The sequence below is a fragment of the Pseudomonas sp. GZD-222 genome (assembly GCF_049310525.1).
Taxonomy (GTDB): domain Bacteria; phylum Pseudomonadota; class Gammaproteobacteria; order Pseudomonadales; family Pseudomonadaceae; genus Aquipseudomonas.
This window is the reverse complement of sequence record NZ_JBMOWO010000044.1, coordinates 1-55,059: the sequence shown is the minus strand read 5'-3', so window position 1 is coordinate 55,059 and position 55,059 is coordinate 1. Positions and strand designations below refer to the sequence as shown.

At 61.5% G+C, this 55,059-nt stretch carries 52 protein-coding genes, 1 other RNA gene and 1 pseudogene (1 of these 54 only partly in view); 36 read left to right on the top strand and 18 right to left on the bottom strand.

Annotated elements, in window-relative coordinates; all coding sequences use genetic code 11:
* Positions 1-195 carry the 3' portion of a nucleoside diphosphate kinase regulator gene (gene rnk / locus ACO6VD_RS07925; RefSeq protein WP_157194640.1) on the top strand. It extends 225 nt beyond the left edge of the window, so only the last 195 of its 420 coding nucleotides appear in the window; its start codon lies beyond the left edge, outside the window; it ends in the stop codon at positions 193-195.
* Positions 196-198: 3 nt separating this feature from the next.
* Here rnk and ACO6VD_RS07920 read toward each other — a convergent pair whose 3' ends face one another.
* The 3 genes from ACO6VD_RS07920 to ACO6VD_RS07910 form a co-directional block, all read right to left on the bottom strand.
* Positions 199-3,048 (bottom strand): class I adenylate cyclase, encoded by a 2,850-nt coding sequence (locus tag ACO6VD_RS07920; protein ID WP_422418159.1) that lies wholly within the window; start codon positions 3,046-3,048, stop codon positions 199-201.
* Between the two features lie 163 nt (positions 3,049-3,211).
* Positions 3,212-3,457: a TIGR02647 family protein gene (locus tag ACO6VD_RS07915; protein WP_422418158.1), complete on the bottom strand. Its 246-nt coding sequence runs from the start codon at positions 3,455-3,457 to the stop codon at positions 3,212-3,214.
* An 84-nt stretch (positions 3,458-3,541) separates the two neighbouring features.
* Positions 3,542-3,826, bottom strand: a complete 285-nt coding sequence (locus ACO6VD_RS07910; RefSeq protein WP_045181455.1) for a hypothetical protein — start codon at positions 3,824-3,826, stop codon at positions 3,542-3,544.
* A 147-nt stretch (positions 3,827-3,973) separates the two neighbouring features.
* On the opposite strand from ACO6VD_RS07910, the gene ACO6VD_RS07905 reads away from it, so the two are divergent.
* Positions 3,974-4,636, top strand: a complete 663-nt coding sequence (locus tag ACO6VD_RS07905; protein ID WP_422418156.1) for a glutathione S-transferase family protein — start codon at positions 3,974-3,976, stop codon at positions 4,634-4,636.
* A 52-nt stretch (positions 4,637-4,688) separates the two neighbouring features.
* Here the strand turns inward: ACO6VD_RS07905 and argH are convergent, their stop codons facing one another.
* Positions 4,689-6,083 carry an argininosuccinate lyase gene (gene argH / locus ACO6VD_RS07900; RefSeq protein ID WP_422418153.1) on the bottom strand — a complete coding sequence of 465 codons (1,395 nt, stop codon included), beginning with the start codon at positions 6,081-6,083 and terminating at the stop codon, positions 4,689-4,691.
* A 219-nt stretch (positions 6,084-6,302) separates the two neighbouring features.
* Here argH and ACO6VD_RS07895 point away from each other — a divergent pair.
* From ACO6VD_RS07895 to ACO6VD_RS07860, 8 genes and pseudogenes are all read left to right on the top strand, one after another.
* Positions 6,303-6,410: pseudogene (locus ACO6VD_RS07895) on the top strand (sensor histidine kinase); the annotation flags it as partial.
* Positions 6,407-7,153 (top strand): LytR/AlgR family response regulator transcription factor, encoded by a 747-nt coding sequence (locus ACO6VD_RS07890; protein ID WP_400171783.1) that lies wholly within the window; start codon positions 6,407-6,409, stop codon positions 7,151-7,153. The pseudogene ACO6VD_RS07895 and the gene ACO6VD_RS07890, both read left to right, overlap by 4 nt.
* 118 nt (positions 7,154-7,271) lie before the next feature.
* Positions 7,272-8,213, top strand: a complete 942-nt coding sequence (gene hemC / locus ACO6VD_RS07885) for a hydroxymethylbilane synthase (RefSeq protein WP_422418150.1) — start codon at positions 7,272-7,274, stop codon at positions 8,211-8,213.
* Entirely contained in the window at positions 8,210-8,977 is a 768-nt protein-coding gene (locus ACO6VD_RS07880) for a uroporphyrinogen-III synthase (RefSeq protein ID WP_422418148.1), read from the top strand. The genes hemC and ACO6VD_RS07880 overlap by 4 nt, the downstream gene beginning before the upstream one ends.
* A 45-nt stretch (positions 8,978-9,022) precedes the next feature.
* Positions 9,023-10,117: a uroporphyrinogen-III C-methyltransferase gene (locus ACO6VD_RS07875; protein WP_422418146.1), complete on the top strand. Its 1,095-nt coding sequence runs from the start codon at positions 9,023-9,025 to the stop codon at positions 10,115-10,117.
* On the top strand, positions 10,114-11,352 hold the full coding sequence (locus tag ACO6VD_RS07870) for a heme biosynthesis protein HemY (protein ID WP_422418144.1): 1,239 nt from the start codon (positions 10,114-10,116) through the stop codon (positions 11,350-11,352). The genes ACO6VD_RS07875 and ACO6VD_RS07870 overlap by 4 nt, the downstream gene beginning before the upstream one ends.
* A 216-nt stretch (positions 11,353-11,568) precedes the next feature.
* On the top strand, positions 11,569-12,087 hold the full coding sequence (locus tag ACO6VD_RS07865; protein ID WP_422418142.1) for a disulfide bond formation protein B: 519 nt from the start codon (positions 11,569-11,571) through the stop codon (positions 12,085-12,087).
* A 223-nt stretch (positions 12,088-12,310) separates the two neighbouring features.
* Positions 12,311-12,781, top strand: a complete 471-nt coding sequence (locus ACO6VD_RS07860) for an Rsd/AlgQ family anti-sigma factor (protein WP_038615765.1) — start codon at positions 12,311-12,313, stop codon at positions 12,779-12,781.
* A gap of 16 nt (positions 12,782-12,797) precedes the next feature.
* Here ACO6VD_RS07860 and ACO6VD_RS07855 read toward each other — a convergent pair whose 3' ends face one another.
* Complete coding sequence (locus ACO6VD_RS07855) at positions 12,798-13,463, bottom strand: FKBP-type peptidyl-prolyl cis-trans isomerase (RefSeq protein WP_422418139.1); 666 nt, start codon at positions 13,461-13,463, stop codon at positions 12,798-12,800.
* 226 nt (positions 13,464-13,689) lie between these two features.
* Between ACO6VD_RS07855 and ACO6VD_RS07850 the strand changes: the two genes are divergently transcribed.
* Complete coding sequence (locus ACO6VD_RS07850; RefSeq protein ID WP_422418137.1) at positions 13,690-14,790, top strand: AlgP family protein; 1,101 nt, start codon at positions 13,690-13,692, stop codon at positions 14,788-14,790.
* On the opposite strand, the gene ACO6VD_RS07845 is transcribed toward ACO6VD_RS07850, so the two are convergent.
* Positions 14,766-15,248, bottom strand: coding sequence for a TIGR02444 family protein (locus tag ACO6VD_RS07845; protein WP_422418135.1), 483 nt, complete (start codon positions 15,246-15,248; stop codon positions 14,766-14,768). The two genes, ACO6VD_RS07850 and ACO6VD_RS07845, sit on opposite strands and share 25 nt — an antisense overlap.
* A 50-nt stretch (positions 15,249-15,298) precedes the next feature.
* On the opposite strand from ACO6VD_RS07845, the gene ACO6VD_RS07840 reads away from it, so the two are divergent.
* From ACO6VD_RS07840 to ACO6VD_RS07820, 5 genes are all read left to right on the top strand, one after another.
* The gene (locus tag ACO6VD_RS07840; protein ID WP_400171773.1) at positions 15,299-17,209 is read left to right on the top strand and encodes an ATP-binding cassette domain-containing protein; all 1,911 of its coding nucleotides are present in this window, start codon (positions 15,299-15,301) and stop codon (positions 17,207-17,209) included.
* Positions 17,209-17,796: a mechanosensitive ion channel domain-containing protein gene (locus ACO6VD_RS07835; RefSeq protein WP_422418133.1), complete on the top strand. Its 588-nt coding sequence runs from the start codon at positions 17,209-17,211 to the stop codon at positions 17,794-17,796. The genes ACO6VD_RS07840 and ACO6VD_RS07835 overlap by 1 nt, the downstream gene beginning before the upstream one ends.
* An 83-nt stretch (positions 17,797-17,879) precedes the next feature.
* On the top strand, positions 17,880-18,512 hold the full coding sequence (locus tag ACO6VD_RS07830) for a LysE family transporter (protein WP_422418131.1): 633 nt from the start codon (positions 17,880-17,882) through the stop codon (positions 18,510-18,512).
* Positions 18,513-18,670: 158 nt separating this feature from the next.
* Positions 18,671-20,569, top strand: a complete 1,899-nt coding sequence (locus tag ACO6VD_RS07825; protein WP_422418129.1) for an FTR1 family protein — start codon at positions 18,671-18,673, stop codon at positions 20,567-20,569.
* A 62-nt stretch (positions 20,570-20,631) separates the two neighbouring features.
* Complete coding sequence (locus tag ACO6VD_RS07820) at positions 20,632-21,093, top strand: YaiI/YqxD family protein (protein WP_400171769.1); 462 nt, start codon at positions 20,632-20,634, stop codon at positions 21,091-21,093.
* Between the two features lie 63 nt (positions 21,094-21,156).
* Here the strand turns inward: ACO6VD_RS07820 and elbB are convergent, their stop codons facing one another.
* Both elbB and ACO6VD_RS07810 read right to left on the bottom strand, forming a co-directional pair.
* Positions 21,157-21,825 carry an isoprenoid biosynthesis glyoxalase ElbB gene (gene elbB, locus ACO6VD_RS07815; RefSeq protein WP_422418127.1) on the bottom strand — a complete coding sequence of 223 codons (669 nt, stop codon included), beginning with the start codon at positions 21,823-21,825 and terminating at the stop codon, positions 21,157-21,159.
* 154 nt (positions 21,826-21,979) lie between these two features.
* Entirely contained in the window at positions 21,980-22,600 is a 621-nt protein-coding gene (locus ACO6VD_RS07810) for a DedA family protein (protein ID WP_422418125.1), read from the bottom strand.
* A gap of 207 nt (positions 22,601-22,807) precedes the next feature.
* On the opposite strand from ACO6VD_RS07810, the gene hemB reads away from it, so the two are divergent.
* Together hemB and ppk1 are read left to right on the top strand one after the other, a co-directional pair.
* Positions 22,808-23,818 (top strand): porphobilinogen synthase, encoded by a 1,011-nt coding sequence (gene hemB / locus ACO6VD_RS07805; protein WP_422418123.1) that lies wholly within the window; start codon positions 22,808-22,810, stop codon positions 23,816-23,818.
* 19 nt (positions 23,819-23,837) lie between these two features.
* Positions 23,838-26,087, top strand: a complete 2,250-nt coding sequence (gene ppk1, locus ACO6VD_RS07800; RefSeq protein WP_422418121.1) for a polyphosphate kinase 1 — start codon at positions 23,838-23,840, stop codon at positions 26,085-26,087.
* On the opposite strand, the gene ppx is transcribed toward ppk1, so the two are convergent.
* Positions 26,074-27,576, bottom strand: a complete 1,503-nt coding sequence (gene ppx / locus ACO6VD_RS07795) for an exopolyphosphatase (RefSeq protein WP_400171302.1) — start codon at positions 27,574-27,576, stop codon at positions 26,074-26,076. The two genes, ppk1 and ppx, sit on opposite strands and share 14 nt — an antisense overlap.
* Positions 27,577-27,818: 242 nt before the next feature.
* Here ppx and trxA point away from each other — a divergent pair, with 242 nt between their 5' ends.
* The 6 genes from trxA (at position 27,819) to ACO6VD_RS07765 (ending at position 33,875) form a co-directional block, all read left to right on the top strand.
* Entirely contained in the window at positions 27,819-28,148 is a 330-nt protein-coding gene (gene trxA, locus ACO6VD_RS07790; RefSeq protein WP_093378210.1) for a thioredoxin TrxA, read from the top strand.
* Between the two features lie 229 nt (positions 28,149-28,377).
* On the top strand, positions 28,378-29,637 hold the full coding sequence (gene rho / locus ACO6VD_RS07785) for a transcription termination factor Rho (RefSeq protein WP_028942380.1): 1,260 nt from the start codon (positions 28,378-28,380) through the stop codon (positions 29,635-29,637).
* Positions 29,638-29,763: 126 nt separating this feature from the next.
* On the top strand, positions 29,764-31,230 hold the full coding sequence (ubiD, locus tag ACO6VD_RS07780) for a 4-hydroxy-3-polyprenylbenzoate decarboxylase (protein ID WP_422418118.1): 1,467 nt from the start codon (positions 29,764-29,766) through the stop codon (positions 31,228-31,230).
* Entirely contained in the window at positions 31,231-32,199 is a 969-nt protein-coding gene (locus tag ACO6VD_RS07775) for a CDP-6-deoxy-delta-3,4-glucoseen reductase (RefSeq protein ID WP_422418116.1), read from the top strand. It begins immediately after the preceding gene.
* Positions 32,200-32,475: 276 nt separating this feature from the next.
* Entirely contained in the window at positions 32,476-33,120 is a 645-nt protein-coding gene (locus ACO6VD_RS07770) for a gamma-glutamylcyclotransferase (protein ID WP_422418114.1), read from the top strand.
* Positions 33,121-33,221: 101 nt separating this feature from the next.
* The gene (locus tag ACO6VD_RS07765; protein ID WP_422418112.1) at positions 33,222-33,875 is read left to right on the top strand and encodes an energy transducer TonB; all 654 of its coding nucleotides are present in this window, start codon (positions 33,222-33,224) and stop codon (positions 33,873-33,875) included.
* 24 nt (positions 33,876-33,899) lie between these two features.
* On the opposite strand, the gene ACO6VD_RS07760 is transcribed toward ACO6VD_RS07765, so the two are convergent.
* Positions 33,900-34,877 (bottom strand): NADPH:quinone oxidoreductase family protein, encoded by a 978-nt coding sequence (locus ACO6VD_RS07760; RefSeq protein WP_422418110.1) that lies wholly within the window; start codon positions 34,875-34,877, stop codon positions 33,900-33,902.
* Positions 34,878-35,024: 147 nt separating this feature from the next.
* Here ACO6VD_RS07760 and ACO6VD_RS07755 point away from each other — a divergent pair, with 147 nt between their 5' ends.
* Positions 35,025-35,429 carry a flagellar basal body-associated protein FliL gene (locus ACO6VD_RS07755; protein WP_422418108.1) on the top strand — a complete coding sequence of 135 codons (405 nt, stop codon included), beginning with the start codon at positions 35,025-35,027 and terminating at the stop codon, positions 35,427-35,429.
* A 6-nt stretch (positions 35,430-35,435) separates the two neighbouring features.
* Here ACO6VD_RS07755 and ACO6VD_RS07750 read toward each other — a convergent pair whose 3' ends face one another.
* The 4 genes from ACO6VD_RS07750 to ACO6VD_RS07735 all read right to left on the bottom strand — a co-directional run bounded on the left by ACO6VD_RS07750 (position 35,436) and on the right by ACO6VD_RS07735 (position 40,776).
* Positions 35,436-36,554, bottom strand: a complete 1,119-nt coding sequence (locus ACO6VD_RS07750) for an ABC transporter permease (protein WP_422418106.1) — start codon at positions 36,552-36,554, stop codon at positions 35,436-35,438.
* Positions 36,554-39,277 carry a ribosome-associated ATPase/putative transporter RbbA gene (rbbA, locus tag ACO6VD_RS07745; protein ID WP_422418104.1) on the bottom strand — a complete coding sequence of 908 codons (2,724 nt, stop codon included), beginning with the start codon at positions 39,275-39,277 and terminating at the stop codon, positions 36,554-36,556. Before rbbA ends, ACO6VD_RS07750 begins: the two co-directional genes overlap by 1 nt.
* Entirely contained in the window at positions 39,274-40,233 is a 960-nt protein-coding gene (locus tag ACO6VD_RS07740) for an HlyD family secretion protein (protein WP_422418102.1), read from the bottom strand. The genes rbbA and ACO6VD_RS07740 overlap by 4 nt, the downstream gene beginning before the upstream one ends.
* Before the next feature lie 93 nt (positions 40,234-40,326).
* The gene (locus ACO6VD_RS07735; protein ID WP_422418100.1) at positions 40,327-40,776 is read right to left on the bottom strand and encodes an EVE domain-containing protein; all 450 of its coding nucleotides are present in this window, start codon (positions 40,774-40,776) and stop codon (positions 40,327-40,329) included.
* A gap of 180 nt (positions 40,777-40,956) precedes the next feature.
* Between ACO6VD_RS07735 and ACO6VD_RS07730 the strand changes: the two genes are divergently transcribed.
* Positions 40,957-41,097, top strand: coding sequence for a hypothetical protein (locus tag ACO6VD_RS07730; RefSeq protein WP_165392175.1), 141 nt, complete (start codon positions 40,957-40,959; stop codon positions 41,095-41,097).
* 18 nt (positions 41,098-41,115) lie between these two features.
* Here ACO6VD_RS07730 and ACO6VD_RS07725 read toward each other — a convergent pair whose 3' ends face one another.
* From ACO6VD_RS07725 to ACO6VD_RS07710, 4 genes are all read right to left on the bottom strand, one after another.
* The gene (locus tag ACO6VD_RS07725; protein WP_422418099.1) at positions 41,116-41,724 is read right to left on the bottom strand and encodes a 5-formyltetrahydrofolate cyclo-ligase; all 609 of its coding nucleotides are present in this window, start codon (positions 41,722-41,724) and stop codon (positions 41,116-41,118) included.
* Positions 41,725-41,808: 84 nt separating this feature from the next.
* A non-coding RNA gene (ssrS, locus tag ACO6VD_RS07720) (6S RNA) lies at positions 41,809-41,986 on the bottom strand.
* A gap of 18 nt (positions 41,987-42,004) precedes the next feature.
* Positions 42,005-42,322, bottom strand: a complete 318-nt coding sequence (locus ACO6VD_RS07715) for a cell division protein ZapA (protein WP_400171284.1) — start codon at positions 42,320-42,322, stop codon at positions 42,005-42,007.
* Positions 42,319-42,528, bottom strand: coding sequence for a TIGR02449 family protein (locus ACO6VD_RS07710; protein ID WP_203479022.1), 210 nt, complete (start codon positions 42,526-42,528; stop codon positions 42,319-42,321). Before ACO6VD_RS07710 ends, ACO6VD_RS07715 begins: the two co-directional genes overlap by 4 nt.
* A 151-nt stretch (positions 42,529-42,679) precedes the next feature.
* On the opposite strand from ACO6VD_RS07710, the gene ACO6VD_RS07705 reads away from it, so the two are divergent.
* From ACO6VD_RS07705 to gcvP, 10 genes are all read left to right on the top strand, one after another.
* Positions 42,680-43,234 (top strand): YecA family protein, encoded by a 555-nt coding sequence (locus ACO6VD_RS07705; protein WP_422418097.1) that lies wholly within the window; start codon positions 42,680-42,682, stop codon positions 43,232-43,234.
* Between the two features lie 22 nt (positions 43,235-43,256).
* Positions 43,257-44,591 carry a Xaa-Pro aminopeptidase gene (gene pepP / locus ACO6VD_RS07700; protein ID WP_400171282.1) on the top strand — a complete coding sequence of 445 codons (1,335 nt, stop codon included), beginning with the start codon at positions 43,257-43,259 and terminating at the stop codon, positions 44,589-44,591.
* Entirely contained in the window at positions 44,588-45,781 is a 1,194-nt protein-coding gene (gene ubiH, locus ACO6VD_RS07695) for a 2-octaprenyl-6-methoxyphenyl hydroxylase (protein WP_422418095.1), read from the top strand. Before pepP ends, ubiH begins: the two co-directional genes overlap by 4 nt.
* A gap of 2 nt (positions 45,782-45,783) precedes the next feature.
* Positions 45,784-46,266: a DUF4442 domain-containing protein gene (locus ACO6VD_RS07690; protein ID WP_422418093.1), complete on the top strand. Its 483-nt coding sequence runs from the start codon at positions 45,784-45,786 to the stop codon at positions 46,264-46,266.
* 9 nt (positions 46,267-46,275) lie between these two features.
* Complete coding sequence (locus ACO6VD_RS07685; protein WP_422418199.1) at positions 46,276-47,493, top strand: 2-octaprenyl-3-methyl-6-methoxy-1,4-benzoquinol hydroxylase; 1,218 nt, start codon at positions 46,276-46,278, stop codon at positions 47,491-47,493.
* A gap of 115 nt (positions 47,494-47,608) precedes the next feature.
* Positions 47,609-48,610, top strand: a complete 1,002-nt coding sequence (locus tag ACO6VD_RS07680; RefSeq protein ID WP_422418092.1) for an extracellular solute-binding protein — start codon at positions 47,609-47,611, stop codon at positions 48,608-48,610.
* A 175-nt stretch (positions 48,611-48,785) separates the two neighbouring features.
* Positions 48,786-50,408: an ABC transporter permease gene (locus ACO6VD_RS07675; RefSeq protein ID WP_422418090.1), complete on the top strand. Its 1,623-nt coding sequence runs from the start codon at positions 48,786-48,788 to the stop codon at positions 50,406-50,408.
* A 121-nt stretch (positions 50,409-50,529) separates the two neighbouring features.
* Positions 50,530-51,612 carry a glycine cleavage system aminomethyltransferase GcvT gene (gene gcvT, locus ACO6VD_RS07670; protein WP_422418088.1) on the top strand — a complete coding sequence of 361 codons (1,083 nt, stop codon included), beginning with the start codon at positions 50,530-50,532 and terminating at the stop codon, positions 51,610-51,612.
* 45 nt (positions 51,613-51,657) lie between these two features.
* On the top strand, positions 51,658-52,041 hold the full coding sequence (gene gcvH / locus ACO6VD_RS07665; protein ID WP_038615684.1) for a glycine cleavage system protein GcvH: 384 nt from the start codon (positions 51,658-51,660) through the stop codon (positions 52,039-52,041).
* 81 nt (positions 52,042-52,122) lie between these two features.
* A complete protein-coding gene (gene gcvP, locus ACO6VD_RS07660) occupies positions 52,123-54,999 on the top strand; it encodes an aminomethyl-transferring glycine dehydrogenase (protein ID WP_422418086.1) in 2,877 nt (958 codons plus the stop codon).
* Positions 55,000-55,059: the final 60 nt, after the last annotated feature.

Here is a 55,059-nt window from a genome sequence, read left to right as displayed (position 1 = left end):
CTGACTCTGGTCTACCCGAAGGATGCCAACGCCGACGAAGGCAAAATCTCCATCCTCGCGCCGGTTGGCAGCGCGCTGCTGGGCCTGTCGGTGGGCGCCAAAATTGATTGGTCACTCCCGGGCGGCAAGACCCTGAAGCTTGAGCTGCTGGCGGTCGAGTATCAGCCAGAGGCTGCGGGCGACTTCGACCTCTAAGCCTCAAACCTGCGCCAGGGCCTTGTTGAGCGCCCGCTCCAGCTCGCCCTTGTAGCGCAGGTAGAGAATGCTCGAGCCCAGGCCGTCAGCCAGTAGGCCGGACAGGTCCAGATCGGTGATGTAGCAACGGTAGCGCTCGACTTCGCGGCGCTGCTCGATGATCTCGCGGGCGACCACGGTGTACAGCTGGTCGCCGTGCTCGAGCTGGGAAAACTCCCGCTGATTGCAGTACAGCGTGACCTGCACGTCATCGCTGGCGCCTGCCTGCAGAATCGCCTGCACTTCGTAGTAGGGCTTGTTGATGGCCTTGCTCTCGACCTGCCGCGCTTCCACCTGGCGGACCTTGCCTGGGCCTGATGGTAATAATTGGTAATAAAGAATGTCCAGCGATCCTTGGGCGTGCAGACTGTCCAGTGGCAAGCGTGCTTCACGGCGGAAAACGATCGACTGCATGAAGCGCTGCAACGGCAACAGCAGACTGTTTTCATCGTGGTAGGGCAGGCGTTGTTGCCATAGCGCGTTGTGCTCATCCAGTACGTAGACATCCGCCCAGGCATCCTGCAGCCGATAGAACAGCTGAATGCATTGCGGCTGCCCCAAGGGCAAGACCTGAGCCAGGTCCAGCTCCTGCAAGGCGTTGGCGTCCAGGTGCAGGGGGCTGTAGTCGCTACGTTCTTCGCTGAGATAGCGCAGGACCGCCTCCTGATCATCAAGCGTGATCAGGTTCACCGCACCGGCCTGCAGCTCCAGTACGTGGGTGTGTTGCTGGACCTGCAACAGGTAGCGATGGTTGAGGTTCTGCGCCAACAGGACCTGGGCGCTGGTGAATACCTCTTCGACCCGCAGGGCGATGGCCTGGGCCCGGTTGTGGCAGAAGCATCGTACCCGCAGGTTGGGCCGGTGCCGGGCGCTACCGAGGCTGTTAAGGTAGTCGCGCAGGCAGCGCAGCAAGGCATGTTCACCCTCGTAGCGATGGACCTGCACCTCGTTCCAGCTGTTGAGGGTGACCTGGTCCAGTGTCAGCACCAGGTTCTCGCGCACACCGGCATAGCTCAGCGAGTCGGTGCGCTCGGTGGTCATCAGAATATTCAGGTCGCGATGGTGCTGCAGCGGGTCGACGCCGACGTTGACCAGCAAGAGGATCTCGTCGGCCACGCTTGGCTGCAGCAGGCGCTGCTCGCTGACTGTTTGCAGGGGCAGGGCGACGCTTTGTTGCAAATTCCCGAGCAGGTTGAACAGCTCGTACTCGCTCAGGTCGCTGCTGCCTGGGTGCAAGGCCAGGCGTGTAGTGCTGTCGATCACGCCGTTGCGGTGAGCCCAGGTCAGCAGTTCGAGCAACTCGCGACTGCGTTTGATCGGGGCGAAGTGTTCCCACTCGTGAACGCCAAGGTTGCCGTTATACAAGCCCCAGTGCACTTGTCCGGGTTCTTTGCGGTTGGGTGACTGGACCAGGGTCAGGGTGTCTTCGGCCAGATCCGGGGCTATCCCCGGGTTGATGAATTCGACTTTGCCGGCACGGCGCTCGAATGCGGCATACAGGCGCCGCCCGAGGACGCTGAGGTCGCGTTGGTCGATGCGGCTGGTAACGTTCTGGCCGCGGGCGAACTGGCAGAGGAAGCGGTAGCTGTAGTTGAGCTCGGCCACCAACTCCCGGCGCTCGACAGCCACCTGGCGCACTTTCCACTGGCTACGGCTGTCGAGCAGGACCAGTTGGCGTTCGTCCCAGCCCCATTCCTGGCTCAGCCGCTGCAGCAGGTTGCGCTGCCAGCTGGCGCTGCGCTGGCGGGGCAGGCCACTGAGTTTTTTGTTCACTTTCAGGTACAGGCTGCGGCGCACCAGTTCCAGGCGTTGGTGTTCGCCACGGCCTAGCAGGTACTGCTCGATGCGCCGGTAGACCATCATGTAGGGATCGAGCGCGTCGAGGTCGAGGTGGTTGGCGAACACTGCCTGCTTGAATTGCAGGCTCAGGCACTGCACTTGCGGGTGTTCGCTGGCATACACCTCGGTCAACAGCAGCTTGAGTACTGACTTGTAAGGTGACTCGATGCCCTTGAACAACTGCCAGAGCCCGGCGCCGACGAACTCACCGGGCGGTATATGCGCCAGATGACCGAGGTCGAGGTGGTCCTCGGCGCGTACGAAACGTTTGGATAGCAGGGTTTCGATGTAATGGTGGTAGCGCGGCTCTTCGTAGACCGGCACCAACCACCACAGCGGTGTACGCCCTGCGAGCCAGATAGCGGTGCGGTAGAACTCGTCGAGTAGCAGGTAGTGCTGGGTTGTGCCGCAGTCGTCGGAGCTCAGTTGGCCGTCGCGTTCACCTTTGACGAAGTTTGTTGGCTCGATCAGAAACAAGTGAGCTTCGGCACCCTGGCCTGCGGCCCAGATTTCCAGGAGCTGACACTTTTTGCGCAGCTCATCCCGTTCACTGTCACTCAGGTCGGCGGTATGGCACACCCAGACATCCATGTCGCTCTGCTCGGCCTGGGCAAACGTGCCCAGGCTGCCCATCAGGAACAGCCCTTGAATCGGCTGCGGCGGGTTGCCACGGCGGGCCTTGTAGGAGAAAGAACGCGTCAGGCGCTGGGCTTCGGCCAACAGCTGGGCATCGGGTTCGAAATTGGCTACACCCGCTGGCGTGGATCCGGAAACGTAACCGGGCAGCAGGGGATGGTTAACGTGCAAGAACAGCGGCAGCAGAGTCAGCACTTGTTGCTGGCGGCTCGACAACCCTTCCATGGCCCGCGCCAGACGGCCCTGGTTGAGCGTCAGAAAGCGCGTGCGCAGCTGGCTGAGCACCTTGCGGTCGATGCCCTGGTCAAGGTCCGGGCGGATTTCGTGGGGGTGGTTCATTGCGAGCTAAAACCGGCCGTCTGGGGGAAGCTGTGGCGAGTTTAAGCGCTAATTTAATTTTGACGCCATTTTATTAGCGTTGAATGCAGCGCGGGGCAAGCCCGCTCCCACGGGTGGTGATTAACCCTGTGAGAGCGGGCTTGCCCCGCGATGATCAGTGTTCTCAGGCTGGCTGGGTGACTTTCAGGATGGTCAGCAGTTGCTGTGCGTGCTCCGCAGCATCATGCCCCAGGCTGGTCAGGTAGCCGCCATCGGGCTGGTCGGTCAGTTGCTTGTCGTACAGGCGCTTGGCTGCGGCGATGACCTCAGGGGCAGCAGTGTTATGGACCTTGATACCTTCCTGGTTACTACCCAGGTTGAACAAGGCAAGGACTTCCAGCTCGGCAATCAGATCGGGGGTAAACGACATAGAAACTCCGACTTCCAGACAAGGAGGGTAGCACCGTCGCCGGTGCCTGGTTTTGCAGTGTAGTCAGGGAATTCCTGCTTTGCTTCAGTCCTTTTCAGGCGGCAGCTCAGGCAGGGCGCGCAGGGCGGTTTCGTACCACTGGGTGTTGAACGCACGGTCTTCTTCGAGCATCGCGTCGATCTCGTAGGCCAGGACGTGGGCCATGAGGTTGAGGATGTCTTCGCGCTCGTAACCTACCAGCGTCAGTTTGTTGAACGTGGCTTTGGCCGCCGGCGGATTATCGCTTTCGATCTGGTTCTCGATCGCTTCGATCAGGGTGGACTCGGCGAACTCTTCTTCGTCGTTGTCGATATCGGTTGGCTCGCTCATCGGCGAATCTCCTCTGAAGGGGTGCCCAGTTTGCCATGAGCAAAGCGCCGATGCCTTGCTATCGACAAACTCCATGATGCTGGTCAGTGCCCTGCATTTGAGTCTATAACTTCCCGGCCAACCCCTTTACGGCCTGGAGGCTGTTTCATGCTTAAGCTTTATGGATTTGCCGTCAGCAACTACTACAACATGGTCAAGCTGGCGTTGCTGGAAAAGGGTGTACCGTTTGAAGAGGTTCCGTTTTTCGGCGGCCAGAGCCCGGAGGCACTGAAAAAGAGCCCACGCGGCAAGGTACCGACGCTTGAAACCGAGCATGGCTTTCTTAGCGAAACCAACCTGATCCTCGATTACATCGAGCAGACCCAGCCGGGCAAGGCGCTGTTGCCTGAAGGGATTTTCGCCCGGGCCAAGGTGCACGAGCTGGCCAAGGAGATTGAGCTGTACATCGAGTTGCCGGCCCGCGCCTGCTTCCCCGAAGCGTTCTTTGGCGCCCAGGTAGACCAGGCCATCAAGGACAAGGCCAAGGTCGAGCTGCTGGCAGGTATTGCCACGCTCAAGCGCAACGGCAAATTTAGCCCGTATGTAGCCGGCGACAGCCTGACCATCGCTGATGTGATGTTCTGCTTCAGCGTCGACCTGGCGTATGCGGTGGGCAAGAAGGTATTCGGCATCGATGTACTGGAAGACTTCCCACAAGCGCGCGAGCTGCTTGAGCGCTTCAAGAACAACCCGAATGTGCAGAAGATCATGGCAGACAAGGAAGCGCAGATGCCTGCGTTCCTCGAAATGGTGCGTAGCGGTAAGCGTTGACCGCTGATGCGGCAGGCTCGCGGCAGGACGCCGGCGAGCCTGGGCGCAGGGCTTAGCGGCTGGCCAGCAGGGCTTTGCCGCGGACTACAGCGGCCCGAACCTGGGCCGGGGCAGTACCGCCGATGTGGTTACGGGCATTGACCGAACCTTCAAGGGTGAGCACGGCGAACACGTCCTGCTCGATCTGGTCGCTGAACTGACGCAGTTCTTCCAGGCTCATTTCGGCCAGGTCCTTGCCGGTATCGACACCGTACTTGACCGCGTGGCCAACGATTTCGTGGCAATCACGGAACGGCAGGCCACGACGTACCAGGTAATCAGCCAGGTCGGTCGCGGTGGAGAAACCACGCAGGGCGGCTTCACGCATGATCGCGTGGCGCGGTTTGATCGCCGGGATCATGTCGGCAAAGGCACGCAGCGAGTCGCGCAGGGTGTCGGCGGCATCGAACAGCGGCTCTTTGTCTTCCTGGTTGTCCTTGTTGTAGGCCAGCGGCTGGCCTTTCATCAGGGTCAACAGGCCGGTCAGGGCGCCAAACACGCGGCCGGTCTTGCCGCGAACCAGCTCCGGAACGTCCGGGTTCTTCTTTTGCGGCATGATCGAGCTGCCGGTGCAGAAGCGGTCAGGCAGGTCGATGAACTGGAACTGGGCGCTGGTCCACAGCACCAGCTCTTCGGAGAAGCGCGACAGGTGCATCATCGCCACACTGGCGGCGGCGCAGAATTCAATCGCGAAATCGCGGTCGGAGACACCGTCCAGCGAGTTGCCGCCGACGGCTTCGAAGCCCAGCAGCTGGCAGGTCAGCTCGCGATCGATCGGGTAGGTGGTACCCGCCAGCGCGGCGCTGCCCAGAGGCATGCGGTTGGTGCGCTTGCGGCAATCGACCAGGCGCTCATAGTCGCGGCTGAGCATCTCGAACCAGGCCAGCAGGTGGTGCCCGAAGGTCACTGGCTGTGCAGTTTGCAGGTGGGTGAAGCCGGGCATGATGGTCTCGGCTTCGCGCTCGGCCTGCTCCAGCAACCCCTGCTGCAGGCGGGTGATTTCGGCCAGGATCAGGTCGATCTCGTCACGCAGCCACAGGCGGATGTCGGTGGCGACCTGATCGTTGCGGCTGCGGCCGGTGTGCAGCTTTTTACCGGTGATGCCGATGCGGTCGGTCAGGCGTGCTTCGATGTTCATGTGCACGTCTTCAAGGTCGACGCGCCAGTCGAAATTGCCGGCCTCGATCTCGGCCTGGATGGTGTTCAGGCCATCGATGATGGTGTCGCGCTCGGCGTCGGTGAGCACGCCGACCTTCGCCAGCATGGTGGCGTGGGCGATCGAACCCATGATGTCGTGGCGGTACAGGCGCTGGTCAAAATTGACGGAGGCGGTGAAACGGGCGACGAAGGCGTCGACGGGCTCACTGAAGCGGCCGCCCCAGGACTGATTGGTCTTGTCGGTGCTCATGGATTCACTCGTTGAAGGCGTGAACGGAAAAGTGGCGACGATGATAGCAGGGTTGAGGCCCGTGCCGCAGGACGGCGGTCGGCGCAAATGCGTGATTATGTCGCGGCAGAGGCCGACGACAGCTCGCGCATAACAGGATATTTATCGAATGAACGGCAGCGTTCCGGCAACCGTCTACAGTTGGACAGAGGCTCGGCATGTTTCCTGCCGAACCAGTGAATCTTTAGCCATCGTGCGAGTCTGAGCGTGGATCGCCGTGACGGTCGTCACCTCACCTGTCTACGCTACCCTTGTGCGAGACTCACGCAGGAATCCAGCGCAATATGAATGTCCTGATCGTTGATGACGAACCCCAAGCCCGGGAACGCCTGAGCCGACTGCTTGGCGAACTCGGGGGCTATACAGTGCTGGAGCCCAGCGCCACCAATGGCGAAGAGGCTCTGGCCCTGATTGACAGCCTCAAACCCGAGGTAGTCCTGCTCGACATCCGCATGCCGGGCCTGGACGGACTCCAGGTCGCTGCCCGCCTGTGTGAGCGCGAAGCCCCGCCTGCCGTGGTGTTCTGTACCGGTGATGACGAATTCACCGTAGAGTCCTTCACGGAAAGCACCCTGGGCTACGTGCTCAAGCCGGTGACGGCAGACGCCCTGCGAGAAGCGTTGAGAAAGGCCGAGCGTCCCAGTCGGGTACAGCTGGCGGCACTGACACGCCCGGCCGCCGAGAGCGGCAGCGGGCCACGCAGCCATATCAGTGCCCGAACCCGCAAGGGTATCGAGCTGATTCCGCTGGACCAGGTGATTTACTTCATCGCCGACCACAAATACGTGACCCTGCGCCATGAGGGCGGCGAAGTGCTGCTCGATGAGCCACTCAAGGCACTGGAAGACGAGTTTGGTGAGCGTTTTGTGCGTATTCACCGCAATGCCCTGGTCGCGCGCAATCGCATCGAGCGTCTGCAGCGCACGCCGCTCGGGCATTTTCAGCTGTTTCTCAAGGGGCTCAATGGTGACGCGCTGATTGTCAGTCGCAGGCATGTAGCCGGCGTGCGCAAGATGATGCAGCAGCTTTAGGCAAGGATTGGAGAATATTCCTACCAAGGATGGTTCATTTCTCCTATGACATAGATCTGCAAGCGGGTAGGACTGAACTGGTATCATCCGTTTCATCTATCTTTGTACGGATCGATCCATGTCCACTCGTGAAATCCGCATTGCCACGCGTAAAAGTGCCCTTGCCCTGTGGCAGACCGAATACGTCAAAGCCCGCCTGGAGCAGGCCCACCCCGGGCTGCTGGTGACTCTGGTGCCTATGGTCAGCCGCGGCGACAAGCTGCTCGACTCGCCACTGTCGAAGATTGGCGGCAAGGGCCTGTTCGTCAAGGAGCTGGAAACCGCGCTGCTGGAAAACCAGGCCGACATCGCCGTGCACTCGATGAAAGATGTGCCGATGGACTTTCCCGAAGGCCTGGGCCTGTACTGCATCTGCGAGCGCGAAGACCCGCGTGACGCCTTTGTTTCCAACACCTTCAAGAGCCTCGACGACCTGCCCGCCGGCAGTGTTGTAGGCACCTCAAGCCTGCGCCGCCAGGCCCAGCTGCTGACCCGTCGCCCGGACCTCGAGATCCGTTTCCTGCGTGGCAACGTCAATACCCGCCTGGCCAAACTCGATGCCGGTGAGTACGACGCAATCATCCTCGCCGCCGCCGGCCTGATCCGTCTCGGCTTCGAAGATCGCATTACTTCCGGCATCAGTGTCGATGACAGCTTGCCCGCCGGTGGCCAGGGCGCGGTGGGTATCGAGTGCCGCAGCGCTGACAGCGAGATCCATGCGCTGCTGGCGCCTTTGCACCATCAGGACACCGCTGACCGGGTGACTGCCGAGCGGGCGCTGAACAAGCACCTCAACGGTGGTTGCCAGGTACCGATTGCCTGTTACGCCGTGCTCGAAGGTGACCAGTTGTGGCTGCGCGGCCTGGTGGGCGAACCCAGCGGTGGCAAGCTGCTGACCGCTCAAGCCCGCGCGCCGCGTAGCGATGCTGAAGCCTTGGGCGTTCAGGTTGCCGAAGACCTGCTCAAGCAAGGCGCCGAGGACATCCTCAAAGCCGTTTATGGCGAGGCCGGTCACCCGTGAGCAACTGGCGCCTGCTCCTGACACGGCCGGCGGAAGAATGCGTCGCGCTGGCGCAGGTACTGGCTGAGCAAGGGGTTGTCAGCAGCAGTTTGCCGCTGCTCGAAATCGAGGCCATGAGCCTTGATGAGCCGCAGCTCGGCGTGTTGCGCGCGTTTGATCGTTACGCTGCGATTATTGTGGTCAGCAAGCCGGCTGCTCGCCTTGGGCTGGCTGCATTGTCCCGTTACTGGCCGCAGCTGCCTCGGCCCGCCTGGTTTACGGTAGGCGCGGCTTCTGCGCAGGTCCTCCAGGACCATGGTTGCCAGGTCAGCTTTCCAGCGGCTGGCGACGACAGTGAAGCACTGCTGCAACTGCCAGCGCTGCAGCAGGCCGTTGCCGGCCCGGCGCCGCGGGTTTTGATCATGCGCGGTGAAGGAGGGCGCGAACTGCTCGCCGAGCGTCTCACCGAGCAAGGTGCTAGTGTCGATTATCTGGAACTCTACCGTCGCTGCCTGCCGGTCTACCCGCACGGAACTCTGTCTGCGCGTGTTTCCGGGGAACGCCTGAACGGCCTGGTGGTCAGCAGTGGGCAGGGTTTTGAACACCTGCGGCAACTGGCCGGGGAGGACTGGCCGCAGCTGGCGCAACTGCCGCTGTTTGTGCCGAGCCCGCGTGTTGCCGCGCAAGCCCGGGATGCCGGGGCACAGAATGTAGTGGACTGCCGCGGCGCCAGCGCCGCGGCGTTGTTGGCAGCCCTGCAGCAATTGCCTGCACCTGCCCTCTGAAGCGCTAAGCTGATTGGCGATAAGCCCAATGCAAAGGATGGATACGTGAGCGAAACTGTCTTGCCCAACGATGATCTGCAATCCACGCCAGAAGCGGCTGAACCCTCTGCCACCCCACCGGGTAAACGTTCGGGCAATGGCCTTGCAATCCTGGCCTTGCTGCTCGGCGCTGCGGGGGTTGCCGTCGGCGGTTGGGGCGTCTGGCAGGTACGTCAGCTTCAAGGTGCCGAACAAGGCCAGGGTCAATACCTGCAAGCCCTGGGCGAAAAGACGCAGGCACTGCAACTGCGAGAGCAGCAGATGTCGACGCAACTGGCGGCGTTGCCAGCAGCCTCTGAACTCGAAGACCGCCGTCGTCTGGTGGCGCAATTGCAGGGCGATCAGCAACGCCTCAATCAGCGTTTGGAAACCGTCCTGGGTGCCAGCCGCAAGGACTGGCGCCTGGCTGAAGCCGAACACTTGCTGCGTTTGGCCAGTCTGCGCTTGTCTGCTTTGCAGGACATCGTCAGCGCTCGTGCGCTGGTTCAGGGTGCCGATGACATCCTGCGCGAGCAAAGCGACCCGGGCGCCTTTGCCGCCCGTGAACAGCTGGCCAAGAGTCTGGCAACCCTCAACGGCGTTCAGCAACCGGACCGTACCGGCTTGTTCCTGAAACTGGCGGCCCAGCGTGAACTGGTGCAGCAGCTCAGTGCCGTATCGCCGGTGTTCAACAGCGACGCCGATGCCCTGGGCGCCTTGACCGCCGATGGTGATGGCGCCAGTCGCTGGTCGCAATGGTGGGCGGAGATGTCCAAGTACTTCCAGATTGATTTCAACGCCGACGAAAACGTTCGCCCATTGCTTGCCGGGCAGTCGCTCAATCAACTGCGCCTGGCACTGAGCCTGACCATCGAGCAGGCCCAGTGGGCAGCGCTCAACGGCGAAGCAAAGGTCTACACCCAGGCGCTGGATGATGCGCGCAGCGTTTTGCTGGCCAACTTCAATCCTGACAACCCGCAGAGCAAGGCCATGCTCGACAGCCTCAACGCATTGGCCGAGGAGCCGGTGTCCGTCGTGGTCCCGGACCTCGCGGACAGCCTCAGCGCGGTACAGGCGTACCTTGAGCGCCGGCACCAGCCGGTCGAGGAGGCCAAGCCATGAAGCGCGTCTACCTGTTGGCGGTTGTGGCCATTGCGGCCGCTGCCGCACTCGGGATCGCGATCGCCAAGCACAGCGGCTATGTGCTGATTTCCTACGGCAGCTTTCGCTATCAATCGGGCCTCTGGGCGGCGCTGGCGGTACTGGCCGGCATCATCCTGGCCGTACTGCTGGTGCGCTACCTGGTCAAGTTGGTGCTGACCTCCAGCGGCGTGGTCAATCCCTGGTCGCGGCGCAACCGCAGTCGTCGAACCCAGCTGGCAATCGAGCAGGGTCAGCTGGACCTCGCCGAGGGGCGCTGGGCCAGCGCTCAGCGCCACCTGCAGCGCGCCGCCGAGGCGGAGCGTCAACCGTTGCTGTACTACCTCGGCGCCGCACGTGCCGCGAACGAACTGGGTCGCACCGAAGAGCGTGACAACCTGCTCGAACGCGCTCTGGAGCGTCAGCCGCAAGCGGAACTGGCGATTGCCTTGAGTCACGCACAGCTACAGATGGACCACGGTGAGAGCGATGCGGCACTGGTAACTCTGCAGGCCATGCAGGAGCGCCATCCACATAACGCTCAGGTGCTGCGCTTGCTGCAGCGGCTGTACCGCGAGCGTGGCGACTGGTCGGCGCTGATCCGCTTGTTGCCCGAGCTGCGCAAGGACAAGGTTTTGCCCGCCGCGGAACTGGCGGAGCTGGAGCGTCGGGCCTGGGGCGAAAACCTCAGCCTGGCCGCCAGCCGTGAAGGTGAAGAACAGAGTGGCCGTCAGTCTCTGGAGCGGGCCTGGCAGCAACTGACGGCCGCCCAACGCCAGGAACCGCAGTTGGTACTGGCATATGCCGAACAACTGCGCCAGCTAGGGGCGGAGAGTGAAGCCGAAGAGGTCCTGCGTACAGCGCTAAAGCGCCAGTACGAGAGCCACTTGGCACGGCTCTATGGCTTGGTGCGCGGCACAGACCCGGCGCGTCAGTTGCAGACTGCCGAAGGCTGGTTGAAGCAGCACAGCGATGACCCTGGCCTGCTGCTAACCCTGGGGCGGTTGAGCCTGCAGAACCGTCTGTGGGGCAAGGCGCGTGATTATCTGGAAAGCAGCTTGCGCCTGCAGCGCAATCCCGAAGCCTGCGCCGAACTGGCGCGGCTGTTGGCCGGGCTGGGTGACACCGAGCGCAGCAACCAGTTGTTTCAGGAGGGCTTGGGCCTGCTTGACGAGCGCCTGCTGGCGTTGCCCTTGCCAGAGGCTGTTCGAGCTTGACGTACCCTTGGGCTTGCGCTGATCCGCGAGCCCAAGCCTTCGACGAAAACACCTACAAACCTCTACGTCCCCGCCTGACAACAACTGAATACATTTCTTGTCGTTCCCGCGAGCATTCCTTTTGCAGTCAACGACTTATCCTATTTGTCGCGCCTTGAAACAAGCTGCGGCTATCCACTACCGTTGAAGCCTGTCTATCTCGATTCCGGAACTCTCATGCCGTTGGCCCGCTTGCGTTCAATGTTCCTTCCGGCCTTGCTGGCGTCGGTGCTGATGCTCGCCACCGCGTTCTATCTTGAATGGGGTATGGCACTGGCCCCTTGTCCGTTGTGCTACAGCCAACGGCTGTTTCTGGGTGGCTTTGCACTGGTCTGCCTGTGTGCGGTGGTCCATGCCCCCGGCTACCAAGGCACACGCATCTACGCAGCGCTGGCGCTGCTGTGCGCCACGGGTGGCGCGTTGCTTGCGGCCAGACATGTGTGGCTGCAAGGCACTCCACCCTTGCACATTGGCTGCCAGCCATCGATGGGCTATTTCGCCGAACACCTGCCGCTTGGCCAGTTGCTCGAGATCATGGTGCTCGGCAGTCCTGAATGCATGCCCATCAACTGGAGTTTTCTCGACCTGACGGTTCCTGAGTGGAGCTTGCTGTCATTTGTGCTGTTGGCAGCGCTACTTTTCTTTCGCCTGTTCGTACAAAGGCATTCGCTCCTCCGTCATCCAGGCAAAAACTGAAGCGCTCGATTTCAGGTGCAAACGACCGGCGGCAAGATCGAGTGGGATTAAACACTTGTATGAACTTTGTCGTCTGCGTACCTTGAAGCCAAGGGCGCACGGGAATAATCTCCCTGCACGCATACCGAAAACACAGCTGCTCGATGCCGTCTGCTGATTTCACCATTGCTGCGCACACTTGCGAGCGGGAGCAGGCGCATGACCCAGAAGGGAAGAGATCGCCATGCTAGATAGTTGTCAGAATGCTCAGGAACGCTGGGGTGGGGTTCACAAGCTCATTGACCGCTGGTTGGATGAGCGTGCAGAGCTGGTAACGGCCTTTCGTGAGTTGCGCGATGCCAAGCCGGCATTTGCCGACAAGGACAAGAGTCGAGACTTCTGTGCAGTGCTGATCGATTATGTCTCAGCCTGGCATTTTGAAGTGAGCGAGCAACTGGTCAGCGAAGCCAAAGCGTTTGGTGATACGCGAGGACTGGAGCTGGCCAAGCAGATCAGCCCGCGTATTGATGCGACCACCGAAATTGCCTCGGCTTTCAACGATCATTGCGATAAGGGTGATTGCAACGACCCCGAGCGCTTCGCGAAGAAATTGACCGAGCTCGGCAGCTTGCTGCATGAACGCTTCGAACTCGAAGACTGCTTGATCGAAGTGCTGCACAACGCGCACAGCGAAGAGGGCGCGGTACAGGCCTGATGGGTGTGCCGACGCTTCAGTCGGCAACCCCAAGCAACTCGATCTCGAACACCAGTGGCGTATAGGGCGCAATCAAGTCGCCCGCGCCTTCAGCCCCGTACGCTTGTGCTGAAGGAATCACCAGTCGCCATTTCGACCCCGTCGCCATTTCTGGCAGCGCCACTTGCCACCCCTCAATCACACTGTCCAGCTTGAACCATTGCGCTTGCTGGTTCTGATCGAAGACCGTGCCGTCGGGCAACTTGCCGACATAACGAACCTGAACTTTGCCATTGCGAGTGGGTTTGTTGCCGGTGCCTTTCACCTGTTCAGTCACCAGAACGCCTGCGGCTAATTCGCGCACACCTGCGTGGCTTCGCTCGGCAGCCATGAAGCGTTTTTCCGCAGTCAGTAGCTGTTCACTTTGCGCCTGTAGCGCTGCTTCATTGGCACGGTTTTCATGTTCGCTCAGTAGTGCCGCCATGCGCTCCTTGCTCAAGCTCAGTGGCTTGTTCTGATAGGCCTGACGTAGTCCCTCAAGCAAGGCTTCCAATTGCAGGTCGGGTACTTCTGTACGCAGACGTTCCCCCAGGCTTGCGCCCAGGCTGTAAGCCAGGTCGTGATCATTTGTCGGGGTATCGGCGGGCGCTGCCAAGAGCGATGCCGGCAATAGAAAAACAGCTAACACTAGATAGCGCGACACTGGCGTACTCCTGCTTCAGCGGAAATAAAGTATGCCAGCCTTGCTCTGCGACTTCGTGTAAATATCAGCAACACGTTGTGAAGCATCTACACTTGTTTCCAGCTGCAGCGATAAGAACTTTGCCCAGGCATGCAACGCGGCGCCTTCAATACTGTCAACATGCCCTAGCGGCGGTAGCAGCAGAAGCATAGTATGAGCCGCACTCTCGTCAGCCAGGAGGTAAACCATGTCGGCCAATAAGAAGCCAGTAAGTACGCCGTTGCACCTGCTCCAGCAACTCTCGGGCAGCCTGCTCGATCATTTGGAAAATGCCTGCTCGCAAGCGCTGGCTGATGCTGAAAAACTGCTCGCCAAGTTGGAAAAACAACGCGGCAAGGCACAAGAGAAACTGCATAAATCGCGTCTCAAATTGCAGGATGCAGCCAAGTCCGGAAAAGCCAAAGCACAGGCCAAAGCCAAGTCGGCAGCCGCTGAACTTGAAGAATTGCTCGACTCTCTGAAAGAGCGTCAGTCGCAGACTCGCACCTACATTCTGCAACTCAAGCGCGATGCCCAGGAAAGCCTGAAACTGGCCCAGGGTGTTGGCAAGGTCAAGGAAGCTGCCGCCAAGGCGCTGACTCAACGTGCGGCAAAACCTGCTCCGGCAGCTGCCAAGCCGGTGGCCAAGGCTGCGAGCAAACCCGCCGCCAAACCAGCAGCAAAAGCCCCGGCGCGCAGCACCGCGGCCAAGCCGGCAGCAGCTAAACCTGTAGCGAAAACCGCAGCCGCCAAACCTGCTGCCGCGAAAGCGCCGGCCAAACCTGCGGCGGCAAAACCGGCCGCTAAACCAGCAGCTAAACCTGCGGCAAGAACTGCTGCTGCGAAGCCTGCAGCTAAACCTGCAGCCAAGCCAGCAGCGGCGAAAGCGCCGGCCAAACCTGTGGCAAGAACTGCCGCAGCCAAGCCAGCAGCCAAGCCTTCAGCAGCGAAAGCGTCGGCCAAACCTGCGGCCAAGCCAGCAGCGGCGAAAGCTCCAGCCAAGCCTGCAGCCAAGCCCGCAGCAGCGAAAGCGCCGGCCAAACCTGCGGCCAAGCCAGCAGCGGCAAAAGCTCCAGCCAAACCTGCGGCCAAACCAGTAGCGGCGAAAGCGCCTGCCAAGCCAGCGGCCAAGCCAGCTGCCAAAGCACCGGCCAAACCGGCAGCACAACCAGTTGCAGCCAAGCCTGCTACTGCTCCAGCGCCAACCGCTTCCACGCCAGCACCTGCAGCCACTGCACCGGCCAATCCAGCGCCGACTGCACCTGCATCCTCGGTAACGCCGACTCAGACGCCGTCTTCGGCGTCCTGAGTCGACTGCATCACGGCGCGCAGCGTATGCAGCGCGTCGTGATGTAACCCGGCGTCCTTTGGCGCCAGACATTGCAGCCAGTCCCCCCCAGGCTCAGTGGATGCAACCCAGCCTTCACACACCACTTGCAAGCGCTCCAGCAAGACGCGCTCTGCCTTCAGCTCCAACCCTTTCACCTGTTCACGCAAACTCGCCAACTGCGAATCCTCGGCGGCTGCTTTTCGCCATTGCTGACGCAAGCTGCGTAACGGCTCGATCACCTGCGCCTGCCAGCCTTTGGTGAGGTCGTGCAGTGCTTTTACACGCTGCTCGCTCGGCGCTACACCACGCGTATTGAGCCAGGCTGCGCACAGCAGCAGGCAGACATCGCCGCCTTGATCCTGCCATTGCAGGCAGGCTGTCTCCACGCCTGGGCGGGCATAAAGATTCAGGGCAAAATTCCACAGGTCGGTGTGCATGGTCCCACTCGCGCCAGTTGCCGACGAAGCTGGTAGACTCCGCGGCCATTATGATCAGACTATCGAACCTCACTTTACAGCGTGGTCCCCAGCGCCTGCTAGAAGGCGCTGAGTTGACCCTGCACGCCGGTCACAAGGCCGGTCTCATCGGAGCCAATGGCGCCGGTAAATCCAGCCTGTTCGCCTTGCTCCGCGGTGAGCTGACGCCCGACTCGGGTGACTGTCAGCTACCGGCCGACTGGCGCATCGCGCACATGCGCCAGGAGGTCGACACCCTCGACCGGCTGGCGGTCGATTATGTGCTCGATGGCGACATCCGCCTGCGCAAGGTGCAAGCCGATCTGGCTGCCGCCGAAGCCGCCCATGACGGCACGGCGCTGGCGCGTCTGCATATCGAACTGGACAGCGCCGACGGCTACACCGCCGATGCCCGTGCGCGCAAACTGCTGGCCGGTCTGGGTTTCACCAACGAGCAGATGGACCGCCGGGTCGGCGACTTCTCCGGTGGCTGGCGGATGCGCCTGAACCTGGCCCAGGCACTGATGTGTCCTTCCGACCTATTGTTGCTCGACGAACCGACCAACCACCTCGACCTCGACGCGATCCTCTGGCTGGAAGACTGGCTCAAGGGCTACCCAGGCACGCTGCTGCTGATTTCCCACGACCGCGATTTCCTCGATGCAGTGGTTGATCACGTGGCCCACGTCGAGCAGTGCAAGCTGACGCTCTACCGTGGCGGCTATACCGCCTTCGAGCGTACCCGCGCCGAACGTCTGGCCCAGCAGCAACAGGCCTACGAGAAGCAACAGGCGCAGCGTGCGCACATGGAAAAGTACATCGCCCGGTTCAAGGCCCAGGCTACCAAGGCACGTCAGGCGCAGAGCCGGATCAAGGCCCTGGAACGCATGGAAGAACTGTCGGCCGCGCATGTGGATTCGCCGTTCGACTTCGTCTTCCGTGAATCGGAAAAGATTTCCAGTCCTTTGCTCGACCTGTCCGAAGGTCGTCTGGGTTACGGCGACAAGACCATCCTTGAGAAGGTCAAGTTGCAGCTCACTCCTGGTGCGCGTATCGGCTTGCTCGGCCCCAACGGTGCGGGCAAGTCGACCCTGATCAAAAACCTGGCCGGCGAGCTGGAGCCATTGAGCGGCCGTCTGGTGCGCGGTGAGAACCTGTCGGTGGGCTACTTCGCCCAGCATCAACTGGACTCGCTGGACAACAAGGCCAGCCCGTTGCTGCACCTGCAGCGTCTGGCACCGACCGAGCGCGAGCAAACGCTGCGTGACTTCCTCGGTGGCTTTGACTTCCGCGGCGCGCGCATCGACGAGCCGGTGCTGAATTTCTCCGGTGGCGAAAAGGCCCGCCTGGCCCTGGCACTGATCGCCTGGGAGCGGCCGAACCTGCTGCTGCTCGACGAACCGACCAACCACCTCGACCTGGAAATGCGCCTGGCGCTGACCATGGCACTGCAGGAATTCAGCGGTGCGGTGCTGGTGGTTTCCCATGATCGCCATTTGCTCAAAAGCACCACCGACGACTTCCTGTTGGTGGCCGATGGCAAGGTTGAAACCTTCGACGGCGACCTCGACGACTACAGCCGTTGGCTAGTCGAGTACCGCCAGCGCAACGCGCCGGTCAGTACCGCGCCGGTCAATGCCGACAAGACGGACAAGAAAGCCCAGCGTCAGGCTGCGGCAGCCTTGCGTCAGCAGTTGGCCCCGCACAAGCGCGAAGCCGATAAGCTTGAACGCGAGCTGGGCGGCGTGCATGAGCAGTTGGCCAAGATCGATGCCAGCCTCGGCGACAGCGCCCTCTACGAAGCGGCACGCAAGGATGAGCTGCGTGACTTGCTGGCCCAGCAGGCCAAGCTCAAGGTCCGTGAAGCAGACCTGGAAGAAGCCTGGATGGCTGCCCTCGAGCAGTTGGAGACCATGCAGGCGGAGCTGGAGGCGTTGTCTTGATGGCGTCGTTGCAATTGCCGGTTCCGCCAGAGTGGATTGCACCGTTCTGGCTGGGGCTGCAGATTCTTCTGATCCTCTGTGCCGCCTTTGTCCTGCAGCGCCTGGTCGGGCGCTGCTTGAAGCGCCTGGGCGAACGCTATCCGTTGCCCCCTGAGCTGATGATGCCGGTGCGCGGCGGCTTGCGCTGGCTGATCATGGGCAGCGCGCTGGTGTTCGTGCTTGAGCGCCTTGGGGTTTCTGCCACCGTGTTGTGGACGGCTTTGTCCGGCTTCGTTGCGGTTGCGGCGGTGGCGTTCTTCGCCATGTGGAGCGTGCTGTCGAACCTGTTGTGTGCGGTGCTGATCTTCACGGTCGGGCCGTTTCGCATCGGTGATGTGGTAGAGCTGGTCGAGACCATCGACAAGCCGGGCGTGAAAGGGCGGGTGGTGGCCATCAACCTGCTGTTTACGACCCTGATCGAAATGCCAGAGGCCGGTGGTGCGACTGTCCAGGTGCCCAACAGCCAGTTTTTCCAGAAGTCGGTCAGGCGCTGGCGCGGTACAGAGATTGTGCCGCTGGTAGGTGAAGACAAGACAGCGGGCAATTGATCGGCAGCTGAAAAAAATCGTGGTTATTTTTTCACCAGCGCACTAGTTTAGAGCTTTGTAACAAGCTTTGGCTGAGGTGTGCGATGTCATTGGAAACGTGGTTGGCATTTTTTGCCGCTTGCTGGGTGATCAGTCTTTCACCGGGCGCCGGGGCGATTGCCTCAATGTCCTGTGGTCTGCAGTACGGTTTCTGGCGCGGTTACTGGAACGCCCTGGGCCTGCAGCTAGGCCTGGTGCTGCAGATTGCGATCATTGCAGCCGGCGTCGGTGCCATCCTCGCAGCCTCGGCCACCGCGTTCCAGGTCATCAAATGGTTCGGTGTTGCCTACCTGGTCTACCTGGCCGTCAAACAGTGGCGCGCGCTGCCGGCTGATATCAGCGACGAGTCTGCCGTGCGGCCTATCGGCAAGCCGTTGAGCCTGGTGTTTCGCGGATTTCTGGTCAACGTCAGCAACCCCAAGGCCCTGATCTTCATGCTGGCGGTGCTGCCGCAGTTCATCAACCCGCATGCAGCGCTGCTGCCGCAGTACCTGATCATCACGGCGACCATGGTTGCCGTGGATCTGCTGGTGATGGCCGGCTACACGGGGTTGGCAGCGCGAGTGTTGCGCCTGCTGCGCACGCCTAAGCAACAACGGCGCATGAACCGTACCTTTGCCGGGCTGTTCCTGGGGGCTGCGACATTGTTGGCGACGATTCGCCGCGCACCGGTATAAGCCTGTACTCAGTGGAAGAAAGCGACCTCAGGGTCGCTTTTTTTATGGGCAAAGATGAAATTGTCACTAAATTTTACCTAGATTGCCGTGCAAACCTTGAGCGATAGCCAATGGAAGTGAACAATGCAATACCTCGCATTGTTATTTGAGATTGGCCCATGATTCCCCGTTCCCGCTTGCTCGCCTGGCTACTGTGGCCGGTACTGGCGCTGAGCAGTACCGTGCTGCTGGCCGATACTGTCGATGACGCTGCCAAAGCGTTGCACCTGCTCGACTACATCGGCGCCGACTACCCGGCGACGGTCGAGGCGGGCAAGGTGGTGGACGATGGTGAGTACCGCGAGCAGTTGGAGTTCACCGATGTGCTGCAAGGCCTGATCAGTGGCTTGCCGGCCCGCACCGAGCGGCAAGCGCTGGAGCAGGGCGTGGTCAATCTGCGCCAGGCGATTAATCAGCATCAGGACGGTGCCAGCGTCGCGCGTATGGCGCGCCAGCTTGGCGCGCAGCTGGCAGTGGCCTATGAGGTCAGCCAGGCCCCACTGATCACCCCAGACCCCACCCGTGGTGCGCCGCTGTATGCCCAGCACTGCTCGGTCTGTCATGGCGACAGTGGTGCCGGTGACGGCCCGGCGGGGGTAGGCCTGGAGCCGCCACCGGCCAATCTGCGCAGCAGCGATCGCCTGGCCCGCCTGAGCCTGTTCGACCTGTACAACACCTTGGGGCAAGGTATCGAAGGCACCGACATGCCGTCGTTTGCCGACCAGCTCGACGAGCGTCAGCGCTGGGACCTGGCCACCTATGTCGCCAGCTTTACCGCCGATCCCGCCAAAGCCAAGGGTGACACCAGCTACAACCTCGCCGACCTGGCGCGTCAGACGCCTTTGGAAGTCGAAGCGGCGCAAGGGCCGGAAGCGGCGGCGCTGTTCCGCGCCCAGCGTGCCCAGCCACCACAGGTGCAGCGTGGCCCGGCACAGTTGCTGGACTACACCGCCAGTACGCTGGACAAGAGCCTGGCGGCTTACCAGAACGGTGACCACGAACAGGCCTATGACCTGTCGGTGGCGGCTTACCTGGAGGGTTTCGAACTGGTCGAAAGCTCCCTGGATAACGTCGATGCCAACGTGCGCAAGGACACTGAAAAGTCGCTGATGGCTTACCGCCAATCACTGCAGGACGGCTTGCCGCTCGAGCAGGTGAAGCAGCGTCTGGACGTTGCCAAGGGCAAGCTCAAGGAGGCTGCCGACCTGCTCGGCAGCGATGGTCTGAGCTGGTCGCTGAGCTACATCTCCGGCCTGCTGATTTTGCTGCGCGAAGGCCTGGAAGCGATTCTTGTCCTGGCCGCGATCCTCGCCTTCCTGCGCAATACCGGCCAGCAGTCGGCAGTGCGCAGCGTCAACATCGGTTGGGCCTTGGCATTGCTGGCCGGTTTCGGTACCTGGGCGCTGGCGGCCTATGTCATCGACGTCGGTGGCGCCCAGCGCGAGCTGCTTGAAGGCTGCACGGCGCTGTTCGCCAGCGTCATGGTGCTCTGGCTGGGCGTGTGGATGCATGATCGCCGGCACGCGGCGGCCTGGCAGAACTACATCAAGAGCAGCCTGGTCAGCGGCGGCGGGCGATTCGGCTTTGCCTTGCTGGCGTTCTTCTCGGTCTACCGTGAACTGTTTGAAGTAATTCTGTTCTACGAGACGCTGTGGCTGCAGGCAGGTCCTGCCGGGCATCAGGCGGTACTGGCAGGTGGCGCCACGGCGCTGGTGCTGCTGGTAGGGCTTGCCTGGGTGATCCTGCGCGGTTCAGCGAAGCTGCCGCTGTCGTTGTTCTTCAGCATCAACGCGGCACTGCTGTGCGCCTTGTCGGTGGTGTTTGCCGGGCATGGCGTCAAGGCCTTGCAGGAGGCCGGCGTGTTCGGCACCCGGCCGGTGGCGTTCTTTGACTTTGACTGGCTGGGTATTCATGCCGACGCTTACTCGCTGGCGGCGCAAGTGGTGGCATTGCTGGCCATTGCGATTCTTTACGGGCGCAGCCGTCTGGCCGAGAAACGCCGGGTGTCGGCGGGTTGATTTGAAGCCGAGCGGGCGAGCAGGGATACTGTCCGCCCGTTTTCTTGTTGGAATATGCTGTCATGCGTATCTGGATTGATGCCGATGCCTGCCCCAAGGCGGCCAAGGATCAGGTCGTCAAATTTGCCCTCAAGCGTCAGCTGGAGGTGGTGCTGGTGGCCGGGCAAAGCCAGATCAAACCGGCTTTCGCCTGTGTCAGGCTGATCGTTGTGCCCAGTGGGCCGGATGCTGCCGATGATTACCTGGTCGAGCATGCGCTGCCAGGAGAGCTGGTGATCTGCAGTGATGTGCCGCTGGCCGACAGGCTGGTCAAGAAAGGCGTGGCCTGCCTTGACCCGCGTGGCCGAGAGTTCGACGAGCGCAACATGGGCGAACGTCTGGCGGTGCGCAACCTGTTCACCGACCTGCGCGAGCAGGGGCAGGTCGGTGGTGGACAGGCGCCTTATGGTGATCGCGAGAAGCAGGCTTTTGCCAATTCCCTGGACCGAATCCTCACCCGCCTGGCGCGTGAGTTTCCCAACTGATCGCGGGACAAGCCCGTTCCCACAGAGATTCCCGGTGGGAGTGGGCTTGCCCCGCGATAGACTTCAGTCTTTTTCGTGAGTCAGTTCCAGCACCCGGTCGACCAGCTTGTAGATACCGCCAGCCGCTTCGCTGATCGACTGCGCCAGCATGTAGGCCGGGGTGCTGACCAGCTTGCGCTGGGTATCTTCGACGATGTCATGGACATCGCACTCTTCGTGGGTACCGCCCATCTTGACGATGGCGGCGCTGGTGTCGGCATCGTTGCCGATGGTGCACACCACGCCAGGGCCATAGATCTTTGCTGCCAGGGCAGGGGAGATGCAGATCAAACCAACCGGCTTGCCGGCTTCGGCAAAGGCTTCTGCCAGGCTCAGCACGTCCGAGTGAACAGTGCAGCCCGGACCTTCCACGGCAAAGTTGGAGAGGTTTTTCGCCGCACCAAAACCACCCGGTACGATAAGGGCGTCAAAGTCCTTGGCGTCGGCTTCACGCAGGTCCTTGATGTTGCCACGGGCAATACGCGCCGATTCCACCAGGACGTTACGCGATTCGGGCATTTCTTCGCCGGTCAGGTGATTGAGCACATGCATCTGCGCAATGTTTGGCGCAAAGCACTGCACTTCGGCACCGCGCTGGTCGAGGCGCAGCAGGGTGATCACGCTCTCGTGGATTTCGGCGCCGTCATAGACACCACAGCCGGAAAGAATCACTGCAACTTTTTTTTTGGTCATGCTCACTACTCCCGAGTCGAGGCGTTAGATCGCCTCTAAATTGGCAGATGTCCAATCACCGCGTCCATCTTCTCAAAATCCTTTGTAGTTGGATTCTGCAAATGGCGCAGTGTTCATTGTTCAGGGTGAGAACGACAACGTGGATTGCCCTGGCCTAGGGCTGGTCGCTGTCCTGGTCCGAGGCACGCTGTTCGGCCTGCATGGCAGCCGCTTCCTTGCGGGCGACACGTGCAGCCTTGAAGCGCCGCCGCAACCACAGCAAACCGCCGAGGGCCAGCAGGCCGCCGAGCACCCATAGCTCGTACTTCTTCACGTTGCCCAGCAGGCCTTCGAGAATCGCGCCAAAGTGATAGGCGGCAGCGCCCAGGGCCAGGGCCCAGACCGCCGCGCCGATGCCGTTGAGCAGAAGGTAGCGGCGTGGCGGATAGCCGGACAGGCCAATGGCTACCGGCATCACCGTGCGCAAACCGTAAACGAAACGGAAACTCAGGACCCAGATGTCCGGATGGCGGCGGATGTGCTCCAGCGCCCGGTCGCCCATCAACTGCCAGCGCGGTTTGCGTGCCAGCAACTTGCGCCCGTGCTTGCGCCCCATGAAGTACCAGAGCTGGTCGCCGGCATAGCTGCCGAAGAAGGCCACCAGGACCACCAGGTTGATATCCATGTATCCGCGGAACGCAAGGAAGCCTGCGAGAACCAGAATGGTCTCACCTTCGAAAAACGTGCCGAGAAAAAGGGCAAAGTAACCAAAATCCTGCAGGAATTGTTGGAGCATTTTCTGGGTGCTGGCGAAATGAACGCGCAGCCTAACCCTTCGTGGCCGTTGGGGAAAGTATCCAAATGTGTCTCGACGTTAACATTTGCTGCAAGGACAATGACTGCGTCCTCAAGTCGCAGGGTTGTCCCTGGCTGTCATTCAAGCGTCATAATGGCCGCTTATAACTGTCGCGCTCGCCCGCCTGCGCGGGCTCAGGAGTCTGCCGTGAGCTTTACCCCCGCTAACCGTTTGTTTCCTGCTACTCGTCTGCGTCGCAACCGTCGTGACGATTTCTCCCGTCGCCTGGTGCGTGAAAACGTGCTGACCGTCGATGACTTGATCCTGCCGGTGTTTGTCCTCGATGGCGAGAACCGCCGTGAGGAAGTGACCTCGATGCCGGGTGTCGAGCGTCTTAGCATCGACCTGTTGCTGGAAGCGGCGCAAGAGTGGGTGAAGTTGGGTATCCCGGCCCTGGCCCTGTTCCCGGTGACCCCGACTGAGAAAAAGTCGCTGGATGGCGCCGAAGCCTGGAACCCGGACGGTATCGCCCAGCGCGCTACTCGCGCCCTGCGTGAACGTTTCCCCGAGCTGGGGGTGATCACCGACGTTGCCCTCGACCCGTTCACCACCCACGGTCAGGACGGTATTCTCGACGAGGAAGGCTACGTTCAGAACGACATCACTGTTGATGCCCTGGTACGTCAGGCGTTGTCTCACGCCGAAGCCGGTGCCCAGGTGGTAGCGCCTTCGGACATGATGGATGGCCGTATCCAGGCCATTCGCGAAGCCCTTGAGCTGGCCGGTCACGTCAACGTGCGTATCATGGCTTACTCCGCCAAGTACGCCAGTGCCTACTATGGTCCTTTCCGTGATGCAGTCGGTTCGGCGTTGAACCTGGGCAAGGCCAACAAAGCCTCGTACCAGATGGACCCGGCCAACAGTAACGAAGCTCTGCACGAAGTGGCTGCGGATCTGGCCGAAGGCGCTGATATGGTAATGGTCAAGCCAGGCATGCCGTACTTGGATATCCTTTATCGGGTCAAGGATGAATTCAAGGTCCCGACCTTTGTCTATCAAGTCAGTGGCGAGTACTCCATGCACATGGCCGCGATCCAGAACGGCTGGCTCAGTGAAGGTGTGATCCTGGAATCCCTCACGGCCTTCAAACGGGCAGGAGCTGATGGCATCCTGACCTATTTCGCTGTTCGCGCTGCTCAATTGATGAGAGGGCAGTAACGCCCTTCAGGAACGCTAGATGAATAACGAAGTACTCAGTAGTGATGTCGACATGAAGCAAGCCCAGCCGGTACCGGAGCAACTGCTCGAAACGCCGCCGGAGCCTGCTGCGCTGCCTGAGCCTGTGGCCGAAGTCGAGGTTGAGGCGCCTGCGCCCGCCCCGGCGCCAGTTGCGCCGGCCATCGCTGTTCCCGGTCTGGATGACAGTAGCCTGTACATTCACCGCGAGTTGTCCCAGCTGCAGTTCAACATCCGCGTGCTGGAACAGGCGCTGGACGAGAACTACCCGCTGCTGGAGCGGTTGAAGTTCCTGCTGATCTTCTCCAGCAACCTGGATGAGTTCTTCGAAATTCGTGTGGCGGGCCTGAAGAAGCAGATCACCTTTGCCCGTGAGCAGGCCGGCGCTGACGGCCTGCAGCCGCACCAGGCACTGGCACGGATCAGTGAAGTGGTGCACAGCGAGGTGGACCGTCAGTACGCGATCCTCAACGATGTGCTGCTGCCTGAGCTGGAAAAGCACCACATCCGCTTTATCCGCCGCCGTCACTGGAATACCAAGCTCAAGACCTGGGTGCGGCGCTTCTTCCGCGACGAGATCGCACCGATCATCACCCCGATCGGTCTCGACCCGACGCACCCGTTCCCGTTGCTGGTGAACAAGAGCCTGAACTTCATCGTCGAACTCGAAGGTGTCGACGCCTTCGGCCGCGACTCTGGCCTGGCGATCATTCCGGCGCCACGGCTGTTGCCGCGGGTGATCAAGGTTCCGGAGGAGGTAGGAGGCCCTGGTGCCAACTACGTATTCCTCTCGTCGATGATCCATGCTCACGCCGATGACCTGTTCCAGGGCATGAAGGTCAAGGGTTGCTACCAGTTCCGTCTGACCCGGAACGCTGACCTGGCGCTGGACTCCGAGGATGTCGAAGACCTCGCCCGGGCCCTGCGTGGCGAGCTGTTCTCGCGTCGCTATGGCGATGCGGTACGTCTGGAAGTGGCGGATACCTGCCCTAAACACCTCTCGGACTACCTGCTCAAGCAGTTCAGCCTGAGTGAAAGCGAGCTGTACCAGGTGAACGGCCCGGTCAACCTGACCCGGTTGTTCAGCATTACCGGCCTGGACAGCCACCCTGAGTTGCAATACACGCCGTTCACACCAGCAATTCCCAAGCTGCTGCAGAACGCCGAGAACATTTTCAGCGTGGTCGGCAAGCAGGACATCCTGCTCATGCACCCCTTCGAGTCGTTCACTCCGGTGGTCGATCTGCTGCGCCAGGCCGCCAAGGACCCGCATGTTCTGGCCGTGCGCCAGACCCTGTACCGCAGCGGTGCCAACTCGGAGATCGTCGACGCGCTGGTCGATGCCGCGCGTAACGGCAAGGAGGTCACCGCGGTGATCGAATTGCGCGCGCGTTTCGATGAAGAATCCAACCTGCAGCTGGCCAGCCGTCTGCAGGCCGCCGGTGCGGTGGTGATTTACGGTGTGGTCGGTTTCAAGACCCACGCCAAGATGATGCTGATCCTGCGCCGCGAAGCCGGCGAGATTGTACGCTACGCGCACCTGGGTACCGGTAACTACCACGCCGGTAACGCCCGCCTGTACACCGACTACAGCCTGCTGACCTCGGACGACGCCTTGTGTGAAGACGTCGGCAAGTTGTTCAGCCAGTTGATCGGCATGGGTAAAACCCTGCGCATGAAAAAACTGCTGCACGCGCCGTTCACCCTGAAGAAGGGCATGCTCGACATGATTGCGCGCGAAACCCAGTTTGCCCTTGAGGGCAAACCTGCGCACATCATCGCCAAGTTCAACTCGCTGACCGATCCGAAGATCATCCGCGCCTTGTACAAAGCCAGTCAGTCAGGGGTGCGTATCGACCTGGTGGTGCGCGGCATGTGCTGCCTGCGTCCGGGCATTGCCGGGGTGTCGCATAACATCCAGGTACGCTCGATCATCGGCCGCTTCCTCGAGCACACGCGGGTGTTCTACTTCCTCAACGGTGGCGAGGAGCAGATGTTCCTTTCCAGTGCTGACTGGATGGAGCGCAACCTCGACAAGCGCGTCGAGACTTGCTTCCCGGTCGAGGGCAAGAAGCTGATCCTGCGGGTGAAGAAGGAGCTGGAAGGGTACCTGACCGACAACACCCATGCCTGGATCCTGCAACCGGACGGCCGCTATGTGCGCAGCACGCCTACCGGCAACCAGAATCCGCGCAGTGCTCAGGCTACTCTGCTCGAGCGCCTGAGCAATCCGGTGCTTATCGTACGCTGAGGACGAAACCGACCCGGGTCAGCCACTCGGCTTCCAGGCCGAAGTCGGCCTGGGTCAGTTGATTCTCTTCCAGCCAGCCCGCCGGGAATTCGACATCCAGGCTGTCGCCTTTGGCGTGCAGGGTTACCGTGGGCATCTGCTGGGTGCCGCGGATGTGGTGGAAGAGGATCGCGAAGCGCAGCAGCACGCACAGGCGAATCAGCTTGGCGCCGTCTTCGCCGAACTCGGCGAACTTGTCCTTGGGAATGTTGCGTCGGTGCCCGCGTACCAGCAGTGCGAGCATCTGCTGGTCTTCCCGGGAGAAGCCTGCCAGGTCGGAGTGTTCGATCAGGTAGGCGCCATGTTTGTGGTAGTGATAGTGGGCGATATCCAGGCCCACCTCATGCACCTTGGCGGCCCAGCCGAGCAGCTCACGCCAGATACCGTCTTCCAGGTCCCAGGCCTTGGCCACCTGGTCGAAGGCGTGCAAGGCTTTGCGCTCGACGCGGGCGGCCTGGCCCTGATCGACGTGATAGCGCTCCATCAGCGACGACAGAGTGCGCTCACGCACGTCTTCATGGTGATGGCGGCCCAGCAGGTCATACAGCACGCCTTCGCGCAGGGCGCCGTCACAGTGGTCCATGCGCTGTAGTTCCAGGGCATCGAATATCGCTTCGAGAATCGCCAGGCCGGCCGGGAAGATCGTCCGGCGGTCCGGTTTGACGCCTTCGAAGTCGATCTTGTCGGCCTCACCCAACTTGAACAGCTTGCGCTTGAGCCAGGCCAGGCCTTCGGCGTTGACCTCGCCGCTGCCCATGCCCGCTGACTTGATCGCCAGGCCGATGGCGCGGATGGTCCCCGAGGAGCCGATGGCTTCGTCCCAGGTCAGGCGGTGCAGGGCGTTCTCGATGCTCATCAGCTCCAGGCGCGCGGCGGTGTACGCCTGGGCGTAGCGTGCCGGGGTAATCTTGCCGTCACGGAAATAGCGCTGGGTGTAGCTGACGCAGCCCATCTGCAGGCTTTCGCGCAGCAGCGGCTCGAAGCGTTGGCCAATGATGAACTCGGTACTGCCGCCACCGATATCGGCGACCAGGCGTTTACCGGGGGTGTCGGCCAGGGTGTGGGAAACGCCGAGATAGATCAGGCGGGCTTCCTCACGGCCGGAAATGACTTCTACCGGATGACCGAGAATTTCTTCGGCGCGACGGATGAATTCGCCGCGGTTGCGGGCCTCGCGCAGGGCGTTGGTGCCAACGATACGCACCGCGCCGTCAGGCATACCGCTGATCAGCTGGGCAAAGCGCTTGAGGCAGTCCAGACCGCGCTGCATGGACTCTTCGTTGAGCTGGCGCTCTTCGTTGATGCCGGCGGCCAACTGAACCTTCTCCCCAAGCCGCTCAAGAATGCGGATCTCGGTATGGTGGGCCTTGGCCACAACCATATGGAAGCTGTTGGAGCCCAGGTCGATGGCAGCGATCAAGGACAGATTCTTGGCTGTGGTTTGCGGCATGGTCATGGCTTCTCGGTCGATAACCCGGCAATCGTGCCACGATCCTGGGCTGACGCCAACGCGCAGCTTATCAAGGCTTGATGCAGGGCAGGTTGATTGAGGAAATATGACTTTCCCGTGACAGCGATGATATGCGCGGTCATGCACAACTATAGTTACACTCAATCGTCGGCGACTTCCTGTAAGTCGCCGGTGCGGCTATGATGGGCCACGTTTTTTTGCTTACGACCTTGGAGACTTCCATGAGCAGCGATCTTATCAAACACGTCACCGACGCCACCTTCGAAGCCGAAGTCCTGAAGGCTGAAGGCCCGGTGCTGGTCGACTACTGGGCTGAATGGTGCGGCCCTTGCAAAATGATCGCTCCGGTTCTGGACGACATCGCCGCTACCTACGCGGGCAAACTGACCGTCGCCAAGCTGAACATCGACGATAACCAGGAAACTCCGGCCAAGCACGGCGTGCGTGGTATCCCGACGCTGATGCTGTTCAAGAACGGCAACGTCGAGGCCACCAAGGTCGGCGCACTGTCCAAGTCTCAGCTGGCAGCCTTCCTGGACGCCAATATCTGAGTCAAAAAAGCCCCGCATTCGTCGGGGCTTTTCTTTATCTGGTGACTAGACGCCAGAAAAAGCAGGTGTTACATTCGGCCTCGCACTGTTTTTTTGGTGCCCTCTGCACGCCGTCGCCGACGCATCCCTAATTCGAATCAGTACGCGATCCTGTCGCCTTCTTTGCGGCGCGGCTTCATTAAGCCAGAAGCTTAATTCCCCCTTCTTACATGATTACGTCATCCCCCTTATGAACCTGACTGAACTCAAGCAAAAGCCGATTACCGATCTGCTCGAAATGGCCGAACAGATGGGCATAGAAAATATGGCCCGTTCGCGCAAGCAAGATGTGATTTTCTCCCTGTTGAAAAAGCATGCGAAAAGCGGCGAGGAAATCTCCGGTGACGGCGTGCTGGAGATTCTCCAGGACGGCTTCGGCTTCCTGCGCTCGGCTGACGCCTCCTACCTGGCCGGCCCGGACGACATCTACGTGTCGCCAAGCCAGATCCGTCGCTTCAACCTGCGTACCGGCGACACCATCGTCGGTAAGATCCGCCCGCCAAAAGAAGGCGAGCGTTACTTCGCCCTGCTGAAAGTCGACACCATCAACTTCGACCGGCCGGAAAACGCGAAGAACAAGATCCTGTTCGAAAACCTGACGCCGCTGTTCCCTAACGAGCGCCTGAAGATGGAAGCCGGTAACGGTTCCACCGAAGACCTCACCGGCCGGGTTATCGATCTTTGCGCCCCGATCGGCAAAGGCCAGCGTGGTTTGATCGTTGCTCCGCCAAAAGCGGGTAAAACGATCATGCTGCAGAACATCGCGGCCAACATCACCCGTAACAATCCCGAGTGCCACCTGATCGTCCTGTTGATCGACGAGCGCCCGGAAGAAGTGACCGAAATGCAGCGCACCGTGCGCGGCGAAGTGGTTGCCTCGACCTTCGACGAGCCACCAACCCGCCACGTGCAGGTTGCCGAAATGGTCATCGAGAAGGCCAAGCGCCTGGTCGAACACAAAAAAGACGTGGTCATCCTGCTCGACTCGATCACCCGTCTGGCGCGTGCCTACAACACCGTGATCCCGAGCTCCGGCAAGGTCCTGACCGGTGGTGTCGATGCCCACGCCCTGGAGAAGCCAAAGCGTTTCTTCGGTGCTGCGCGTAACATCGAAGAAGGCGGCTCGCTGACCATCATCGCCACCGCGCTGGTTGAAACCGGCTCGAAGATGGATGAAGTGATCTACGAAGAGTTCAAGGGCACCGGTAACATGGAGCTGCCACTGGACCGCAAGATCGCCGAGAAGCGTGTGTTCCCGGCCATCAACATCAACCGTTCCGGTACCCGTCGCGAAGAGCTGCTGACTGCCGACGACGAACTGCAGCGCATGTGGATCCTGCGCAAGCTGCTGCACCCGATGGACGAAGTTGCCGCCATCGAGTTCCTGATCGACAAGCTCAAGCAGACCAAGACCAACGACGAGTTCTTCTTGTCGATGAAACGCAAGTAAACGAGTGCGTTACGCAAGAGCCGGGGCAACCCGGCTTTTTGCTATCTGTACTTTGGCTATTCTGGCCGGCCGGGTTAGGCGATACACTTTGCACCCCGACCGGTACGGCGAATACGAGGCTTTTGCATGCAGTATCGCGATTTGCGCGACTTTATCCGTGGCCTGGAACAGCGCGGCGAACTCAAGCGCATCCAGGTTCCGATTTCTCCAGTCCTGGAAATGACTGAAGTCTGCGACCGCACCCTGCGCGCCAAAGGCCCGGCGCTATTGTTCGAAAAGCCCACGGGCTTCGACATCCCGGTGCTTGGCAACCTGTTTGGTACCCCTGAGCGGGTGGCCATGGGTATGGGCGCCGAGTCGGTCAGCGAGCTGCGCGAGATCGGCAAACTGCTGGCCTTCCTTAAGGAACCTGAGCCGCCCAAGGGCCTCAAGGATGCCTGGTCGAAGCTGCCGATCTTCAAGAAAGTCGTGTCCATGGCGCCGAAAGTGGTCAAGGACGCTGCCTGTCATGAAGTGATCATCGAAGGTGAAGACGTCGACCTCGGCATGTTGCCGGTGCAGCACTGCTGGCCGGGCGATGTCGCGCCGCTGATTACCTGGGGCCTGACGGTAACCCGCGGGCCGAACAAGGAGCGCCAGAACCTGGGGATCTATCGCCAGCAGGTGATTGGTCGCAACAAGGTGATCATGCGCTGGCTCAGCCATCGCGGCGGCGCTCTGGACTATCGCGAGTGGTGCGAGAAGCATCCTGGCCAGCCGTTCCCGGTGTCCGTAGCCCTGGGTGCCGACCCTGCGACCATCCTCGGTGCGGTAACACCAGTGCCGGACACCCTCTCCGAGTACGCCTTTGCCGGCCTGTTGCGCGGCAACCGTACCGAGCTGGTGAAATGCCGTGGCAATGACCTGCAAGTACCGGCCACCGCCGAAATCATCCTCGAGGGTGTGATTCACCCGGGCGAGATGGCTCCGGAAGGCCCTTACGGCGACCATACCGGCTACTACAACGAAGTGGACAGCTTCCCGGTGTTTACCGTGGAGCGCATCACCCACCGCAAGAATCCGATCTATCACAGCACCTACACCGGCCGTCCACCTGATGAGCCGGCGATTCTCGGTGTGGCGCTCAATGAAGTGTTCGTACCGATCCTGCAGAAGCAGTTCCCGGAGATCACCGACTTCTATCTGCCGCCGGAAGGCTGTTCCTACCGCATGGCGGTGGTGACCATGAAGAAGCAGTATCCGGGGCACGCCAAGCGCGTCATGCTCGGTGTCTGGTCGTTTTTGCGACAGTTCATGTATACCAAGTTCGTTATTGTCACCGACGACGACATCAATGCCCGTGACTGGAATGATGTGATCTGGGCAATTACCACGCGCATGGACCCCAAGCGCGATACGGTGATGATCGACAACACCCCGATCGACTACCTGGACTTTGCTTCGCCGATTTCCGGCCTGGGCTCGAAGATGGGCCTGGATGCGACGAACAAGTGGCCAGGAGAAACCACCCGTGAATGGGGACGGGTCATCGTCAAGGATGAAGCTGTCACCCGGCGGATCGATGAGTTGTGGAACCAGTTGGGAATAGACTAAATGCAGGTAACCTTGCAGCCGTCCGGGGCCGTGTTGGTGCTCAACCCCGGGGAAAGGATTCTGGATGGGGCACGGCGTCTGGGCTATGACTGCCCGCAGAGCTGCCGCAATGGCAACTGCCATGTCTGCGCTGCGTTGCTGGTCGAAGGGCGGGTGCGTCAGGATGGCCAGGAGCGTGATCATGGCGAACTGTTCACGTGTATCGCCGAGCCGCTGGAGGACTGTGTGTTGCTGTGGGATGGCGTGCTCGCGTTAGGCGAGTTGCCGGTACGGACACTGGCCTGTCAGTTGAGTGAATGCGTTGAGGTCGGTGGCGACGTCTGGCGGGTACGCCTGCGGGCGCCAGCCGGGAAACCGCCGCGTTACCACGCCGGGCAGTACTTGATGATCGAGCGCGAGGGGGGCGATAAAGCCGCCTTCTCCCTGGCATCGGCACCGCACGGCGGGCGCGACCTTGAGCTGCATGTGCTGGCCCGCGAGAACAGCGCAGTGGAGTTGATCGCGCAGTTGCAGCGCAACGGCATGGCGCGCCTCGAGATGCCTTTTGGCGATACGCACCTGGCCGAGCTGCCCGATGGTCCGCTGGTGCTGATTGCCGCGGGCACCGGTATGGCGCAGATGCACAGCCTGATCGAACATTGCCGGGCCCAGGGTTTCAAGCATCCGGTCCATCTGTACTGGGGCGTGCGCCTTCCGGAAGACTTCTATCAGATTGAGCACTGGGCCGAATGGGAGCGCCTGCCGAACCTGTTCCTGCACAAGGTGGTCAGCGACCTGTGTGGCTGGGAAGGGCGCTGCGGGATGCTGCATGAAGCTGTCTGCGAGGATCTGAACGACCTGGCCGGTGTGCATGTTTATGCCAGCGGTTCGCCGAATATGATCTATGCCACGCTTGATGCACTGGTCGAGGCCGGGATGGACGCGCACCAGATGCGCGCCGATGTCTTCGCTTATGCACCGCGCGGTTGAATGACGGAATAAGGCACGCTGCAATAGCGTGCCGGCTTTAATAACCACCGTTATTTGTTCCGGGCATAAGACAATTATTATTGCCAGCAGCGTAAATAACTTTCGCTACACTTGAGATAACACCCGGCTGCTTGCTCAAAGCCTTGCTGCAGGGCGCCCCCGGGGTGAGGAGAGGCTTGTATTGAATACACAATCTGCCGTACGGTAAGTACGCGGATAACGTATTCGTTTACAGTGACTCACTTCAGTAGTTCACGAGGAGTTCTGGCGGCAGCTATGTCGGCGATTGAAACTGCATCTTTGAATGTGGCCTATCCTCCGTTGCTCGACTTCGGACAGCAACTGTCCCATGAGCAACTTAAACTTTCGGTTCAACAGACCATGTCCCTGCATCAGGGTGGGCCCGTCTGGCTGTTTGCCTACGGTTCGCTGATCTGGCGGCCGGAGTGCAATGCCGCCGAGCGCCGGCGGGCCAAAGTGCATGGCTATCATCGCGGTCTTTACCTCTGGTCCCATGAGCACCGGGGCACCCCGGAGTGTCCGGGTCTGGTGTTTGGTCTGGATCGCGGCGGCTCGTGTGGTGGCTTTGCCTATCGCTTGCCTGAAGAGTGCCTGGAAGACTCGTTGCTGGCTTTGTGGCAGCGCGAGATGCCATATCCGGCCTATCGGCCACACTGGCTGAGCTGTCGCCTCGACGACGGCAGCAAGGTTCAGGCCTTGGGTTTTGTGCTGGAGCGGCATCTGCCGTGTTATGCCGGTAACCTGCCGGATGATCTGCTCAGTAAGATCTTCGCCAATGCCAAGGGGCGCTACGGCAGCACCCGTGACTACGTCGAGCAGACCCTCAATGCCTTGCGTAGCCATGCCATGCCGGACCGCAATCTGGAAGCCCGCTTTCGGCGCTGCCATTTTCCGGAATAGCTAGGTTTCAGCGGTAGAAATGAGAATTGTTAATCTGTCGGGAAAGGCTCTGGCACGCTACTATTGCGCCTTGGCATTAACTGGAAAGGCAAGGATCAAGGATGAAGTGGTTTGCAGCGCTGCTGTTACTGGCGGCAGGTATCGCCCATGCTGATATCAAACTGGAATTTGTCGAGAAAACCGTACCGGCCTATCCGGCTGAACTGCGTCAGGCGGCCATCACCGGTTCGGTAAGGGTCGGTTTTCAGGTGCTCGCCGACGGCAGCGTCAATGATGTGAAAGTCATCCAGAGCAGCGAGCCGGCGTTTGCCGATGCTGCGCTGAGCGCCGTGCGGCAATGGCGCTTCAAGCCGTGGACAGTGTCAGGCGACAATCCCGCGCAGATCGACGTGCAGAACGATCTGATTTTCCGCCTTAACAACAAGCAGGAATTGTGGGAAATCTACGAGCGTGTCGGGCTGATCCTGATGACCTGTCGGCAGTTCAGCGACGAAGTGGCGCAACACCGTAAAGACGATGCCGGCCGATCGCTCAAGGATATGAAAACCACCCAGTTGTCGATCCGCATGATCTCCCAGGCCACTGAAGACGGCGTCACCAGCTACAAAAAGTCGCTTGCCAGCTCGAAGTCGTTCGAGAAAGCCTTGCCGAATATCATCGAACGCTGCCAGACCTACCCCGGCCTGGACTTTGTCGACGTCTGGCCTGAATCCTTGCGCCAGAAGCTGGCCCAGAAGCTGGCTCAGAAGTACTGAGGTGCTCCCGGGCCTCAAGCGGGTTCAGCGGGTGGTCACCACCAGCTTGCCCACGGCCTGGCGCTGACCGAGCCTGTCGATGGCGGCGCCGGCCTCGGCCAGCGGGAAGGTTTGCGACACCAGCGGCTTGAGCTTGCCTTTGGCGAACCAGGCAAACAGCTGCTCGAAGTTCGCCGCGTTATCGGCCGGCTGGCGCTGGGCGAACGCCCCCCAGAACACGCCGAGCACTGCCGCACCCTTGAGTAGCGCCAGGTTTACCGGTAGCTCGGGGATGCGCCCGCTGGCAAAGCCCACCACCAGCAGGCGGCCATTCCAGGCAATGCCGCGCACCGCCTGGTCGAACAGGTCGCCGCCGACCGGGTCGTAGATCACATCGGCACCGTTGCCGCCGGTCAGGCGTTTGATCTCGTCCTTGAGGCTGTGCTCGCTGTAATTGATCAGCTCATCGGCACCGGCGGCCTTGGCTACGGCGAGTTTCTCGGCGCTGCTGGCTGCAGCGATGACCCGCGCGCCCATGGCCTTGCCGATTTCCACCGCCGCCAAGCCGACGCCGCCCGAGGCGCCCAGTACCAGCAGGGTCTCGCCCGCCTTGAGCTGGCCGCGTTGCTGCAGGGCATGCATCGAGGTGCCGTAGGTCATGCCGAAGGCGGCAGCCTGGGTGAAGGCCATCTGCTCGGGAATCGGCAGCACGTTGTAGGCCGGTACCGCGACCTGCTCGGCAAAGCTGCCCCAACCGGTCAGGGCCATGACCCGGTCACCGACCTTGTGGCCGGTGACTTTTTCACCGACGGCACTGACGATGCCGGCCGCTTCCCCGCCGGGCGAAAAAGGCAAAGGTGGCTGGAATTGATACTTGCCTTCGATGATCAGGGTGTCGGGAAAATTGACCCCGGCCGCATGTACATCGAGGAGGATCTCGTTCTTCTTCGGTACCGGGCTGGCGACTTCTTCGAGGACCAGGTTCTGTGCCGGACCCAAGGCTTTGCACAACACTGCTTTCATCGGGGCTATTCCTTTGCGCGTAGTGGCCGATAAGTGTAGGTGGGGCACGTTGAGGGTCAACGAGCATGCCCCGTCTTGATAGGCCGATATAAGCCGCTATTCGGCTGCCACTGGTATGCTGGCGCCAACTGTTTGAGGAGCGAATTCGTGAAAGCGTGGATCTTGATGGTACTGGCGCTGATGCTGCCAATGGCGGCCATGGCCGAAGAAGCCAAGGAAGGGGAACCGAAGGTCTCCTACATCTCTTTGACCCCGCCCTTCGTTGGCAACTATGCCCTGGATGGTGGTCCGAAGCTGCGCGTGTTCAAAGCCGACGTAGCATTACGGGTCAACAGCGATGCTGCGGCGACGGCGGTGAAGCATCACGAGCCGCTGATCCGCAACCAACTGGTGGCGCTGTTCACCCAGCAGAACCTGGAAAGCATGAGCAATGTCGAAGCCAAGGAGAAGCTGCGTCAGGAAGCCCTGAAGCAGGTTCAGCAGGTGCTGGAAAACGAAGAAGGCAAGCCGCTGGTTGATGATCTGCTGTTCAACAACCTGATCGTGCAGTAATCCTTACTAGGATGTGAGGCTGCGGCGAAAACGCCCCAGCGCCACGGCGAAGAATGCCAGTCCGATGCCGGCCAGAGCCAGCAGGTCGGGCCAGACCACAGCCAGCCCGCCGTCGCGAAACAGGATGGCCGCGCTGAGGCTGACAAAGTGGGTCGAAGGCGACAGCTGCATGACCCACTGCAGCCACTGCGGCATGCTGTCCAGCGGCGTGCTGCCGCCGGACAGCAAGAGCATGGGGATGATCACCGGAATCGCCAGCAGACCGAATTGCGGGGTCGAACGCGCCAGTGTGGCAAGGAAGATCCCCAATGCCGTACTGGCGAACAGATACAGGGCAGTGACTGCCAGGAACAACCCCAGCGAACCTGCCAGCGGCACACCCAGTGCACCCTTGACCACCACCTCCAGCGACACCCAGGTGCACAGCACCACCACCAGGGCATTACTGCCGATCTTGGCCAGCATGATTTCCAGTGCCGTCAGGGGCAGCACCAGCAGATGATCGAGGGTGCCGTGTTCGCGCTCGCGCAACAGCGCGGTGCCGGTAAGGACAATGGCCAGGATGGTGATGTTGTTGACGATCTGGATCACCGCCAGAAACCAGCCGCCCTCCAGGTTCGGATTGAACAGCGCCCTCGGGCTGATCAGCGCCGGGCTGCTGGATGCCGCCGAGCCCTGGTTGGCGTAGTCCAGCAACTCCCGTTCGAAGATCCGCCCGATGTAGCCGGCGCCCATGAATGCCTGGCTCATGGCGGTGGCGTCGACATTGACCTGCAGCTCCGGCGAGCGTCCGGCCAGCAGGTCGCTCTGGAACTTGACCGGGACATTGATCACGAAGGTGTACAGGCCACTGTCCATGGCTTGGTCGAGCTGGTCATAGGCCAGCGGTACGGCGGTCTGGAATTCCGGTGGTTGCAGGGCTTCGGCCAGCTTGCGCGAGAGCTGGCTGTGGTCTTCGTCGATGACCGCCACGCTGGCGTTGTGCACGCCGATGATCGATCCCGCCGCCGGCATGTAGATCGCCACGCTGAAGGCGTAGAGCAGGAACAGCAGCAGGACGCTGTCGTGGCGCAGGCTGGTCAGCTCTTTGAGACCCAGGCGCAGGGTGTGTGCCAAGCGATGCATCAGACCTCCTGCTTCTTCAGCATGGCCAGGCTCAGGCCGGTGAACCCGAGAAAGAAGCCCAGCAACGCCAGGCATTGTGGCCACAGTTCGCGCAGGCCCAGAGCCTTGGTGAAAGTGCCGACGGCAATGTCGAGAAAGTAGCCGGCCGGGAACAGTTGGCCCATCAGCGCTGCCGAACCATCGAGTGAGGAGCGGGGTACGATCAGGCCTGAAAACTGGATGGTCGGCAGGCTGGTGATGATCATGGTGCCGAGAATCGCGGCGATCTGGGTACGGGTGAACGCCGAGATCAGCAGGCCCAGGCTAGTGGTTGCCAGCAGGTACAACAGACCGCCACAGGCCAGGGCCACGGCACTGCCTTTGAACGGCACGTTGAACAGCCAGCGGTTCATCGCCACCAGCAACGCCAGGTTGATCAAGCTTATCGCCAGGTACGGCGCCTGCTTGCCGAGGAGGAATTCCAGGCGGGTCAGCGGTGTGGCGTAAAAGTTGGTGATCGAGCCCAGCTCTTTCTCACGGACAATCCCCAGGGCGGTGAGCATGGCTGGAATAAAGGCCAGGATCAGTGCCATTACCCCCGGGCCGATGGCGTTGACGCTGACCACGTCCTGGTTGTAGCGAAAGCGGGTTTCCAGGCGCACCGGGGATTGCCCGGGTTGCGCCTTGCTGCTCAGCGCTGCCAGTTGCTCAAGGTTGGCCTGGTGCACGGCTTCGACGTAGTTGCGGCTGGTCTCGGCGCGAAACGGCATGCCACCGTCGAGCCAGGCCGCCACCACCGGTTGGCGCCCGGCATGCAGGTCGCGGCCGAAGCCGGGGGGGATCTCCAGGGCGAGCTTGATTTCCGAACGCTGCAAGCGTTTGTGCAACTGCGCCGAATCGCTGATTGGCGCTTGCTCGGCGAAGTAGCGCGAGCCGCGGAAGGCTTCCAGGTAGGCCCGGCTTTGCGGACTCTGGTCCTGGTCATAGACGGCGAAGGCGAGGTTCTCGACATCCAGCGAGATGCCGTAGCCGAAGATCACCATCATGAACACGGCGCCGAGCAGGGCGAATGCCAGGCGCACTTTGTCACGCAGTAGTTCTTTGCCCTCGCGGGTGGCCACGGCAAACAGGCGTCTGATGCTGAAACCCTGGGACATGGGGAGCGGGCTTGCTGCGCCAGGTGTATCCAGCTGGGTTGTGGCTGCAGGCGCTTCGCTGACCCCTTGGGCCTGCTCCAGGCAGGTGACGAACGCGTCTTCCAGAGTGTCACCGGCAAACTGTTGTTGCAGCGCTGCCGGCGTGTCGCAGGCCAGCACCTTGCCGGCGTGCATCAGGGAAATACGGTCACAGCGCAGCGCTTCGTTCATGAAGTGGGTGGACAGGAAGATGGTCACACCCTGGTCCCGTGACAGTTCGATCAGCAGACACCAGAAGTCATCGCGCGCAGCCGGGTCGACCCCCGAAGTGGGCTCGTCGAGGATCAACACCTCAGGGCGGTGCAGCACCGCCACCGCCAGCGACAAGCGCTGACGCAGGCCCAGGGGCAGGGCGCCGGATTGCTGGTCGGCAATCTCGCCGAGGTCAAAACGCTCGATCAGCTCGGCGATGCGCGGTGCGCTTTCGGTTTTGGGCAGGTCGAAAAGCCGTGCGTGCAGCTCGAGGTTCTGGCGCACGCTGAGCTCGCCATACAGCGAAAAACTCTGGGACATGAAGCCGACCCGCTTGCGTGTGGCCAGGTCCTTGGCATCCACCGGGCGGCCGAGCAGGGTGGCGCTGCCTTCGCTGGCAGGCATCAAGCCCGTGAGCACCTTCATGGTGGTGGTCTTGCCGCAGCCGTTGGAACCGAGAAAGCCGAAAATTTCACCGCGGCCGATGGCGAAGCTGACCTTGTTCACAGCGGTGAAGTCACCGAAGCGCAGGGTCAGTTCATGGGCTTCGATGGCAATCGTTGCGTCACCGGCAGGGCGCGGAGGTATCTGCAAGGGCTGGGCGTCGTGGGCGCTGTCACCCTGGAAGTGCGTGAAGGCGTCATCCAGTTTGCCACTGGCGGTGACGCTGGCCAGGTCCTGACTGAGCCCTGAGGCAATCAACCGGCCGCGATCGAGCATCAGGCAATGCTCGAACTGCTCGGCCTCTTCCATGTAGGCGGTGGCCACCAGCAGGGTCAACTGCGGCCGCTCCTGGCGTACCTGTTCAACCAGCTCCCAGAAGCGCCGGCGTGACAGCGGGTCGACGCCGGTAGTCGGCTCGTCGAGGATCAACAGGTCCGGCTCGTGGATCAGCGCGCAGCACAAACCGAGTTTCTGCTTCATGCCGCCGGACAACTTGCCCGCTGGCCGCTCGGCAAATCGGGCGAGGTCGGTAGCCAGCAGCAGGTTGTGCATGCGCTGCTCACACTCCGTGGCACTGAGGCCGAACAGGGTGGCGAAGAAGCGGATGTTTTCGCTGATCGACAGTTCAGGGTAGAGGTTGTTGCCCAGGCCCTGGGGCATGAAGGCGATCCGCGGGTACAGACTATTGCGGTGACGACGTTTGCGGATCGAACCACCGAGTACCGAAAGCTCACCGGCCTGCAGCTTTTTCACCCCGGCGATCAGCCCCAGCAGGCTGGACTTGCCAGCACCGTCCGGGCCGATCAGGCCGCAACGGGTGCCGGCCGGCAGGTGGAAGGTAATGTCCTGCAGGGCGTCCAGCGTGCCGTAGCGGTGGCTGATGCCCTCGGCCTGCAGCGCCAGTGCGTTCATTGCAGATTGGCCGGCCAGCCCACTTCAGCGGTGCGTACGTAGCCCGCACCTGGCATGCCGGGCTTGGCCTGAGGTACGGCGCTGGGTTCGGTCAGACGCAGCTTGACCCGGAACACCAGCTTCTGCCGTTCATCGCGGGTTTCCACCTGTTTCGGCGTGAATTGGGCCTTGGCGGCTACAAACGCGATTTTTGCCGGCAGGGCTTTTTCCGGCAGAGCGTCGAGCACCACCCGGGCTTGATCACCGACGGTCAGTCGGCCGGTGGTCGAAGCTGGCAGGTAAAGGTTCATGTACTGGTCGTTCGGGTCGATCAGCATCAACACCCGGCCGCCAGCGCCGAGGACTTCACCCGGCTCGGCCAGGCGCAGCTGGATGACGCCGTCGATGGGGGCCCGCAAGCTGCTGTCATCAATCTCGCTGGTGAGTTGTGCAACCTGGGCCTGGGCGGCACCGATAGCCGCCTTGATCGCGGCCAGTTGAGCGCGCGCCGCGACCACTGCGGAACAGGCGGTGTCGTAGCGCGCCTGCTGTTGGTCGAGTAATTGCTGACTCGCGTATTTGCGCTGGAAAATTTCCCGGACCCGCTTGAGCTCCTGGCTGGCCAGCAGTTGTTCGCTCTGGCGCAGTTGCACATTGGCCTGGGCCGCCGCGTAGTTTTCCTGGGCCCGCAGCACTTCGGCTTCAGCCTGGTTGCGTTGGGCTTCGAGGGTGCGGGTGTCGATGCGCGCCAGCAGCTGGCCCTGGCGAACCACATCGCCTTCGTCGACCAGTACCTCGGCCAGGCGCCCGGGAATCTTGCTGGCGATCTGCACTTCAGTGGCTTCGAGCCGGCCATTGCCCATGCTCAGGCCTTCGGGCAGGCGGTCGTGCAGGGATTTCCAGTAACCCAGGCCGCCCGCAGCCAGAAGCAGGGCGATCAAGGCACCGGCGAAGAGTTTCGGGGTATGTTGGCTCATCAGTCTGCGTCCTGCTGCATTCACGTCAGAGTGTGACGTGGCACCGATCCTGGTGCGTTGATGTTCGTCAAATGTGCGGCAATCCTACCCTGTTTAACGCAGTGCGAGTACCGCGGCCCATTGTTCGGGCGTAACCGGCATGACTGACAGGCGGCTGCCTTTCTGTACCAGAGGCAGTTCAGCCAGCGCCGTCTGCTGTTTGAGGTAACCCAGGCCGAGGACTTTGCCGAAGGTCTCCACATGGGCTACATCGACAGCGCTCCAGGGATTCTTTTCATCGCTGGCCTTGCCATCGAAGTAATGGCTTTGCGGGTCCAGGGCTGTCGGGTCGGGGTAGGCGGCGGCACTGATCCGGGCGATACCGGCGATTCCGGGCTCGGGGCAGCTGGAGTGATAGAAGAAAAACTGGTCACCCACCGCCATGCTGCGCAGGAAATTGCGCGCCTGATAGTTGCGAACGCCGTCCCAGCGCGTCTCTTTCAAGCGCGCCAGATCCTTGATCGAGAGTTCGTCGGGCTCGGATTTCATCAGCCAATAGGCCATCGGTGCTGCTCCTGGCGAAATTTGAAATAACCTGTTGCATGAAACCGACAGTCGGTTGGCGTCAAGGTTTGCGTGTCGACGCAGGTTGTCGGAGAATGCGCCCATTTTAAGCTTGACGCTGCTGCAACCACTAAAAAACGTTGCTGACAACGTGATCAGTTTGCCTGAGGGGGGCAATCAATGAATCGCAAACCGGACTTGCTCTGGATTCTGGTGTTTCTGTTCGGTTTGGGTGTGGTCACTACCGGTTATGCGCAAAGCCTGTGGGAGCGCAAACTTGACGCTCCATACGAAATGCCGGTCAATCCGCAACAACGTTGATCGCTTTACTGGCGCCTCTCAGACAGGCGCCAGATACCAACCACGGTCCGAGACCGTTCCTTGTAGCGGTACATCCCAGCTGGCCTGAGCCAGTCGTTCGACTTTTTGGCACTCATGCGCCAGGCCCAGTAGCAACGGCTTTTTCCAGGCCTTGCGGCGGGCTTGATAGGCCAGGCTGCGATCATAGAAACCACCGCCCATACCCAGTCGGCCACCTTCCTCGTCAAATCCCACCAGCGGCAGCAGGATCAGGTCCAGCGCCCAGATCGGCCGTTGCCGCGCCAGATTGATGTGCGGTTCGGCGATACGGAATCGGTTGCGGCGCAGCTTTTCACCCTGCTCGATACGCTGAAAGACCATTTTGCTTTTTGGCCAGGCGTGCAGCACCGGAAGATAGGTGCGTTTGCCTCGCCGCTGCGCCTCGCGCAGCAGCAGGCGCGGGTCGATCTCGCAATCATTGGGCAGGTACAGGGCGATGTGCCGGGCGCGGCGGAACAGCGGATGCTGGGCCAGTTGCCGGTACAGCCCAAGCGCAGCCTGACGTTGCTGGGCCGGGCTCAAGGCACGGCGGGCATCGCGTAGCAGGCGGCGGAGTTGGGGGCGGGTGAGCGGCGCGGTGTCGGTCATGGCACGGGCGTTTCCCAGAGAGGGCTGCCCCCAGCAGGGTGACAGCTCGATTTGCCCGCTTGAGGGCGCGGGCAAAGGTAATTCAGGCTCCCCGACGAACCGCTGTCGGTGTAGCCCTTGAACCCGAAAGTTCAAGGTGGAGATTGCAGGAGGCGTTAAGGCTTTCCGTCAAGCGGACATGCACACCTGCCCCACGTGCAACCCCCGTGGTTGTGCGTATCGGCTCAGGGACATGACCGACTGGCAAGCACTCCAGGGAGTGGCGCCAGTATACCGATACTCAACCCTTATTTGAATCTTGATCGTCACTCAGTGCCTGATCGACGCGCTCAAGCAGGTCGCGGACCTGTTCGCGGGTGGCGCCACCGGCTGGAACTTCAGGACGTTCCTGATTGTGCAGCAGGTCGTGAGTGATGTTCAGTGCAGCCATCACCGCAATCCGGTCGGCACCGATGACTTTGCCGCTGCTGCGGATCTCACGCATTTTGCCATCCAGGTAGCGTGCGGCGCTGACCAGGTTGCTGCGCTCTTCGGGCGGACAGATGATCGAATATTCTTTGTCGAGGATCTGAACGGTGACGCTATTGCTTGAACTCATGAGTCTTGCTCCAGGGCCTTGAGTCGCAAAATCATCGATTCGACCTTACGCCGGGCGATTTCGTTTTTTTCGATGAGGTGGGCGCGCTCCTCGCGCCAGGACTTTTCCTGAGCTAATAGGAGTGCGTTTTGCCGTTTTAGTTGCTCGACTCGCTCAATCAGCAGCTCGAATCGGCCCATCAGCGTTTGCAGATCGTTCTCTTGCATTGGTTGCCACTCGATTCGCTCTGGGGGTGGTTGCCCGGTTTATGCCCTGGCCTGCCCCGAGTTGGCCGCGTCGATGGTCTTGGCGCGCCTGCCGGTGCTAGGATACAAGGTCTTCATTCTAGTCATTGCGCCGTCTGGCGCCTAGTTGCCCATGCCCAATACCAATTCGCCGTATACCGCTTTCGCCACCTTGCTCAGCAGTAATGGGCATCCTGTTTCCCCTGCCGAGCTGCACGGGCTATTGCTCGGACGCAGCTGCGCAGGCGCCGGCTTCGACGCCGAGGCCTGGCTGGCCGATGCCGCCCACCTGCTGGAAAACGATCCGGCAGACAATGTTCGCAACGCTTTGATCGGCCTGCAGGAGATGGTCAAAGGTGAACTCACCGGCGACGATATCACTGTTGTCTTGCTGCTGCCGGGCGATGAAGCCGCGCTGACCGACCGGGCTGTGGCCCTGGGTGAGTGGTGCAAGGGCTTCCTCTATGGTTTTGGCCTGAATTCCGGCGGCCTGACCCTGAGCGTCGAGGCCAAGGAAATTCTCCAGGATCTGGATGCCATCTCCCAGGTTCAGGACGCTCTGGAAGAGTCCGAGGACGGCGAAAGCGACTACATGGAAGTCATGGAGTACCTGCGCGTCGCCCCTCTGTTGCTGTACACGGAGCTGGCCAAACCGGTTGAGCCTGCTGCCAAACCTTCGCTGCACTGATTGTTGAGGGACCCTTCTGCCCATGAGCCATATCCCCAAGTCGGAATACGCCCGTCGACGCAAGGCGCTGATGGCGCAGATGGAGCCCAACAGTATTGCCATCCTGCCCGCCGCCGCGGTTGCCATTCGCAATCGCGACGTCGAGCATGTGTACCGCCAGGACAGCGACTTCCAGTACCTGAGCGGTTTCCCCGAGCCTGAAGCAGTAATCGCCCTGATCCCGGGGCGCGAGCATGGCGAATACGTGCTGTTCTGCCGTGAACGCAACCCAGAGCGCGAGCTGTGGGACGGGCTGCGCGCAGGTCAGGAGGGCGCGGTGCGCGACTTCGGTGCCGATGACGCCTTCCCCATTACCGACATCGACGACATCCTGCCCGGCCTTATCGAAGGCCGTGACCGGGTTTACTCGGCCATGGGCAGCAACCCGGAATTCGACCGTCACCTGATGGAGTGGATCAATGTGATCCGCTCCAAGGCCCGTCTTGGCGCCCAGCCACCGAACGAGTTCGTTGCCCTGGATCATCTCCTGCACGACATGCGCCTGTATAAGTCGGCAGCAGAAGTGAAAGTGATGCGCGAGGCCGCGGCGATTTCCGCCCGTGCCCATGTGCGGGCCATGCAGGCCTGTCGTGCGGGACTGCGCGAGTACAGTCTGGAAGCCGAGCTGGATTACGAGTTCCGCAAGGGCGGGGCGAAAATGCCGGCCTACGGCTCGATTGTCGCGGCCGGGCGCAATAGCTGCATCCTGCACTACCAGGAGAACGACGCGCTGCTCAAGGACGGTGACCTGGTGTTGATCGACGCCGGTTGCGAGATCGACTGCTACGCCAGCGACATCACCCGTACTTTCCCGGTCAGCGGGGAGTTCTCGCCGGAGCAGAAGGCGATCTATGAACTGGTGCTCAAGGCGCAGGAAGCCGCCTTTGCCGTTATCGCGCCAGGCAAGCACTGGAATCACGCCCATGAAGCGACAGTGCAAGTGATCACCGAAGGGCTGGTGGCGTTGGGGCTGCTCAAGGGCACTGTCGAAGAACTGATCGAAAGTGAGGCCTATCGGGCCTTCTACATGCACCGCGCCGGTCACTGGCTGGGCATGGATGTGCATGATGTCGGCGAATACAAGGTCGGCGGTCAGTGGCGTGTGCTCGAGCCGGGCATGGCCCTGACGGTGGAACCTGGCATCTACATCGGTGCCGATAACCAGAGTGTCGCGAAGAAATGGCGTGGCATTGGTGTACGTATCGAGGATGACGTAGTGGTAACAAAGCAGGGCTGTGAAATCCTGACTTCAGGTGTGCCGAAGACTGTCGCCGAAATCGAGGCCTTGATGGCTGCTGCGCGCAGTGCTGCGGCATGAATCGGGTCAATCTGGCAATTATTGGCGGTGGCCTGGTCGGCGCCAGCCTGGCGCTTGCCTTGCAAGCCGGGGCCAAGGCTCGCGGCTGGAAGATCCTGCTGATCGAGCCCTTTGCGCCGGGTGACACCTACCAGCCGAGTTATGACGCGCGCTCCTCGGCCCTGTCCTTCGGTACCCGACAGATCTATGAGCGTCTGGGCCTGTGGCAACAGATCGCCCGGCGGGCCGAGCCGATCCGCCAGATCCAGGTCTCCGACCGTGGCCGGTTTGGCGCCACGCGTCTGGATGCACTGGAGGAAGGGGTTCCCGCGCTGGGTTATGTGGTGGAGAACGCCTGGCTTGGCCAGTGCCTGTGGAAAGGCCTGGATGCCGAGGTGGTGAGCTGGCGTTGCCCGGCTGAAGTAACGGCCATGCAGGCGCTGGAAGACGGTTATCGGTTGTCACTGAACGACGACACCCTGATTGAATGCGACCTGGCAGTGCTGGCTGATGGCGGCCGTTCCGGCTTGCGCGAGCAGCTGGGTATCCATGTCAGCCAGCGGCCGTACAACCAGAGCGCGCTGATTGCCAACATCACCCCGAGTGAAGCGCATTGCGGCCAGGCCTTCGAGCGCTTCACCGATGAGGGGCCAATGGCCTTGCTGCCGTTGCCGGAAAACCGCTGTGCGCTGGTCTGGACCCGCGCCGGCATGGACGCCAAACGCTTGGCCGAACTGGACGAGCGCAGCTTCCTCAGCGAGCTGCAGGATGTCTTCGGCTACCGCCTGGGGGCCTTGCGCCAGGTCGGTGCCCGGCATCTGTACCCCTTGTCGCTGATTGAAGCCCAGGAACAGGTGCGTCCGCACCTGGTGGTCCTCGGTAATGCTGCCCACAGCCTGCATCCGATTGCCGGTCAGGGTTTCAACCTGTCGCTGCGTGATGTGCAGTCGCTGGCCGAGGGCCTGCTGGCCGGCCCTGAGGTTCCGGGTGACTTCGCCACGCTGCAGGCTTACCGCGAGCGTCAGCGCCTGGACCAGGACCTGACCGTGGGCTTCTCCGACCGGGTTACCCGTTTGTTCGGCAGTGCTCAACCGCTGATTGCCACCGGGCGCAACCTGGGGCTGCTGGGTCTCGACCTGCTGCCACCGGCCAAGCGCTGGTTTGCCCGACAGGCCATGGGCCTGGGAACCCGCCCGGACCCACGGAGCTGAGCATGGACGATCCGCGCAAACTGGCACGGCGTGCGCGCCTGCTGCGCTGGCGGCTGAACCTTTATCCGCCCTACATTGGCGCTGGCATTCGCGTGCAAAGCATCAGCCCGGACTTGCGCCAGGTGAAGGTACGCATGGGCCTGGGCTGGTTCAATCGCAATTATGTCGGCACCCAGTTTGGCGGCAGTCTGTATTCGATGGTCGATCCGTTCTACATGCTGATGCTGATAGAGCTGCTGGGCCGTGAATACATTGTCTGGGACAAGGCTGCCAGTATCGATTTCATCACCCCGGGCAAAGGCCCGGTGTTCGCCGAGCTGCGTGTTGATGATCAGTTGCTGGCCGAGATCCGCGAGCACACCGCAGGCGGCAAGAAATACCTGCCACGACTTCAGGTCGATATCCGAGACGCTGCCGGCGAGCTGGTGGCGCAGGTCGACAAAACCCTTTACGTGCGGCTCAAGCCGCAAGCGAGACAGGCTTAAGGCATGGAAATGCGCGCAGATCTGTTGATTGTCGGTGCCGGTATGGTCGGCAGCGCCCTGGCCCTGGCATTGCAGCACAGTGGCCTGGAAATTCTCCTGCTCGATGGCAGTCCGCTGTCGATCAAACCCTTCGATGAACAGGCAGCCTTCGAACCCAGGGTCAGTGCCCTGTCGATGGCCAGCCAGCGCATTCTCGAACGCGTGGGGGCCTGGCCGGGGATTGCACAGCGGCGTGTGAGCGCCTACTCGGACATGCGCGTCTGGGATGGTAGCGGTACCGGCCAGATCCATTTCTCCGCAGCCAGTGTGCATGCCGAGGCGTTGGGGCATATCGTCGAGAACCGCGTGGTTCAGGACGGCCTGCTGGAACGGTTGCATAACAGCGAGGTCGGCCTGCTGGCCAATGCACGACTGGAGCAGATGCGCCGCTCGGGCGATGAGTGGCTGCTGACCCTCGCCGACGGCCGCACGTTGCGTGCGCCGCTGGTGATTGCCGCCGATGGTGCTAACTCGGCCGTGCGACGCCTGACCGGCTGCGAGACCCGCGAGTGGGATTACCTTCACCACGCGATTGTCACCAGCGTGCGCTGCGCCGAGCCGCATCAGGCGACCGCCTGGCAACGTTTCACCGACGACGGGCCTTTGGCCTTCCTGCCGTTGCAGCGCGACGGTCGCCAGGAATGGAGCTCGATTGTCTGGTCGACGACGCCGGAGCAGGCCGAGCGCCTGATGAAGCTGGACGATGGCGATTTCTGCGCGCAACTGGAACGTGCTTTCGAAGGCCGTCTCGGCGCAGTGTTGCAGGCGGATCCGCGGCTTTGCGTGCCGCTGCGCCAGCGCCATGCCAAGCGTTATGTGGCTGAAGGTCTGGCCCTGATCGGGGATGCCGCGCACACCATTCACCCGTTGGCCGGGCAGGGCGTCAACCTGGGCTTTCTCGATGCGGCCGTGTTGGCCGAAGAGTTGCTGCGTGCCTACGAGCGCGGCGAACGCCTGGCGGATGAGCGCGTGCTGAGTCGCTTCGAGCGTCGGCGCATGCCGCACAACCTGGCGTTGATGGCGGCCATGGAAGGTTTCGAGCGCTTGTTCCAGGCCGACCCGCTGCCACTGCGCTGGTTGCGCAACAGCGGCCTGAAGTGGGTCGAGCAAATGCCCGAGGCCAAGGCCTTGTTCGTTCGTCAGGCGTTGGGCCTCAGTGGCGATTTGCCGGAACTGGCGCGGGCCTGAAGCCGGTTGGCGGCATGTCGTAACATCTGGTAACTCCTCCCCGGTGAGTTCGGTTGAGAAGGCAAATGGGATTAACTACCATTTGCGCCTCTATTTGAACTCCGAGGACTGCACCATGTTGCCACGCAAGCACGTATTGGCCGCCCTGGCTCTGACCCTGTTGGGCGGCACCGCCCAGGCGGCGGACGAGGTGGTGGTGTATTCCTCGCGCATCGACGAACTGATCAAGCCGGTGTTCGACGCCTATACCGCCAAGACCGGGGTCAAGGTCAAGTTCATCACCGACAAGGAAGCGCCGCTGATGCAGCGCATCAAGGCCGAGGGGCAGAACGCCACCGCCGACCTGCTGCTGACCGTCGATGCCGGCAACCTCTGGCAGGCCGAGCAGATGGGCATCCTGCAGCCGATCAAGTCCGCGGTGATCGATGCCAACATTCCCCAGCAATATCGCGCCTCGTCTCACGACTGGACCGGCCTGAGCCTGCGCGCACGGACCATTGCCTACTCCACCGAGCGGGTCAAACCCGAAGAGCTGAGCACTTACGAAGCCCTGGCCGACAAGAACTGGGAAGGTCGCCTGTGCCTGCGTACGGCGAAGAAGGTCTACAACCAGTCGCTGACCGCGACCCTGATCGAAACCCACGGCGAGAAGAAAACCGAGGAAATCATCAAGGGCTGGGTCAACAACCTGTCCACCGACGTGTTCTCCGATGACACCGCGCTGCTGCAGGCCATCAACGCCGGTCAGTGTGATGTCGGTATCGTCAACACCTACTACTACGGGCGCCTGCACAAGGAAAACCCGAACCTGGCGGTCAAGCTGTTCTGGCCAAACCAGGCTGACCGTGGCGTGCACGTCAATCTCTCGGGCATTGGCCTGACCAAGTACGCGCCGCATCCTGAGGCAGCGACAAAACTGGTCGAGTGGATGACCGGTGAAGAAGCGCAGAAAATCTTCGCTGGCGTGAACCAGGAATTCCCGGCCAACCCGAAAGTCGCGCCTTCGGAAGAAGTGGCGGCCTGGGGTACGTTCAAGGCTGACACCATCCCGGTTGAAATCGCCGGCAAGCGTCAGGCTGAGGCAATTCGTCTGATGGATCGGGCTGGCTGGAACTAAGCGCAAGGCTTTATCCTACCGCTGCCTTATCGGGGGGGGGGGAGATTTATCCCAGTGTCTGTTGGTGGGGGAGGGCTCCCGGCGGTAGCGCCCCTAGGCACCACCCTTTTCCTGGGTGTTTGGGGAACCCCCCCCCCCCCCCGCGATGCCATTGAACATCTAGAGACGTTTCCTTTTGGCCCACCCCGCCCAACGCCGCTGGTATCCCCTGGTTTTCGCCATTGCCGCCCTGGTGCTGTTGCCGCTGAGCGTGCTGTTGCTGTCCTGGCAGTCGATCGACATGCAGATCTGGTCGCACTTGCTCGATACCCAGATGAGCCGCCTGTTGGGCAATACCCTGACGCTGATTGTCGGCGTCGGCATGGGCGTCACCCTGCTGGGGGTGAGCCTGGCCTGGCTCACCAGTCTCTGCGAGTTCCCCGGACGACGCTGGCTGGACTGGGCGCTGATGCTGCCGTTCGCGATCCCGGCCTATGTGCTGGCGTTTGTCTTCGTCGGCCTGCTGGACTTTGCCGGGCCGGTGCAAACCCTGCTGCGCGAGTGGTTCGGGCCGATGCGCCTGCCGCGGGTGCGTTCCACCGGTGGGGTGATCATCGTTCTGGTGCTGGTGTTCTATCCCTACGTCTACCTGCTGGCGCGTAATGCCTTCCTCGCCCAGGGCAAAGGCCTGATGGAGGCGGCACGGGTGCTGGGGCATTCGCCGTTGCAAGCGTTCTGGCGGGTGGCATTGCCCATGGCGCGTCCGGCCATCGGTGCCGGTGTTGCCCTGGCGCTGATGGAAACCCTGGCTGATTTCGGTGCGGTGTCGGTGTTCAACTTCGACACCTTCACCACCGCGATCTACAAGACCTGGTACGGCTTCTTCAGCCTTTCGAGTGCTGCGCAGCTGGCCAGCTTGCTGCTGCTGGCGGTGATGCTGGTGCTCTATGGTGAGCGCCGTGCCCGTGGCGCCGTGCGCGGCAGTAACGAGCGTCCTCGCGGCAAAGCGCTGTACCACCTGCGCGGGATCAAGGCGCTGGCTGCCAGTGGCTGGTGCCTGCTGGTGTTTGCCTGTGCCTTCGTCATCCCGCTGCTGCAATTGCTGGTGTGGTTCTGGCAGCGCGGGCGCTTCGACCTTGATGAGCGTTACACCAGCCTGATCCTGCATACCTTGTACCTGGGGGCGATGGCGGCGCTGATCACCGTCTGTGTCGCCCTGGTGCTGGCGTTTGCGCGACGGCAATCGTCCGCACCGGGAATCCGTGCCGGGGTCGGCCTGGCCAATCTTGGCTATGCCTTGCCAGGCTCGGTACTGGCGGTGTCGATCATGCTGGCGTTCAGTTACCTGGACAATCAGCTGGTGGTGCCGTTGTCCAACTGGCTGGGCGGTGCTGGCAGGCCGTTGTTGCTGGGCAGTCTGTATGCGTTGTTGCTGGCCTACCTGGTGCGCTTCATTGCCGTGGCTTACGGACCACTGGAAAACAGCCTGGGACGGATTCGCCCGTCGTTGCCAGAAGCGTCGCGCAGCCTCGGGGTCAGTGGCCCAAGATTGTTTTTCAAGGTGTATCTACCGCTGTTGGTGCCGGGTGCCTTGAGTGCTGCCTTGCTGGTGTTCGTCGATGTGCTCAAGGAAATGCCCGCGACCTTGCTGATGCGTCCGTTCGGCTGGGACACACTGGCCGTACGTGTGTTTGAAATGACCAGCGAAGGCGAGTGGGCGCGTGCCTCGCTGCCTGCCTTGACCCTGATCCTGGTCGGCCTGTTGCCGGTCATCGGCCTGATACGACGATCAGCGAGGCACGTCGGTCAAACGCGCTGAGGATGTCAGCCATCGAGCTTGCAGCTACAATGCGCGGCATTCGTTGCGGCCGGTCCTACAAACCGGGTAGCTGAAATGCTGCCAGCAGCCGTAGCTTCGCCACGCCCGGAAGGAGAAACCCATGGGACTGCGCACGCCTCTTTATGACCTGCACCTGGCGCTAGGCGCCAAGATGGTCGATTTTGGCGGTTGGGACATGCCCTTGCATTATGGCTCGCAGGTCGAAGAGCACCATCAGGTGCGCCGTGACTGCGGGGTGTTCGATGTTTCCCATATGACCGTGATCGATATTCGCGGCGCCCAGGCTGGCGTCTGTTTGCAGCATCTGCTGGCCAACGATATCGATCGTCTGAACGCCACTGGCAAAGCCTTGTACAGCACCATGCTCAATGAGCAGGGCGGGGTTATCGACGATATGATCGTCTACCGCTGCGAAGACGGTTATCGCTTGGTGGTCAACGCCTCGACCCGCGACAAGGACCTGGCCTGGCTGCAGGCGCGCATGAGCGGTTTCGAAGTTGAGCTGATCGAGCGCCCGGAACTGGTGATCCTGGCCATCCAGGGCCCGCAAGCGCGGGAAAAGGTCGCCGAACTGGTACCTGCCGCTCGTGCCGCACTGATCCGTGAACTCAAACCCTTCGAAGGCCTGGCCGACGGTGACTGGTTTATCGCCCGCACCGGCTACACCGGTGAGGATGGCCTCGAGATCATTTTCCCGGCCGTCCAGGGCCCGGCGTTCTTCAACGATCTGATCGGTGCCGGCATCGCCCCGAGTGGCCTTGGTGCACGCGATACCCTGCGTCTTGAAGCCGGTATGAACCTGTATGGTCAGGACATCGACGAAGACCACACGCCGCTGACCTCCAACCTGGGTTGGAGTGTCGCCTGGGAGCCAGCCGAGCGGGATTTCATCGGCCGCAGCGGTTTGCTGGCGGAAATCGAGCACGGCGTCGAGCAGAAACTGGTCGGCCTGGTGCTCGAAGAGCGCGGCGTTCTTCGCGCTCATCAGGTGGTTCGCGTTGCCGGTATTGGCGAAGGGGAGATCACCAGTGGTAGTTTCTCTCCTACGCTGAGCAAATCGATTGCGCTGGCGCGGGTGCCGATGGCAACCGCCGATCGTGCCGAGGTGGAGATCCGCGGCAAGTGGTACCCGGTGCGGGTGGTCAAGCCGACCTTCGTGCGCCATGGCAAGATTCTGATCTGAACCTATTCCGGCGGGCCTACCGCTGACCCTATCGAGGACAACAATATGAGCAATATCCCCGCCGACCTGCGTTTTGCCGAAAGCCATGAGTGGGCCAAGCTGGAAGCCGACGGCACAGTGACCGTCGGCATCAGCGACCACGCCCAGGAAGCGTTGGGTGACGTGGTATTTGTCGAGCTGGCGGAAGTAGGCAAGGTCTTCGCTGCTGGCGATGCCGCCGGTGTGGTCGAGTCGGTCAAGGCCGCTTCGGATATCTACGCCCCGGTCAGCGGCGAAGTGATCGCCGTGAACGAAGCGCTGGCCGACAGCCCTGAGTCGCTGAACAGCGATCCGTACGGCAGCTGGATCTTCAAGCTCAAGCCAAGCGACAAGGCCGAACTGGACAAACTGCTCGACGCCGCCGGTTACCAAGCCGCTATCGGCGAATAGTTTTCACACAAAGCGGCAATCTCTTCCTAGACTCAATATGCCTCGGCTGGTCGGGGCTTGGTCTAGGAAGAGAGAGCCGCTATGTCCCAGTCGCCGTCCCTGAGCCAACTGCACGACGCCAATCCTTTCCTGCGTCGCCACCTGGGGCCTGATGCCTCGGAGCAGCAGGCGATGCTGCAGGCCCTGAGCCTGGGCAGCCGCCGTGAGCTGATTGAGCAGACCGTGCCACCGGGCATTCGCCTGAACCGGCCGCTGGACTTGCCCGCCGCCCTGGATGAGCAGGCCGCCCTGAACAAACTCAGAGGCTACGCCGAGCAGAACCAGGTGTGGACCAGCCTGATCGGCATGGGCTACCACGCGACCGTCACACCGACCGTCATCCTGCGCAACGTCCTTGAGAACCCGGGCTGGTACACCGCCTATACACCGTATCAACCGGAAATCGCCCAGGGCCGTCTGGAAGCCTTGCTGAATTTCCAGCAGATGATCATCGACCTCACCGGCCTGGACCTGGCTAACGCCTCATTGCTCGATGAAGCCACGGCGGCCGCTGAAGCCATGGCCCTGGCCAAGCGCATGGCCAAGTCGAAAAGCAACGTGTTCTTCGCCGACGAACACTGTCATCCACAAACCCTGTCGGTGCTGCGGACCCGTGCCGAGGGATTTGGTTTTGAGCTGGTGATCGACGCTGTGGATAACCTGGCGAACTACCAGGTGTTCGGCGCCTTGCTGCAGTATCCCGATACCCATGGCGAAATCCGCGACCTGCGGCCGTTGATCGAACAACTGCACAAACAGCAGGCACTGGCCTGCGTTGCCGCCGATTTGCTCAGCCTGCTGATGCTGACCCCGCCGGGTGAGCAGGGCGCTGATGTGGTCCTGGGCACGTCACAGCGCTTTGGTGTGCCCATGGGCTACGGTGGCCCGCATGCTGCCTACTTTGCCTGCCGTGACGCGTTCAAGCGGGCCATGCCCGGGCGCATCATCGGCGTGTCCAAGGACGCGCGCGGCAACGTGGCATTGCGCATGGCCCTGCAGACCCGGGAACAGCATATCCGCCGCGAGAAGGCCAACTCCAACATCTGCACTGCGCAGGTGCTGCTGGCCAACATCGCCGCTTTCTATGCGATCTATCACGGCCCGGAAGGCTTGCAGCGCATCGCCCAGCGAGTGCATGCGCTGACCTTTGTCCTCGCCGCCGGTCTTGAGAGCAAGGGCATCAAGCGCCTTAACGAGCACTTCTTTGACACCCTGACCCTGGAGGTGGGCGGTAGTCAGACGGCGATCATCGAAAGTGCCGAGGCGGCGCAGATCAACCTGCGCATTCTCGGCCGTGGCCAGTTGGGCGTGAGTCTCGACGAGACCTGCGATGAAAGCACCGTACTGCGCCTGTTCGATATCTTCCTGGGGGCCGACCACGGCCTGGATATCGCCACCCTCGATGCCCTGGCTCTACCGGAAGGTATTCCGGCGGCCCTGGCACGACACTCGACCTTTCTTACGCATCCGGTGTTCAACCTGCACCACAGTGAAACCGAGATGCTGCGCTACCTCAAGCAGCTGGAGAACAAGGACCTGGCGCTGAACCAGTCGATGATCCCGCTGGGCTCCTGCACCATGAAACTCAATGCCAGCAGCGAAATGATTCCGATCACCTGGCCAGGCTTTGCGCTGTTGCACCCCTTTGCCCCGGCTGCTCAGGTGCAGGGCTACAAGGCGATGATCGATGAGCTGGAAGCCTGGCTGTGTGCAATCACCGGCTTCGATGCCATCTGCATGCAGCCCAACTCTGGTGCGCAGGGCGAGTACGCCGGATTGATGGCCATTGCCAAGTACCACCGCAGTCGCCACCAGCACCAGCGCGATATTTGCCTGATCCCGTCATCGGCCCACGGCACCAACCCGGCATCCGCACAAATGGCGGGCATGCAGGTGGTGATCGTCGAGTGTGACGAGGCCGGCAACGTTGACCTGGGCGACCTCAAGGCCAAGGCGCAGGCAGCCGGGGAGCGTCTGTCGTGCCTGATGGCAACCTATCCGTCGACCCATGGTGTGTATGAAGAGGGTATCAAGGAGATCTGCGAAGTTATCCACAACGAGGGTGGCCAGGTGTACATGGATGGCGCCAACCTCAATGCCCAGGTCGGCCTGACCCGACCGGCGGACATCGGCGCCGATGTTTCGCACATGAACCTGCACAAAACCTTCTGCATTCCTCATGGGGGTGGCGGGCCGGGCATGGGCCCGATTGGTGTGCGCGCTCACCTGGCTCCTTTCGTCGCCAGCCATCCGGTGATACCGGTTCCCGGACCGGACCCACAGAACACGGCGGTAAGTGCAGCCCCTTGGGGCAGCGCGAGTATCCTGCCGATCAGCTGGATGTACATCGCCATGATGGGGCCGCAACTGGCCGATGCCAGCGAGGTGGCCATGCTCTCGGCCAACTACCTGGCCGAACAGCTGGGCGGGGCTTTCCCGGTGTTGTATCGGGGGCGTAACGAGCGTGTGGCGCATGAATGCATTCTGGATCTGCGGCCATTGAAGGCCCTGACCGGGATTTCCGAGGAGGATGTGGCCAAGCGTCTGATGGATTACGGTTTCCATGCCCCGACCATGTCGTTCCCGGTGCCGGGTACCTTGATGGTCGAGCCGACCGAGAGCGAGTCGAAGGCTGAGCTGGATCGCTTCGTCGAAGCGATGCTGAGCATTCGTGCGGAGATTCGTGAGGTGCAGGAGGGCAACTGGCCGGCGGAAGACAATCCGCTCAAACATGCGCCGCATACCCTGGCGGATGTGCTGGGTGTGTGGGAGCGGCCTTACAGTATCGCCCTGGGGGTGGCGCCCAGTGACCATGTGCGTCTGCACAAATACTGGCCGGCGGTGAATCGGGTGGACAATGTGTTTGGCGACCGGAACCTGTTCTGTGCCTGTGTGCCGGTAGATGATTACCGGACCTGATCGCGGGGGGAGCCCCACCCCCCCCAACCCGACCCCTGGAGAAGGGTTTGCCCCCCCGTA

What these genes read in the sequence shown, in the direction of transcription:
- hemC (WP_422418150.1), top strand. Translation starts at nt 7,272, where the DNA reads ATGTCCACTCGTGAAATCCGCATTGCCACGCGTAAAAGTGCCCTTGCC.
- rbbA (WP_422418104.1), bottom strand. Translation starts at nt 39,277, where the DNA reads ATGAACGCACTGGCGCTGCAGGCCGAGGGCATCAGCCACCGCTACGGC.
- trxA (WP_093378210.1), top strand. Translation starts at nt 27,819, where the DNA reads ATGAGCAGCGATCTTATCAAACACGTCACCGACGCCACCTTCGAAGCC.
- ACO6VD_RS07870 (WP_422418144.1), top strand. Translation starts at nt 10,114, where the DNA reads ATGAAGCGCGTCTACCTGTTGGCGGTTGTGGCCATTGCGGCCGCTGCC.
- ACO6VD_RS07910 (WP_045181455.1), bottom strand. Translation starts at nt 3,826, where the DNA reads ATGAGCGAGCCAACCGATATCGACAACGACGAAGAAGAGTTCGCCGAG.
- ACO6VD_RS07835 (WP_422418133.1), top strand. Translation starts at nt 17,209, where the DNA reads ATGGCGTCGTTGCAATTGCCGGTTCCGCCAGAGTGGATTGCACCGTTC.
- ACO6VD_RS07770 (WP_422418114.1), top strand. Translation starts at nt 32,476, where the DNA reads ATGTCGGCGATTGAAACTGCATCTTTGAATGTGGCCTATCCTCCGTTG.
- ACO6VD_RS07820 (WP_400171769.1), top strand. Translation starts at nt 20,632, where the DNA reads ATGCGTATCTGGATTGATGCCGATGCCTGCCCCAAGGCGGCCAAGGAT.
- ACO6VD_RS07680 (WP_422418092.1), top strand. Translation starts at nt 47,609, where the DNA reads ATGTTGCCACGCAAGCACGTATTGGCCGCCCTGGCTCTGACCCTGTTG.
- ACO6VD_RS07865 (WP_422418142.1), top strand. Translation starts at nt 11,569, where the DNA reads ATGCCGTTGGCCCGCTTGCGTTCAATGTTCCTTCCGGCCTTGCTGGCG.
- ACO6VD_RS07715 (WP_400171284.1), bottom strand. Translation starts at nt 42,322, where the DNA reads ATGAGTTCAAGCAATAGCGTCACCGTTCAGATCCTCGACAAAGAATAT.
- ACO6VD_RS07735 (WP_422418100.1), bottom strand. Translation starts at nt 40,776, where the DNA reads ATGGCCTATTGGCTGATGAAATCCGAGCCCGACGAACTCTCGATCAAG.
- argH (WP_422418153.1), bottom strand. Translation starts at nt 6,083, where the DNA reads ATGAGCACCGACAAGACCAATCAGTCCTGGGGCGGCCGCTTCAGTGAG.
- gcvH (WP_038615684.1), top strand. Translation starts at nt 51,658, where the DNA reads ATGAGCAATATCCCCGCCGACCTGCGTTTTGCCGAAAGCCATGAGTGG.
- ACO6VD_RS07840 (WP_400171773.1), top strand. Translation starts at nt 15,299, where the DNA reads ATGATCAGACTATCGAACCTCACTTTACAGCGTGGTCCCCAGCGCCTG.
- ppx (WP_400171302.1), bottom strand. Translation starts at nt 27,576, where the DNA reads ATGCCGCAAACCACAGCCAAGAATCTGTCCTTGATCGCTGCCATCGAC.
- ACO6VD_RS07905 (WP_422418156.1), top strand. Translation starts at nt 3,974, where the DNA reads ATGCTTAAGCTTTATGGATTTGCCGTCAGCAACTACTACAACATGGTC.
- ACO6VD_RS07725 (WP_422418099.1), bottom strand. Translation starts at nt 41,724, where the DNA reads ATGACCGACACCGCGCCGCTCACCCGCCCCCAACTCCGCCGCCTGCTA.
- ACO6VD_RS07740 (WP_422418102.1), bottom strand. Translation starts at nt 40,233, where the DNA reads ATGAGCCAACATACCCCGAAACTCTTCGCCGGTGCCTTGATCGCCCTG.
- ACO6VD_RS07710 (WP_203479022.1), bottom strand. Translation starts at nt 42,528, where the DNA reads ATGCAAGAGAACGATCTGCAAACGCTGATGGGCCGATTCGAGCTGCTG.
- rho (WP_028942380.1), top strand. Translation starts at nt 28,378, where the DNA reads ATGAACCTGACTGAACTCAAGCAAAAGCCGATTACCGATCTGCTCGAA.
- ACO6VD_RS07920 (WP_422418159.1), bottom strand. Translation starts at nt 3,048, where the DNA reads ATGAACCACCCCCACGAAATCCGCCCGGACCTTGACCAGGGCATCGAC.
- ACO6VD_RS07845 (WP_422418135.1), bottom strand. Translation starts at nt 15,248, where the DNA reads ATGCACACCGACCTGTGGAATTTTGCCCTGAATCTTTATGCCCGCCCA.
- ACO6VD_RS07860 (WP_038615765.1), top strand. Translation starts at nt 12,311, where the DNA reads ATGCTAGATAGTTGTCAGAATGCTCAGGAACGCTGGGGTGGGGTTCAC.
- elbB (WP_422418127.1), bottom strand. Translation starts at nt 21,825, where the DNA reads ATGACCAAAAAAAAAGTTGCAGTGATTCTTTCCGGCTGTGGTGTCTAT.
- ACO6VD_RS07730 (WP_165392175.1), top strand. Translation starts at nt 40,957, where the DNA reads ATGAATCGCAAACCGGACTTGCTCTGGATTCTGGTGTTTCTGTTCGGT.
- ACO6VD_RS07705 (WP_422418097.1), top strand. Translation starts at nt 42,680, where the DNA reads ATGCCCAATACCAATTCGCCGTATACCGCTTTCGCCACCTTGCTCAGC.
- ACO6VD_RS07765 (WP_422418112.1), top strand. Translation starts at nt 33,222, where the DNA reads ATGAAGTGGTTTGCAGCGCTGCTGTTACTGGCGGCAGGTATCGCCCAT.
- ACO6VD_RS07825 (WP_422418129.1), top strand. Translation starts at nt 18,671, where the DNA reads ATGATTCCCCGTTCCCGCTTGCTCGCCTGGCTACTGTGGCCGGTACTG.
- pepP (WP_400171282.1), top strand. Translation starts at nt 43,257, where the DNA reads ATGAGCCATATCCCCAAGTCGGAATACGCCCGTCGACGCAAGGCGCTG.
- ACO6VD_RS07850 (WP_422418137.1), top strand. Translation starts at nt 13,690, where the DNA reads ATGTCGGCCAATAAGAAGCCAGTAAGTACGCCGTTGCACCTGCTCCAG.
- ACO6VD_RS07890 (WP_400171783.1), top strand. Translation starts at nt 6,407, where the DNA reads ATGAATGTCCTGATCGTTGATGACGAACCCCAAGCCCGGGAACGCCTG.
- ACO6VD_RS07775 (WP_422418116.1), top strand. Translation starts at nt 31,231, where the DNA reads ATGCAGGTAACCTTGCAGCCGTCCGGGGCCGTGTTGGTGCTCAACCCC.
- ACO6VD_RS07915 (WP_422418158.1), bottom strand. Translation starts at nt 3,457, where the DNA reads ATGTCGTTTACCCCCGATCTGATTGCCGAGCTGGAAGTCCTTGCCTTG.
- ACO6VD_RS07685 (WP_422418199.1), top strand. Translation starts at nt 46,276, where the DNA reads ATGCGCGCAGATCTGTTGATTGTCGGTGCCGGTATGGTCGGCAGCGCC.
- ACO6VD_RS07690 (WP_422418093.1), top strand. Translation starts at nt 45,784, where the DNA reads ATGGACGATCCGCGCAAACTGGCACGGCGTGCGCGCCTGCTGCGCTGG.
- ubiD (WP_422418118.1), top strand. Translation starts at nt 29,764, where the DNA reads ATGCAGTATCGCGATTTGCGCGACTTTATCCGTGGCCTGGAACAGCGC.
- ubiH (WP_422418095.1), top strand. Translation starts at nt 44,588, where the DNA reads ATGAATCGGGTCAATCTGGCAATTATTGGCGGTGGCCTGGTCGGCGCC.
- ACO6VD_RS07830 (WP_422418131.1), top strand. Translation starts at nt 17,880, where the DNA reads ATGTCATTGGAAACGTGGTTGGCATTTTTTGCCGCTTGCTGGGTGATC.
- gcvP (WP_422418086.1), top strand. Translation starts at nt 52,123, where the DNA reads ATGTCCCAGTCGCCGTCCCTGAGCCAACTGCACGACGCCAATCCTTTC.
- ppk1 (WP_422418121.1), top strand. Translation starts at nt 23,838, where the DNA reads ATGAATAACGAAGTACTCAGTAGTGATGTCGACATGAAGCAAGCCCAG.
- gcvT (WP_422418088.1), top strand. Translation starts at nt 50,530, where the DNA reads ATGGGACTGCGCACGCCTCTTTATGACCTGCACCTGGCGCTAGGCGCC.
- ACO6VD_RS07750 (WP_422418106.1), bottom strand. Translation starts at nt 36,554, where the DNA reads ATGCATCGCTTGGCACACACCCTGCGCCTGGGTCTCAAAGAGCTGACC.
- ACO6VD_RS07810 (WP_422418125.1), bottom strand. Translation starts at nt 22,600, where the DNA reads ATGCTCCAACAATTCCTGCAGGATTTTGGTTACTTTGCCCTTTTTCTC.
- ACO6VD_RS07760 (WP_422418110.1), bottom strand. Translation starts at nt 34,877, where the DNA reads ATGAAAGCAGTGTTGTGCAAAGCCTTGGGTCCGGCACAGAACCTGGTC.